This window comes from Streptomonospora salina (genome assembly GCF_014204715.1).
Taxonomy (GTDB): Bacteria; Actinomycetota; Actinomycetes; order Streptosporangiales; family Streptosporangiaceae; genus Streptomonospora; species Streptomonospora salina.
On the sequence record NZ_JACHLY010000001.1, the window covers coordinates 56,151 to 112,663 of the forward strand.

The window sequence follows — 56,513 nt, forward strand, 5'->3', positions numbered from 1 at the left end:
GGCCCGCTGCCGCAGGTGCGCTTCTGCCCCACCGGCGGGGTCACCGCGGCCTCGGCGCCGGACTACTTGGCGCTGCCCAACGTGGGCTGTGTCGGCGGCACGTGGCTGACTCCGGCCGAGGCGCTGGCCGGCGGCGACTGGGCGCGCGTGCAGGAGCTGGCGCGCGAGGCGGCGGCGCTGGGGGCGTGACCCGCTCCGCTCCCGCCGCGGCGGCGGTGGGCGGGACCGGTCGGCCCGGCCCGCACCCCGGTGCCCGGAGCGCGGCCGGCGCTCCGGGCACCGGGCCCCCTACCCGCCGCTGAGCGGGACGGCGGCCTTGAGCAGCATCTCGGCGTACTCCTCCTGCGGCACCGAGTCGAGCACGACGGCCCCGCCGGCGCCGACGTCCAGTCCCGCCCCCCGCCGCACGGCCGTGCGGATGACGATGCTCAGGTCGGCGGTGCCCTGGTGGGACAGGTAGCCCAGGGCTCCGGAGTACACGCCGCGCGCCGAGTTCTCCAGGCGGTCGATGATCTCCATCGTGCGCACCTTGGGCGCGCCGGTCATCGACCCGCCGGGAAAGCACGCCCGCACCGCGTCGACGGGGTGGGTGTCGGCGCGCAGCCGCCCGCGCACGGTCGAGACGAGCTGGTGCACGGTGCTGTAGGACTCGGTGTACATGAACCGCGGCACGTCGACGGTGCCGACCTCGCACACCCGGCCCAGGTCGTTGCGGAGCAGATCGACGATCATCAGGTTCTCGGCGCGGGTTTTGGCGCCGATGCGCAGCTCGCGGGCGCGGCGGGCGTCGGTTCCGGGGTCGGCGCTGCGCGGCGCGGTGCCCTTGATGGGCCGGCTCTCGGCGACCGCGTCGGCGCCGATGCGCAGGAACCGCTCGGGCGAGGCGCTGTGCACCGTCGTGTCCCCCAGCTGCAGCAGTGCTGCGTAGGGGGCGGGTGCGGCGCGGCGCAGGCGCCGGTAGAAGGCGAGGTCGTCGGCCGGCGCCGGGGCGCGCATCCGGTTGGTCAGGCAGATCTCGTAGCTCTCGCCTTCCTCCAGTCGGCGCAGGCACTCCTTGACGTCGGTGAGGTAGCCCTCGCGGCTGCGCTCCAGCAGCGGCTCCAGGTCCGCATCGCCGCCGGCGGGGGCCGTCCCGGGCGGCGGATCCGATGCCGGAGCGAGCGCGGCCAGAATCCGCCGCGTCTGTGCGGCCCATTCCGCGGCGCCGGGGCCGCGGGCCACGAGGTAGGTGCTGTCGCGTTCGTGGTCGACGGCGATCAGGCGGTCGCAGCGCAGCCAGACGGCGTCGGGCGCCGGAGAGCGGTGGGCGGCCGCTCCGCCGCAGTCGGCCTTGAGTTCGTAGCCGAAGTAGCCGACGTAGCCGCCGGTGAAGTCGAACGGCAGCCCGCCGGGCGGCGGCGCGGGCCGTGCCGGCAAGCGCCGCCGCAGCGCGTCGAAGATCGTGCCGGGCTCGCGGCGCGGGGGACCGTCCGCGGGCGTGACGGTGACGGCTCCCTCGCCGGTGCGGTAGGTCAGTACCTCGCCGCCGGGGCCCTGGGCGTCGCCCAGGAACGAGAACCGGGCGGGGCCGCCGGTGCGGCTGCTGTCCAGCCAGAAGGCGTGGGGGCTGCGGGCGTAGAGGCGGGCGAAGGCGGCTTCGGTGTCGACCGCGCGGTCCAGGACCCGCACGCGGGGCGGCTCGGGCGGCGCCGCGGGGGCGGCGTGCGCCGCGGGGGCGGCCGGTGCTGCCGCGCCGGTACCGGCCGCCGTCGCGGCGGCGGCCGGGGCCCCGGGGCGGGATTCGCGGGCCAGGCGCAGGAAGTTGGCGACCAGGTCGGCGCCGTGCTCGCCGGCGACCGACTCGGGGTGGAACTGCACACCCCACCGCGGCAGGGCGCGGTGTCGGGCGGCCATGACGACGCCGTCCTCGGCGAAGGCGGTCGCGGCCAGCTCCGGCGGCAGCGGGGTGCGCGCGGCCAGCGAGTGGTAGCGCACCGCCGTGAAGTCCTGTTCCAGCCCGGCGAAGAGGCCGGATCCGTCGTGGCGGATGCGGCTGAGATAGCCGTGGCGGGCGGCCGGGGCGAGGGCGACCGCACCCCCGGCGAGGTGGACCAGCGCCTGGTGGCCCAGGCACACGCCCAGCACGGGCACGGCCGGCGCGGAGCTCAGGGCTGCCCCGAGCAGCCCCAGGTCGCGGTTCCGGGCGGGATGGCCGGGTCCGGGCGAGACGACCACGGCGGCGTAGGCCTCCAGGGCCCCGTCCGCGCCCAGGCGGGGGTCGTCGTTGGCCCGCACGTCGGGTTCGGCTCCCGCCGCGCGCGCGATCAGCTGGAACAGGTTGTAGGTGTAGGAGTCGTGATTGTCCACGAGCAGTATCCGCATGCGGCTCCCGCGGGGTCGGCGGCGCATTCCAGGCTACGGTTCGCCGCTCGGCTCCCCCGCCGCCGGGGCGGCAGCACACGTGCTGCCGTTTACCGCATCCCCGCCCCGGAACCCGTTCTGACCTGCTGGTTCTTGTTCCGGACATCGGACAATGCGCCATCTGTCACCTCCAGTACCCGTTCCGATGCCCGGTCTCGGGCGGGGTGCTGCGACACTGGACGCCACGCGCCCCGCACACCCCGGAAGGACACATGCACGCGCCCTCCAGCCTCTTCGGCCACCTCGTGGCCCTGATGCACGCCACCGGCGACGCGGTCGTCGCCGTGTCCGCGGCGGGAACGGCACGCGTCTGCCCGCGTGCCGAGCTCGGCGCGACCGAGCGCGAGGCCTACTCCCGCGAGCTGCTGCTCGCCGAAGGCGTCGTCCCCACACCGGCCGCGCTGCACGACGTGATGGCCCGCATCGCCGCCGAACTCGGCGACGGCTGGGACCTGGTCGCCTGAACCGCCCGCGCTCCCGCGCCGCCGCGAGTTGGTTGTCGCCGCCGTCCGGCGGGTAGTGTCACGCACCGCCCATGTGCACAGCCCGAGGGGGAGCGAGCGACCGATGACCGATCTGCTGGAGTTGCACGGCCAGGCCATGGCGGAGTTCGACCGCCGGGTCCGCGCCATCCGGGTCACGCAGTGGGGATCGCCCACGCCGTGCTCGGAGTGGGACGTCCACGACCTGCTCAACCACCTCACCGGTGAGCAACTGTGGGTGCCTTTCCTGCTCGCCGGCGGCACCATCGAAGAGGCCGGCGACCGCTACGACGGCGATCTGCTCGGCGAGGAGCCCGTCGCCACCTGGGAGGTCGCCTCGCGCGAGTCCCGCTCGGCCTGGCTGCAGCCGGGCGCCCTGGAACGGACCGTGCACCTGTCCTTCGGCGACGCCCCGGGCGAGCTCTACCTCTGGCAGATGACCTTCGACCTGGCGGTACACGCCTGGGATCTGGCCCGCGCCGTCGGCGCCGACGAGAAGATCGACCCCGCCCTGGCCGAGGCCCTGGTGGACTGGCTGGGCGGGCAGAGCCCCGGCGCCGGAGCCCTGTTCGACCCGCCGGCGCCGGTGGAGGCCGACGCCGACGCCCAGACACGGCTGCTGGCGCTGACCGGGCGCCGCGTCTGACCGGCGCCGCCCGCGGGGCACGGCGCGCCTGCGGGCGGCGGTGCCCCGCCCCGGTGCCGGATGCGCGGTGTTCGCCGCAGGCGCGCCGGCGGCGGGCTACAAACCCCGGCGGTGCGACTTTGGCCGTTTCGGGCAGTGCCCTGCGCCGCGCGCCGGAGCAGGATCGTGGTCATGCGCCAATCCGACCACCGGCCCTCGGCGGCCGCACTCGCCCAGGCCGCCCTGCGCCGTGAACGCCCCTCCCGCACCGACCTGCTCAGCGTTCTGTCCTGGCCCGACGCGGAGCTGCTGGAGCTGGTCGCGGCCGTCGGCCGGGTCCGCCGCCGCTTCTTCGGCGACCGCGTCAAGCTCAACTACCTCGTCAACCTGAAAAGCGGGCTGTGCCCCGAGGACTGCACCTACTGCTCGCAGCGGCTGGGCTCCGACGCCGACATCGTCAGCTACAGCTGGCTCGGCACCGAGGAGACCCGCCGGGCCGCCGCCAGCGGCGTCGAGGGCGGCGCGTCGCGGGTCTGCCTGGTGGCCAGCGGCCGCGGCCCCACCGACCGCGACATCGACCGCCTGACCCCGGCCATCGCCCGGATCAAGGAGGAGCACCCGGGTGTGGACGTGTGCGCCTGCCTGGGACTGCTCTCGTCGGGCCAGCCCGAGCGGCTGCGCGACGCCGGCGTCGACGCCTACAACCACAACCTCAACACCTCCGGTGAGCGCTACGCCGACATCTGCTCCACCCACGGCTTCGCCGACCGCGTCGCGACGGTGCAGCGGGCCGCCCAGGCGGGCCTGTCGCCGTGCTCGGGACTGATCGCGGGCATGGGGGAAGGCGACGACGACCTCGTCGACGCGCTGGAGGAGCTGCGCGAGCTCGATCCCGACTCGGTCCCGGTCAACTTCCTCATCCCCTTCGACGGCACCCCGCTGGCCGGACACTGGGAACTGACGCCGCAGCGGTGCCTGCGCGTCCTCGCCGCCGCCCGGCTGGTCTTTCCCGACGTGGAGGTGCGCTTGGCCGGCGGCCGCGAGATCCACCTGCGCAGCCTGCAGCCGCTTGCGCTGCACCTGGCCAACTCGATCTTCCTGGGCGACTATCTGACCAGTGAGGGCGGCCCCGGCGCCGCCGACCTGGAGACGGTGCGCGACGCCGGATTCCGGGTGCAGGGCGCCGACGAGCCGAGCCTGCCCGCGCACCGGCTCGACCTGGTGCGTCCGCGCCGCCGCGGCGCCGGCACCGACCGACCGCCCAACGCCTGAGCGCCCACCGGCCTTCCCGGACCGCCCGGCCGGGCACGCGCCGTACGGCGCGTGCCCGACCGAACACGGCTTAGGATCGGCGCATGGACGACGACGTCTGGCTGCGGACTCCGCGGCTGGTGCTGCGCGGCTGGCGGGACGCCGACCGGGAGCCCTTCGCCCAGCTCAACGCCGACCCCGAGGTGATGGCGCACTTCCCGGCCGTGCTGACCCGCGCGGAGTCCGACACGCGCGCCGACCGCATCGAGGCCGACCTGGCCGAGCACGGATTCGGCCTGTGGGCGCTGGAGGTCGCTGCGACCGGCGCGTTCATCGGCTTCGCCGGGCTGAACCCGGCGCGCTTCCCCGCGCATTTCACCCCGGCCGTGGAGGTCGGCTGGCGGCTGGCCCGGCACGCGTGGGGCTACGGCTACGCCACCGAGGCCGCGCGCGCCGCCGTCGCGTTCGGGTTCGACCGCTGCGGAACGGAGGAGATCGTATCCTTCACCTCCCGCACCAACGTGCGCTCCCAAGCGGTGATGCGGCGGTTGGGCATGCGCTGCGACTCCGCCGACGACTTCGACCACCCGCAGCTTCCCGCAGGCCACCGGCTCACACCGCACGTGCTCTACCGCCTCTCGGCCGACGACGTGTAACCCGGTGGAAACAGCGGCGGACTATCCTCGCCGCCCGTGCACATCGAGATCACGGAAATGCCCTGGGACGATCCCGTCGGCGTCCGTCTGCGCAGCGACCAGGAACGCGAAACCGCCGCGCGCTACGGCGGCGATCTGGAGCAGGGCGCCAAGCCTTCGGCGGAGACCACCGCGGTGTTCCTGGCCGCGACCGAACCCGGCGGCGGGGTGGTGGGCTGCGGCGCGCTGCGCCGCCTGGACGAGCGCACCTTCGAGCTGAAGCGGATGTATGTGGTGCCGGCCCGGCGAGGCCGGCGAATCGGCGAAGCGCTGCTGCATGCGCTGGAGGACGCCGGCCGCGAGCGCGGCGCGACGCGGATGCGCTTGGAGACCGGCGTGGAGCAGCCCGAGGCGATGCGCCTCTACGAGCGCTGCGGTTACAGCCGGATTCCGCTGTACGGCCCGTATACGGGCTGTGCGGCGAGCGTCTGTTACGAACGGGACCTGCGGGCGGACCGCGAGCGGGCGCAGGTCTGATTCCGCCGGCGCCGGGGCGCCGCCTCCCCGGATTCCCGCCCCGGTGCCGCCGGGGCGGGCGGCGCCGCTGTAGGCGCCGGTCCGCTCCGCGGTCAGGAGGTTTCGGTCTTGAAGGGGTCGTGCTCGGCCAGCAGCTTGTCCAGGCGCGCCTGGTCCACCCGGCCGTGCACGGTCGACTCCTCCTGCCGGTCGCGCACGCACTTGGCCAGAGTGAACGCCGAAGTGATCACGTAGAGCAGGCCCAGTGCGAGGAACGCGCGCATCCACGGGTCGACGGGCAGGAAGGCCACGCCCGTCGCCACAGCGGCGGCCGAGACGCCGAACGACAGCGCGGCCTGGACGAAGAACGCCTGTGTGTTGGTGGGTCGTACCTGTGTGGTGCTCATGGGTCCATGCTGGCCGCCGTCCGGCCGCGCCGCCCGAGTACGCGTACTCAATTCGCGCCCGGCCCCCCCGGGGCCGCGGGGTCCGGGCGCTGTCACCCGCCGCGGAGGTAGGACGCGGCCGCCTCCTCCAGCTCCGGCGCCAGCAGACGGGCGTAGGTGGCGGTGAGGTGGTGGCTGTCGCGGTAGACGAGCACGTTGCCGATCACGGGCGGGCAGGTGCCTGCGGTGCAGATCCGATCGCTGAGGTCGACGAGGCCGGCGTCGCTCTCCCGGGCGGCGATGACCTGCGGGTCGTCGTCGGAGAACGCGTCCTCGGCCGGCTGCTCGCACTGGGCGAGGTCGTCCTTGTGCAGTGACACGCATTCGGGCAGGCGGGTGCGGGTCGTGGGGGTGTCGCGGATGGCGACGACGTCGGTGCCGGCGTCTTCGAGCGGCGACCACAGCCGGTTCATGCCGGCGGCGATGGCGGCGCGGCCGTCCTCCGGGGAGGCGGCCCCGTACCCGTCGGCCATCGAACTGGAGCTGGTGAAGACGAGCTCGGGGTGCAGGCCGCCGGTCAGTTCGTCGAGCACGGCGCGGTTGTAGCGCTTGCACGCGTCATAGGGACCGCCCGTGCCGGACTCCAGGTCGGCGACGGTGAACCCGCAGGCGGACTTGGTGAAGGTGTGCAGCCGCCAGCCGCGTTCCCGGGCGATCGTGCGCAGGGCGGGCGCCCATTGGGCGGCGTGGGAGTCGCCGACCAGGGCGACGGTGGTGTCGGCGTCGTCGGGACCGTAGACGCAGGGGTCGGGGCGGGTGTCGGCCTGGGACGCATGGCAGCCGGCGTCGTAGACGTCGGGAATGTCCTCGCCCGCGGCCACCGCCGAGGGATACAACGGCACCGCACCCGACCCCATCGGCTCCGACGTACCCAACGCCGCCGGCCCCACATGCTGCACCGGATCGAACTCCGCCCCCTTGAGCCACTCGTAGCGCCCCACCTGAACCGCACCGACCAGCACCACCACCAACGCCGCCACCACAGCGAACACCCCCGCCCGCCGGCCCGACCGCAACAGCCCCCACCGGCGCACCGGATCCTCCACCGCCACCTTGGTGCCCCACGCCAACACCACCGACACCACCACCGCCAGCCCCGCATACAACGGCTCCAGCCGCGCCGAACCGGTCAGCGCCGACGCGAACACGATCACCGGCCAATGCCACAGATACAGCGGATACGAGATATCGCCGCCGAAACGCGCGGGACCACTCGCCAGCAGCCCGTAGGAGGACCACCGCCCCCCGTTGCACCCCGCCGCGATCACCGCCGCCGCCCCCGCGACCGGCACCACCGCCGCCACCCCCGGAAACGGCGTCTGATCGTCATAGGCCAGCACCGACCAGCCGATCGCGGCCAGACCCGCCCAGCCCAGCACCCACCGCACCCGCACCGGCCACACGATCCGCACCGACGCCACCGCCAGCACACCCCCCGCCGCCAACTCCCACATCCGGGTCTGGGGCAGGAAATACGCCGGCTGGGGATCGGTGGCCGTCAGCACCGCCGAGAACCCCAGCGACACCGCCAGCACACCCCCCGCCGCCGCCAGCGCCACACGGCGGCGCCCCCACCGGGGCCCGCCCGCCGCCCACGCCGCGAACAGCAGCGGCCACAGCAGATAGAACTGCTCCTCCACCGCCAGCGACCAGAAATGCTGCACGGGACTGGCCGCCGACTCCGCGGCCAGATAGTCCACCGACTCCCCGGCCAGGAACAGGTTCTCCACATACACCGCACTGGCCACCAGCTCCCGCGCCGTCTCCGCCAACCGCGTCGCCGGCAGCAGCCACAGCGCCGCCAGCCCGGTCCCCACCAGCACCACGCTCGCCGCGGGCAGGATCCGCCGGATACGGCGGACGTAGAACGCCCCCAGCGACACCCGCCCCTCGGTGCGGGCCTCGCGCAGCAGCAGCGACGTGATCAGAAACCCCGAGATCACGAAGAAGACGTCCACACCCACATAGCCGCCGGGCAGCAGATCGTGATCGACGTGATAGACGAGCACGAGCGCCACCGCCACGGCGCGCAGGCCCTGCACCTCCGGCAGGAAACGCCGTTCAGAGCCGCCGGCAGGAGAAGCGGCACGCACGTCCTGGGACCTGCCGAATGCGGAAGGTGTCTGGGTGCCCACGGGATGCTCTCGTTACGGGAATCATCGGCGATCAGGGAGGGCGGGCGGGGCCCGGGTGCCGAACGCGCCCGGCCGCTCCTACGGGGTCGAGGTAGGACACCCCTCCGAAATGCCCCATACCCTCCGGTCTCCGACGAGAACACTAGTCCGGTCGGCACCCCTGCGGGACCGCCGTCCGGCGCGGCCCGATGCGGCCACGGCCCGGGCGGACCGGCCCCCTGCCGCCCGGGCGGCGCGCCGTGGCAAGCTGGCGGCCACCGCCCGCTACCCCCGCATTTGACCAAATTGTGGGATTTCGATTTCGCACAATGAGATCAGACGGTAGGTTGCCGCCATGGCAGTACAGCGATGGGACGCCCGGCTCTACGACGACCGCCATTCCTTTGTCGCCCGCCACGGGGACGACCTCCTCGGCGAACTCGCCCCCCGTCCCGGCGAGAGGATCCTCGACGCCGGATGCGGTACGGGCGAACTGACCGCCGCCCTGGCCGACGCCGGAGCCGACGTGGTGGGCGTCGACGCCAGCCCGGAGATGATCGACCGCGCCCGTGTGCGCTTCCCCCACCTCGACCTGCGCGTGGCCGACGTGCGCGAACTGGACGTCGAGCCCGGCTTCGACGCCGTACTCAGCAACGCCGTGCTGCACTGGATCCCCGAAGCCTCCGCCGCCGCCTCCTCCATGGCCGCCGCCCTGCGCCCCGGCGGCCGGCTGGTCGCCGAACTGGGCGGCGCCGGGAACATCGCCGCCGTCCGTGCCGCCGCCCACACCCTGCGCGCGGAGACGGGCCTGCCCGGCGCCGAGGAGGCCTGGTACTTCCCCGGCATCGACGAGTACTCCGGCGTGCTGGATGCGGCCGGACTGAAAGTCACCGGGGCCTGGCTGTTCGACCGGCCCACCCGCTTGGAGGGCGAGGACGGCCTGGCCGCCTGGCTGCGCATGTTCGGCGCCCCGCTGACCGCCGGCGCGGCCGACCCCGACGACTTCATCGGCCGCCTCACCCAGCGGCTCCGCCCGGTGCTGCACCATACCGGCGGCTGGTGGGCCGACTACGTGCGCCTGCGCGTCTCGGCCGCCAAACCCCTGGGATGATCCTGCGAGCGGCGGCCCGGTCACCGCTCCGGCGCCCCGGCCGGGTTTACCCGCGGACGTGGCCGCTATCGGTCGCCTCCCGTGCGCCGCCGCCCCCACGGGCCGACCCCGCGCGGACCTAGGGTGAACCCATGGTGTGGCAGCGCGGAATCGACCTGGTGGTCCCCCTGTGGCAGGGCGGCGACGACGTGCGTGTCGCCGCCGGCGCCGGCGCGCTGGCCCGGCTGGTGCCCGCACAGGCCGGACGGATGCACATCGCCGTCTCCGAAGGACCCCGCACCGCCCGCGACGGCGTGCGCAACCTCGACACCGTCGCCCAGACCACCCGCGGCATACGCGAGCGCCTGGCCCACCGCTCCCCCGACAGCGTCCTCACTCTCGGCGGCGACTGCACAAGCGACCTCGCCGCCGTCGACCACCTCGCCCGTCGCCACCCGGGCATGACCGTCTACTGGATCGACGCGCACGGCGACCTGAACACGCCCGGTACCTCCCCCAGCGGGCTCGCCCACGGCATGGTGCTGCGCACACTCCTGGGAGACGGCCACCCCGAGCTGACCGGCGCGGCCGGCCCCGCGCTGCGGCCCGACCAGGTGGTGCTCGCCGGTGTACGCGACCTGGACCCGCCCGAGCGGGCCTATATCGCCGCCAACCCCGTCACCGCGCTCGGTCCGGACGACGTCGGCGCCGATCCGGCGCGGCTCACCGCCGGGCGCCCCGCCGGCTCCCCCGCTTACGTGCACCTGGACACCGACGTGTGCGACCCCCGGGAGATGCCCGCCGTCTCCGTGCCCGCACCGGGCGGCCCGGGCACGGCCGCCGTCGCGAGCGCGCTGGCCGCGATCGCCGCCCACCACCGCGTGGTGGGGGTGGCCGCCGCCGAGTACACCCCGGTGGTCGAGCACGACGAGGACCGCCTCAGTCGGCTGCTGGGCGGTCTGGACCTGATCGGCGGCGTCTGAGGCGGCGGGGATCCGGCGGCACACACCACGGCGCGCCTCCCCTGCCTCCGGTGGGGGAGGCGGCACCCGGGGCCCGGCCCCCGGGTGCGTCCCGGCCCCATGGTTTTCGGAGGGGGCCTCCACCACCGCCGGTTCCGGCCCCCGGCAGGCGCGGCCGGACACCCGCGGGCCGTCGAGGCTGACCGCACGGTCCACGGCGACCTATGCTGCGGGGATGGACCTCTTGATCGTGTGCCAGGCCTGCCAGGGGAGCGGGATGCGCGTCGCCGTCGTCGGCTACTCCGGCAGCGACCTGACCGGGGAGATGGTGGTGCCCCGCCGCTGCAGCGAATGCACCGGCTCCGGGCGCATGCGCACCTCCGGCTGGACCGCCGCTTCCGACCCCGACGACGGCCCCGGGACACGGTGATCCCTCGCCGGGCACGGCGCCCGCGCGGCGAGGCCCGGTTCCCGGGTCCGGGAACCGCCCGGCCGCGGCGGCGCCGCGGCGTTGCGGGGGTTTCGGGCCGCACCCGGGCGCGCGGCGGTCCCGCGGCGGCAGGCCCTAGTCCAGCCGCAGCCACCCCGTGGGCGCCCGCCAGTGGCGGCCGTCGTCCAGATGCTGTACGACCGCCCGCTCCAGTCGGGTGCGCTGCGGCGCGCGGCCGGTGTCGACCTCGGCCATGCCGAAGACGAAGCGGAACACGTCGGCGTCGCCGGGCGCGTATGCGCCGCCGTCCACGGGGGTGAAGAGCCGCTGGAAGGCGAGGATGTTGGACGCGTCGGGCACGTACTGCGCCAACTGCGGGTCCAGCAGCCACGACGAGCACGCGGCGAGGGGGTAGTCGGCGCCGAAGTGGGTGCGGAAGAAGGTCCGGGCCCGCGCGAGCGACTCGGCCACGCCGGCGGCGTCCAGCGGGCCCTCCGCCGGAATGTGGATCCGCAGCAGCGGCGCGCCGTAGGCGAACTCCGGCCCCAGCGCCGCGGCCCGCTCCCGGGTGTACCAGCGCGCCGCTCCGTCGGCGTGCACGCGGCTCGGCTCGTACTGCAGGCGCCCCAGCTCGTAAAGGCCGCAGCGGAAGTGCAGCGCCGTCCACGTGGCGGTCTCCAGACCCGAGCGCCCGAACATGGCGCGGGTCTGGGCGACGTGCCGCCCGGTGTCGGCCAGGGTCGCGGCGGTCACCGGTGCGGGTACGCCGCTGCGGGCATGGGCGGCCTGCACCAGGGGCGCCGCGGCCGCCAGCGCCACGATCGGTGCGCACCGCAGCCGGGCGTCCTCGGCGTGCACCAGCACCGGCCATTCGGGCCGGTCGGTGCAGCCGCGGGTGAGGTCGCCGGCCAGGCGCGCGTACATGGCCCCGACGACCCACAGGAGCTCCTCGGGCCAGGAGGCGTCGGGCCACAGCGCCGCGAGCTCGTCCTCGTCGGCCGGCTGCAGCCCCAAGGGGGCCAGAGCCCGGCGGGCTCCGGAGGCGGGGGGAATGCCGGCTCCGGTCTCGGGCGGTCCCGCTTCGGCGGCGCGGGCCAGCCAGTCGCGGGTCTGATCGTCCAGCCCGAGGCGCCGGGCGGCCGCATCTGCGTCCATGCGCCCATCATGCGAGCGCCGCACCGCGGGCACAACGCGGTTTCGCCGAAAGCAGACCCTGGGACGCACGTCACAAGAGGCGACATAGTCTGATACACGGACAACCCGAACTCGACCGAACACCGGACAAGGGGACGACCACCGATGCCCGACCCGGCGCAGCAGGCACGCGACTGGCTCGCCACATACGACACCCCCGCCGCATCAGTGGCCGAACTCCTCTGCGACCGCCATCCCCGCGAGCGCGTCGCCCTCACGCAGATCGGGCCCGACCTCCGGGGCGAGGACCTGACCTACGGCGAGCTCGCCGACCGGTCCGCGGCGCTGGCCGCGGGCATGGCGGAGCTGGGGGTGGGCCGCGGCGACCATGTGGCCACCATGGTGGCACCGAGCACCGAACTGGCGGTGGCAGCGCTGGCGGTGTGGCGGTTGGGCGGTGTGCACCTGCCGCTGCTGACCGCCTTCGCCCCCTCGGCGATCGCGCACCGCCTCGCCCCCGGCACCGCGCTGATCGTCTGCGACGACGACCAGCGGGCCAAGCTCGACCCGGGCCCCGATCTGCCCGCCGACGCCGTGGGCCGGGTCGCCACCACCGGCGGCGCGCCGCTGCGCGCGGGTGACAGCACCCTTGCCGGGTTGGAGGCGGCGGGCGCGGGGGCACCGGTTCCGGCCGCGGCGGTGGGCGGCGACGCCCCCTTCGTGCTGATGCACACCGCGGGCAGCGCCGGTCCCGCCAAGGCGATCCCGGTTCCGGTGCGGGCCCTGGCGGCCTTCCACGCCTACCACCGTTTCGGCCTGGACGTCGTCGACGACGACGTCTACTGGAACACCGCCGACCCCAGCGGCGCCTACGGCCTCTACCACGGCCTGATCTCGCCGCTGCTGGCCGGACACCGCACGCTGCACCTGGACGCCGGGATCGACCCGGAGCTGGTGCTGGACGTGCTGGAGATCCACGAGGTGACCAACCTGGCCGCGGCCCCGACGATCTACCGCTCGCTGCGGGCGACGCTGAAGACCCTGCCGCCGGAGATCGCCCTGCGGCGGCTGTCCAGCGCGGGCGAGCCGCTGGGCGCCGACGTCTTGGAGTGGGCGCGCGACGTGTTCGGCGTTGCCGTGCGCGACCATTACGGCCAGGTCGAGTTGGGCATGTGCGTCGGCCACGCCAACCACCCGGACCTGGCCGCCGAACCCGCCGACGCGGACTCGCTGGGCGCCGCGCTTCCGGGGTGGCGCGCCAGTGTGCTGGAGCCGGCCTCCGACGAGGAGGCCCCGCCGGGCGCGTTCGGCCGGATCGCCGTCGACGTCGCGGAAAGCCCGCTGATGTGGTTCACCGGCTACCGGGATGCGCCCGCGGCCACCGCGGCGCGGTTCACCCCCGACGGCCGCTGGTACCTGACCGGAGACACCGGTACCCGCGACCGCGCGGGGAGTCTGTACTTCTCCTCCCGCGACGACGACGCCATCCTGACGTCGGGGTACCGCATCGGCCCCTACGACGTGGAGTCGGCGCTGCTGGAGCACCCGGCGGTGCAGGAGGCGGCCGTCTACGGGGTGCCCGACGAGGTGCACGGCCAGCTCGTGGCGGCGACCGTGGTGCTCACCGAGGGCGCCGCCGGCGGCGACGACCTGGCCGAGGACCTGCGCGAGGTGGTGCGCAGCCGGTTCGCCTCGCACGCCTACCCGCGGCGCATCACCTTCGCCGACGAGCTGCCGCGCAGCCCGTCGGGCAAGATCCGGCGGGCGCGCCTGGGCCGGCACGGGGCCTGACGCCGCGGCCCGCGCCGCCGCCAGGTCACTGCCGGGCGCCGGCGTCGCCGGCGAGATCGTCGATGCGCGCGGCCAGCGCCAGATCGGCCTCGGTCACCCCGCCGGCGGCGTGGGTGGTCTGGTGGAAGGTGATCCGGTTGTAGCGGATGTCGATGTCGGGATGGTGACCGGCTTCCTCGGCCGCGTGGGCGACCGAGGTGACCAGGCGGATCCCGCTCAGGAAGTCGGGCATGCGCACGGTGCGCCGGATCGCGTTGCTCTTGCTCTCCCGCTCCCAGCCGTCGAGCCGCTGCAGGCCGTCGGCGATCTGGTCTTCGGTGAGCAGGTCCATGGGTGTTCTCCCGGGTGTGGTCGGACGGTGCCTTGCGGTGGGGGTCCTACCGCAGCGGGATGGGCGGTAATCCCATCGGATGCCGCAGACCATTGCCTTTACGATGTAGATCTAAAATGTGGGGCGGGTCCGCCGGGTACGGATCACGCCTGGTCCTCGGGGCCCGCCGGGGCCTCGCCGGGCGGGTGGTCGTCTTCGTCGACCTCCACGCTGGGCACCCCGCCGGGCGACGGGGGCGCCGTCGGATCCTGCGTGGCGCCCGGCTCGGTGCCGGATCCGGTGTCCGGCGAGGACTCCGGTGCCGGCGTGGGCGGGGGCGGCGGGGTGGCCTGCGCCGTGACGTTGTACAACAGCAGGTATACGGCCGTCACCACCGCCGCCACCAGCAGCAGCACCACCAGCAGCGCCGCGGCGGTCGGCCATCCTCCCCACGCGCGCCGCCGGACCGCCGCCGGCGGCGGTCCGGCGGCCGGCGCCGGCACCGCCGCGGACGGGACGGGGCCGCGGCCGGCCCGGGCTCCGGCGCGGGCGGGCTCGGGCGGATAGGAGCCCGACAGCCGCCGCAAGCCCACCATGGCCCACGACCAGGCGGCCGCCGCCGGAGTGGCCCCGCTCTCGGCCCAGTACGGGGCGTAGGAGGGCGCGGCCGCGGCGGTACCGCGCTCCGCCTCGTCGCCGCCGGCGGCGACGGGCTCCAGGTAGGCCTCGGCGCCGCGCCCTCCGGCGTGGCGCACCGCCACCCACGACGCCGCCGGGCTGGACAGGCTGGAGGCCACCACCGCCGGCGGGCGGTCCAAACCCCGTCCCCGGCCCACGGCGGCGGCGAAGCGGTCGCGCGCGGCGGGGTCGGCCGCGGCCCCGGAACTGAGCATGGCGATGCTCACCCGGCGCCCGCGGGAATCGCGGGCGCCGTAGACGACGCCCTCGGGCGTCGCGGCCACCCGTTCGGTGAGCCGGAACGGCCCGAGCTGGCGCGGATCCGCCTCGTGCAGGGACACCGGGGCCTCCTTCGCCTGACCGCGGCCGCAGCGGCACCGGCGCGGCCGCCCGGAGACGACCGGTTCCGCACGGGGTCAGCGGGTAGCATCGCCGGTGTGTGACCATCAACGTACCCGGCGGCGCGCGGCCGCACCGCGCCGCACTGGAAAGGCTGGTGACATGGCCGAGGCCGAGGCCGACCCCGCGGGCGGCCGCGCGGGCGGGCAGCAGCCCAGCGGGCGCCCGGGCGTCCCCGCGGGCGAGCCCACACGCCTGCTGCGCGCCGCCCTGCACGAGGTCTCCACCGTCATCGTCGGCCAGGACCGGATGATCGAGCGCGGCATGGTGGCACTCATCGCCCGCGGCCACTGCCTGCTGGAGGGCGTGCCCGGCATCGCCAAGACCCTGGCGGTGTCCACTCTGGCCAAGGTCACCGGCGGCTCGTTCGCCCGCGTGCAGTTCACACCCGACCTGGTCCCCTCCGACATCGTGGGCACCCGCATCTACCACCCCTCCACCGAGCGGTTCGACGTGGAGTTGGGGCCCGTCTTCGCCAACTTCGTGCTCGCCGACGAGATCAACCGGGCCCCCGCCAAGGTCCAGTCCTCGCTGCTGGAGGTCATGGCCGAGAAGCAGGTGTCGCTGGGCGGCACGACCTATCCGCTGCCCGACCCCTTCATCGTCATCGCCACGCAGAACCCGGTGGAGTCCGAGGGGGTCTACCCGCTTCCCGAGGCCCAGCGCGACCGGTTCCTGATGAAAGTCACGGTGGACCATCCCCGCGCACACGAGGAGATGGAGATCCTGCGGCGGATGAGCGCCCGGCCGCCCGAACCCCACCAGGTGCTGGACCCGGTCACGCTCGGGGAGCTGCAGCACGACGCCGAGCGGGTGCACGTCCACCAGCTCGTCTCCGACTACGTGGTGCGCCTGGTGATGGCCACACGCGAGCCCGAGAACTACGGGGTGCCCGAGCTGAGCCGGGTCCTGGAGGTCGGCGCGAGTCCGCGCGCCAGCCTGGGGCTGGTCGCGGCGGCGCGGGCGCTGGCCCTGATCCGCGGCCGCGAATACGTGCTGCCCGAGGACGTGCGGGTGCTGGCGCGCGACGTCATGTCCCACCGGCTGGTGCTGACCTTCGACGCGCTGGCCGACGGGGTCACCACCGGCCAGATCGTCGACCGGGTACTGGCGGCCGTTCCGCCGCCCCGGGTCGTCTGGGACGACCCGCCCAGCGGCGAACAGGCCGCGGCGGCGACACGGTAGGAGGCGGACATGCCCGAGCGCCCCTCCCCCGGACTCGACCCGCGGATGCATACGGCACTGCACCGGCTGGACCTGCGCATCGTCCGCCGCCTGGAGGGCCTGCTGCACGGCGAGCACCTGGGACTGCGGGCCGGCCCCGGCAGCGAGTCCGCCGAGGCCCGGCCCTACCAGCCGGGCCAGGACGACGTACGTCTGATGGACTGGTCGGTGACCGCGCGCACCACCCAGCCCCACGTCCGCGATCTGGTCGCCGACCGCGAGCTGGAGGCTTGGACGCTGCTGGACCTGTCGGCCAGCATGGACTTCGGCACCGCCGAGGAGGGAAAGCGCGACGTCGCCATCGGCGCCATGGCCGCCGTCACGGTGCTCACCCAGCGGGTCGGCGACCGCTTCGGCGCCCACTTCCTGCACCGGGGGCGGATCCGCCGCTGGCCGGCGCGGTCGGGCAAGGCGGCTCTGATGTCGCTGCTGGCGACGGTTGCGGCCGCTCCCGCCGGCGGCGGCGACGCCGGCTCCGCGGGCGCGACACTGGCCGAGGCCCTGGAGGACCTGGCCCGCACCCGTTCCCGGCGCGGCCTGCGGGTGGTGGTCTCCGACTTCCTCGACACCCCGCCCGAGGCCGTCTCGGCCGCGTCGCCGGCGCCCTGGGAGCGGGCGCTGCGCAGCCTGGGCACCCGCCACCAGACGCTGGCGGTGGAGATCGTCGACCCCCGTGAACTCGACCTTCCCGACATAGGATTGGTCACGATGCAGGATCCGGAGTCCGGACGCACCCGCGACGTCCGCCTCACCCCGCAGCTGCGGGACGACTACCGCCAGGCCGCCCGGAACCAGCGCGCCGCCGTACGGGCGGCGCTGCGCCGGTGCGGGGTGCCCCACCTCCTGCTGCGCACCGACCGCGACTGGATCACGGACGTGGCGCGGTTCGTGGTGGAACAGCGCCGCACCGCCCACCGGCTGTCCCGGCACACGCCGGCCATCCCCCGCTGAGTCCCGCACCGGCCCGGGCGCCGGAGGAACGCAGAAAGGACGACCGGGTGACCTTCCTATCGCCAGGCTGGCTGTGGCTGCTGCTCGCCCTGGCCGCGCTCGTCGCCGCCTACGTCGTGCTGCAGTTCCGCCGCCGCGAGAACACGCTCAGGTTCACCAACCTCGCACTGCTGGACCGGGTGGCGCCCCTGCGTGCGAGCTGGCCGCGCCATATCGGCGCCGTCCTGTACTTCCTGGCCGTGGCGGCGCTGATCGGCGCGATGGCCCGGCCGGCGATGTCGGTGGAGGTGCCGCGGGAGCGCGCCACGATCATGGTCGCCATCGACGTCTCCCCTTCGATGGCCGCCAACGACGTCGACCCCGACCGGCTCAGCGCCGCCAAGGAGTCCGCGCGCGGGTTCGTCGACGCGCTGCCCGACCGGTTCAACGTGGGCTTGGTGGCGTTCTCCTCCACCGCCACCGTGGTCTCCACCCCCAACCAGGACCACCAGGCCGTGGCCGACTCCATCGAGTCCCTGCAGATGTCGCCGGGCACCGCCATCGGGGAGGGGGTGTTCACCTCCCTGGAGTCGATCCGCTCCTTCGACGAGGAGGCCGGGGACGATCCGCCGCCCTCGGCGATCGTGCTGCTGTCCGACGGCGAGAACACCAGCGGGCGCCCGATCACCTCGGCCGGGCGGACCTCGTCCGACATCGGAGTCCCGGTCTCCACGATCGCCTTCGGCACCGGGGCCGCCATCATCGAGATCAACGGGGAGCCGGTCGAGGCCGACATCGACAAGGGGGCGCTGGAGCGGCTGGCCGCCGACACCTCCGGCCACTTCTACGAGGCCGAGTCCGAAGCCGAGCTCAGCGACGTCTACGACGACATCGGGTCGTCGCTGGGAAGCGAGACCGTCGACCACGAGATCGTCACCCGGTTCGTGTTCGTCGGCCTGGTGCTGGCGGCCGCCGGTGCGGTCGCCTCGATGGTGTGGAACCAGCGGGTGCCCTGACAGGCCGGGCGTCCGGCCGCGCAGCGCCGGGACCGGGCCGGCCCCCGGGACACCCGCCGTGCGAGAACGGCCCGCCCGGCGCCGCGGCCCTGGCCGTTTCCGGCCAGCGCGGATCCGCCGCGCGGAACCACTGGTCCCATCGGCGCCGGTTGGAGCGGCGCTGCTGACCCGCGCCGGGGCCGCTACCGCGTTTGCCCAGTTCGCCCGGTACCGTGGCAGTGTTTGCGGTTGCCCTCATCCTTGGGACGACGGAAAAGGAACGATGCCCCCAACAGCCCCCGCACCCGAGGCGATCTTCTTCGACCTCGACGACACCCTGCTCGACGACCGCGCCGCCAGCTCGGCGGGCCTGCGGGCGATCATGGAGCGCCTCGGGCACCCGGAGTTCTCCGCCGCCCGCCGGTTGTGGGACGTCCAGACCGACATCTCCTTCGGCGCCTATATCGCCGGGCGCCTCACACTGGAGGAACAGCGCCGCGAGCGGGTGCGCGCCCTGGCCGTCCAGGCCGGGCACTCCCACATCTCCGACGAGCACTGCGACGAGCTGTACCAGCTCTACCTGTCGGCGCACCGCTCGGCGTGGGCCCCCTTCCGCGACGTGGCGCCCGTGCTCGGCGAACTGGCCCGCAGCGGGCTGCGGCTGGGCCTGGTGACCAACGGCATCGAGCAGCTTCAGCGCGACAAGCTGGCGGTGCTCGACATCGCCGCGTTCTTCCCCGCCGTGGTCTGCGCCGACACCGCCGGCGCGGGCAAGCCCGACCCCCGGATCTTCCTGACCGCCTGCCAGGCCGTCGGCGTTCCGCCCGAGCGCACCTGGCACGTGGGCGACCAGTTGCAGGCCGACGCCCTCGGCGCCATGGCCGCCGGCCTCTACCCGGTACTGGTGGACCGCCACGAGCGCGACGAGGAAGGCGGCGACGTGTGGACCGTGAACGGGCTGGAGGAGGTCCTGCGGGTGGTGCAGGCAGCACGGCCGCCGGCGCCCCAGGCCCCGGTCGGCCGCACCGCCGACGCCGGGCTGTGAGCGGTCAGGGCACCGCCGGAGCGCCGCGGCGGGCACGCCGGGTCACCGCCCACCTCGCCCTCGTCGGCGACGACGGCCGCGCGGTGCTGCCCGCAGACCGGCCGCCCGGCGAGGAGCGCCTGCCCGGAGCGCGGGTGGGTTTCGGCGACGACCCGGCCGAGACCGCCCGCGCCGCCGCCGGTCTGGCCCCCGGATCCCCGGTGGCGCCCTGCGAGGTGCGCACGGAGTTCGCCGAAACCCGGGCCGGCGACGGCACCGCGGTGGAGCTGCACATCGACCGGCTCTATTACACCGCCGACGCGGACCGGTCGGCGGCCGTGCCCTCCGGGCGCGGGCTTCCGGTGCGGGCGGCGGTCGCGCTGCCCGCCCAGCCCGGTCCCGAGGCCCTGGCCGAGGAGGAGGCCGCGCCCGCCGGCCCGGTGCTGCGGCGGTTCTCCTGTTACGGGGTGGTCACCGACGCGGCCGGGCGCATCCTGCTGTCGCGGATCGCGCCCGGGTTTCCGGGCGCGGGCACGTGGCACCTGCCCGGTGGCGGTGTCGACCACGGCGAGACGGCGCGGGCGGCGCTGCGGCGCGAGGTGGCCGAGGAGACCGACCAGGACTGCGGCGTGGGCGAGCTCATCGCGATCTCCCACCACCGCCGTATCCGCGATTCCGGGCCGGAGAGCGCCGAGAGCGACATCTACGCCGTGTGGGTGTTCTTCCACGCCCATGTGGAAGAGCCGCGTGCGCTGCGGGTGGCCGAGGTCGGCGGCTCCACCGACGACTGCGCGTGGTTCGCCGCCGCAGACCTCGCCCACATCCCGCTGTCGGCCACGGCCCGGCGGGCCTTCACCGAACTTTCGCGCGCGGACACGCCCGTGCGGTAGGGACACCGCCCGGCGGCGCGGTTCCACGGCGGCGGGCGCGGCGGCGTCAGCGGCGGTCCAGCACCGTGCGGCGCAGCGCCCATACCGCGGCCCCGGCCCCGACGACCGCGGCGCCGATCACCACCGATTGCAGCGGCAGGCTGAAAGCCAGCACGAGGCACCCGGCCAGGCCCACCACGGGCACCAGCAGCGGCGGGCGGTTCTCACTCGGGCCCAGCCGCAGCGCCGAGGCGTTGGTGACGGCGTAGTAGACCAGCACGCCGAAGGCGGAGAAGCCGATCGCGCCGCGCAGGTCGACCACGAGCACGATCACGCACACCACCGCGCCCACGGCGATCTCGGCGCGGTGGGGTCCGCCGAAGCGCGGGTGCACGGCCGCCAGTGCGCGCGGCAGGTGCCCGTCGTCGGCCATCGCCGCCACGGTGCGCGAAACGCCCAGGGTCAGCGCCAGCAGAGCGCCGAGGCTGGCGAGTGCCGCGCCCACCGCCACCAGGGGCGTCAGCCCGGGCCAGCCGGCGGCGGTGACGGTGTCGGCAAGAGGCGCCCGGCTGTCGGCGAGCCGGCCGTGGCCCAGGACGCTCAGCGCGGCGGTCCCCACCACCGCGTAGACGGCGAACACACCCAGCAGGGCGATGGCGATGGCGCGCGGGACGGTGGTGGCGGGCTCGCGGACCTCGCCGCCCAGTGTCGCGATGCGCGCGTAGCCGGCGAAAGCGAAGAACAGCATGCCCGCCGCACCCAGCAGCCCGAAGAAACCCGGCCAGTGGGTGTCGATCGCCAGGTGCGCGGCGTCGGCTTCACCGCCGCCCAGACCCACGGCGGCGACTGCGGCCAGCACCGCCAGCACGATCGCCAGCAGCACCCGCGCCAGGCCCGTCGACGTGCGCACCCCGACGTAGTTGACCGCGGTCAGCGCTACCACGGCGGCCACGGCGAGCGGGCGGCTCCATCCGGGGGCCGCGTAGGCGGCGAAGGTCAGCGCCATCGCGGCGCACGAGGCCGTCTTGCCCACGACGAACGCCCACCCCGCGAGGTAGCCCCACAGCTCGCTGAGGCGTTCGCGGCCGTAGACGTAGGTGCCGCCCGACTCCGGGTGGCGCGCGGCCAGCCGGGCCGAGGAGGTGGCGTTGCAGTAGGCGACCACGGCGGCGATCAGCAGCGCCACCCACATCCACGCACCGGCCTCGTCGGCGGCCGGCGCGAATACGGCGAACACCCCGGCGCCGATCATCGCCGCGGCGCCGACGGTCACCGCGTCGGCGGTGCCCAGCACCCGGGAGGATCCGGCCTGCGGTCCAGAAGAGGTGGTCATACCGGCCGAGTCTGCCCCACCGTGGTCACGTGTCAGTGAACTTCTCCCCTACCCGCGGCGACCACAACCGGCCGCACCCGGTGTCGGGGCGCGGACCCTGCGTCGACCGCACCCGCGGCCGGTTCCGGCCGTGCGGGCGTGTCGCACGACCCGGCGGCACCGGCCGCGGAGGCCGGACCGCCGAGCGAATATGAGACCTATATCACTCCGGCCGTGCCGTGGTCAGCGCGGCCACGGCGTTCCGGTGTGCTCGCTGATGTCCTCGGCGGCCACCTGCCGGAGCTGGCGGGAAAGGTCGGCCAGCGCTCGCGACACCGCGAGTTCGTCGCCGATCTCGGGAACGTCGTCGTCGGTGGGGTGCTTGCGCGCCATGCCGTGGCCGCGCAGGCCCGCCCCGTCCTGGGATTCGAGGCCGACTTCGGCCCATGTGCGGGCGGATTCGCCCTCGGCCTCCTCTGACAGCAGGATGTCGACGTTCCACCGCTTCATGGTGTGCATCGCCATCCACCTCCCGTCGCCGCCGGGCTCAGCGCCCGGCGGCCTTCTCTTCGATATGGGCGTCGGGTCCGGGATAGACCAACGACTCGGACTCGGTGTCGACGTCCTCGTCCAGCCACCGGACCTGGTAGGGCGGCGCGCCCTCGCGGCCGCGCACCCGGGTGACGACCCCGGTGCGGCGGTGCATGTCGTCGCGGGGTCCTTCGACGACGAGGTGGTCTCCGATCCGGGCTCTCATCGCTCCTCCCCTCGACACGTTCTGCATGTGTCCTCACCTGCGAAAGTACCCACTATCCTGCGCCTGCTCACCGCGGAATTCAATGCCGTGGACGCGACGGGTCCGCAGGTGGGACCGGGTGCCAGCGAGCGGGCGGGGCGCGGTCCCGCGAGCGAGTGCGCGGCCGCTGCGCCGGCGCCGGCTACTCGACGCCCGCGCCGAGGGTGCGCCCGCCGTCGAGGGTGTGGGTCTGGCCGGTGACCCAGGAGGCGTCGTCGGAGGCGAGGTAGGCGATAGCGGCGGCGATGTCGTCGGGCACGCCCAGCCGACCCAGCGGGTAGCTCTTGGCGGTGGCCTCCTCGTCCTCGAACAGGGCCTCGGCGAACTTGGTCTTGACCACGGCCGGGGCCACGGCGTTGACGCGCACACCCGCCGGCGCGAGCTCGTAGGCGAGCTGCTCGGTCAGGTTGATCAGTGCGGCCTTGCTGGCGCCGTAGATCCCGATGCCGGGCGACGGGTGCTGGCCGGCCAGCGAGGCGACGTTGACCACGGACCCGCCGTTCTCGGCCATCCAGGCGTGGTGGACGGCACTGACCCAGGAGGCGGCGGCGATGACGTTGATCTCGAAGATCTTGGCCATCGCGGACGGCTCCAGGTTGACGATGGCGTCGAAGACCGGGTTCGTGCCGGTGTTGTTGACCAGCACGTCGATGCGCCCGAACTCCGCGAGGGTGCGCCGGACGACCTCGGCGCGGTGGTCGGCGTCGTGGGCCTTGCCCGCCACACCTACGGCGGTGCCGGCACCGCCGAGCTGTGCCACCGCCTGCTCCAGCGGTTCGGGGCTGCGCCCGGTGATGACGACCTTGCCGCCCTCGTCCACGATGCGCTGGGCGGCGGCCAGCCCGATGCCGCGGCTGGCGCCGGTGATGATGGCGACCTTGCCGGAAAAACGTCCCACGAGGTTGTTTCCTTTCGTCCGTACGTCGACAGGACAACACTACCGACCGGTCGGATTGTGACGCAGTCCGCCGCCGCGCCCGTGCTCGCCCGCCCACCGGACGCACCGTCCGCGCAGCGCACCGGAGGTGCGGGCGCGGCTGGTAAGGTGCGCCGGTGGCGCCCGGACGGAGGATCTCCGGCGCGATCGGCGCCGGATTGCGGCGCGCCGGCGAGACGGGCCCCGACGGGGGCGCATGTGCGATGGGAGGCGCCGTGGAACGGCGCGGGCAGGACGGCGGCCCCGGCGGCGAGCACCGGGAGGGCCCCCGGCACTACTTCGACGCCGCCCCCGCCGCCGCCAGCCGCCCCGCTTCGGTCGACCTCGTGCTGCCCGATGTGCATCTGCGCCTGGGGACCGACCGCGGCGTATTCTCCGCCGACCGGGTCGACCTGGGCACCCGCGTGCTGCTGGAGTCGGTGCCGGCGCCGCCGGCCGGGGGCCGGCTCCTCGACCTCGGCTGCGGCTACGGCCCGGTGGCCTTGGCCATGGCCGCTCGCGCGCCCCGGGCGTCGGTGCTGGGGGTGGATGTCAATGCGCGGGCGGTGGATCTGGCACGGCGCAACGCCGCGGACAACCGCCTTTACAACGTAGATTTTCACATGGTCGACGCGAACGGCTCCCCTGCGGAGGACTCCGACCGGTCCCCCGACGCGCTCTCCCCGGAGGGCCCCTTCGACGCGGTCTGGTCCAACCCGCCCATCCGCATCGGCAAACCCGCACTGCACGCACTGCTGCGCACGTGGCTGGGCCGGCTCGCCCCCGGCGGCGCCGCCCACCTCGTCGTCCAGCGCAACCTGGGCGCCGACTCCCTGCACCGCTGGCTGGAGCAGGAGGCCGGCCTGGCCGCCGACCGCGCCGCCTCGCGGGCCGGCTACCGCGTCCTACGCGTCCAAGCCCCCTGACACGGCGCCGCGCGGACATCCGCAGGGCGCCCACCCCTGACCTTCGCGCGCCGATACCGCTATCGTGGATACGAAAGCCGCACGTCCAGGCCCCACCGACTCGCACACGAGGAACACACCGCAGGTGAGCACGCAGCTGCGCCCCACCGATGTCAAACGACTCAACCGCCACTGGCGCAGGCGCACCCAGGGCCGCATCGCCCTCATCGCAGAGTCCGTCACCCAGCCGTTCAACCTGGGATCCATCCTGCGCACCTGCGCGACCTTCGGGGTGGAGACCGTCTGGCTCGCCGGCAACTCCGCCGACCCCGACCATCCCCAGGTGGGCAAGACCGCGCTGGGCACCGAGCAGAAACTGCACCTGGAGAAGGCGGCCGACTCCGCACAGGCCGTCGCCGCCGCCCAGGCGGCCGGGTACCGCGTCACCGCCGTCGAACTCGCCCGCGACGCCGTTCCGCTGCACGAAGCACCGCTGGAAGGCGACGTGTGCCTGGCCGTAGGCGCGGAAGACCACGGCTGCACGCGCGCGCTGCTGTCGGCCGCCGACGCCGTGGCCTACATCCCCCAGATCGGCCGGGTCGGGTCGCTGAACGTGGCCGTGGCCGCCGCCGTCGCCGTCGCCGAGACCCGGCGCCGCGAATGGCAGGACCTGCCCGGATCCGCGGAAGACGCCGATCCCGCCGAGGCCGCCCGCGCGCACTAGCGCCGACGCCGCGGCGGCCTGATCACGAGCTGCATCGACGGCCCCGATCCGGGGTCGAGGCGGGGCATCGGGGGAATATTTCCCGCTCCGCATTCGTATCCACACACTGAAACCGACGCGAGAGAGGACACGTGGACCCGTCCCGAAGTACCGGCAGCGTCCCCGACGGACGCTGCTCCCCCGATTCCGGCGAGCCGCCTTCACCGGGTAGCGCCCGCACCGCAGACCGCTGCCGCGAGGCGGTGCGTGCGACGTGAGCGTGATCCTGAGCATCTGTGTCGGAATGCTGGTGATCCTGGTGCTGATCGCGGCGAACGGCTACTTCGTCGCCCAGGAGTTCGGCTTCATGGCGGTGGACCGCTCCCGCCTGAAATCCCGCGCCGGCCAGGGCGACGCCGGAGCGCGGCGCGCACTCGACGTCACCGGCCGTACCTCCTTCATGCTCTCCGGCGCCCAGCTGGGCATCACCGTCACCGGCCTGCTGGTGGGCTACGTCGCCGAACCGATGATGGGTCGTCAGGGCATCGGCGAACTGCTGGGATGGGCCGGTGTTCCCGACGGGACCGCCATCGCGATCGGAACGGTCTCCACCCTGCTGCTGTCCACCGTGGTGCAGATGGTCTTCGGAGAACTGTTCCCCAAGAACCTGGCCATCGCCCGCCCCGAGCCGGTGGCCCGGTGGCTGGCGCTGTCCACGACCGTCTATCTGCGCCTGTTCGGATGGCTGATCTGGCTGTTCGACCAGGCGGCCATCGTGCTGCTGCGCGCCGTGCGCATCCAGCCGGTCGAGGACGTGCAGCACGCCGCCACGCCCCGCGACCTGGAGTACATCGTCGAGGAGTCGCGCGAGAGCGGGGACCTGCCTGCCGAGCTGTCCACGCTGCTGGACCGCACGCTGGACTTCCACGACCGCACCGCGGAGCACGCCATGATCCCGCGTCCGCAGGTCTCCACCGTCGAGTCGGGTGATCCGGTCAGCCGGGTGGTCGACCTGATGGCGTCGGGCCACTCCCGGTTCCCGGTTCTGGGCGACGGCGTCGACGACATCGTCGGCGTGGTGTGCCTGCGCGACATACTGCACCTGGGCGACCGCGCGCTCGCCGAGGTGCGGGTCTGCGACGTCGCGCGCCTTCCGGTGCTGGTGCCCGGTTCGCTGCCGCTGCCGGCCGTGCTGGGCCGGTTGCGCGGCTCCGACGAGGAGTTCGCCTGCGTCGTCGACGAGTACGGCGGCCTGGCGGGCGTCATCACCACCGAGGACATCGCCGAGGAACTCGTGGGCGAGATCGCCGACGAGCACGACCCCGAGGACGCCGGCGAGGCGCGTGTGGGCGAGGACGGCAGCTGGCTGGTGCCGGGTGCGCTGCACGTGGACGAAGCCGAGCGGCTCATCGGCCACGACCTGCCCGAGGGCGACTTCGAGACCATCGGCGGGCTGGTGATCGCCGAGCTGCGGCGGCTGCCCGAGCCCGGCGACAGCGTCAGCGTCGACCTTCCCCGCCCGCCCGGTACCGCCGACGACGAGCCGCTGCGCACGGTGGATCTCGGCGTGCGCACCGTCGACCGGCACGTCCCCGAGACCGTGCGCCTGGAGCTGCGTGAGACACCGGTCGGCGAGCACAGCGAGGTGAGCGCATGAGCGAGATGAATCCGCTGCCGGCGATGGTGATCTCCGTGGGGATCATCGCACTGAGCGCGTTCTTCGTAGCGATCGAGTTCGCGCTGGTGGCCGCCCGCCGCTACCGCCTGGAGGAAGCGGCCGAGACCAGCGTGTCGGCCCGGGTGGCACTGAGGAGCGCGCGCGACCTCTCGCTTCTGCTGGCCGGGTCCCAACTGGGGATCACCCTGTGCACCCTGGCGCTGGGCGCCGTCACCAAGCCGGCCGTGGAGCACCTGCTGCACCCGCTGTTCAGCGGGTGGATGCCGACCGCCGCCTCCACAGCGGTGGCGTTCGTGCTGGCGCTGGTCGTGGTGACCTTCATCCACCTGGTCGTGGGCGAGATGGCGCCCAAGTCCTGGGCCATCTCCCACCCCGAGCGCTCGGCGACGCTGCTGGCGCTGCCGATGAGCGCGTTCATGTGGCTGACGCGGCCGGCCCTGCTGCTGCTCAACGGGCTGGCGAACTGGACGCTGCACCGGGTGGGCGTGCAGGCCGTCGACGAGGTCGCCTCCGGCCGCGGGCCCGAGGACCTGCGCGAACTCGTCGACCACTCGGCCAAGGCGGGTGCACTGGAGGAGGACCGCCGCGACCAGCTGGCCACCGCTCTGGAGATGAACTCGCGGCCGCTGCGCGAGATCACCACGCCCCGCCAGGAGCTGGCGGCCGTGGCGCCCGCGGCCGTGCTGGAGGACGTCAAGCGCGTCTCCCGGGAGTCGGGCCATCTTCGGCTGGTGGTGTGCGAGGGCGCCGAGCCGGTGGGGGTGCTGCACGTGCGCGACGCGCTGACCAGCCCGCCCCAGACCACCGCCGCCGACCTGATGCGGCCGGTGCTCACGTTGGAGGGCGACACGCCCATCTACGCGGCGCTGGGCGTCATGCGGGAGAGCCGCACGCACCTCGCGCTGGTGGAGGAGCAGGGCGACCTGGCCGGGCTGGTCACGCTGCAGGACATGCTGGACCGGCTGCTGCTCGACTCCGCGGCCTGAGCCCGCCGCGGACCCGACCGCCACGGCCGCCGCCCTCGGACGGGGCGGCGGCCGTGGTATGCGCACCCCGGCCCCCGGTATGCCGGTCCCGGGACCCGCCGGACGGGCCGCTACGGTGGATCCGGACGAATCGGGTGTCAACGGAAATGCGGGGATCACGGGGACATGGTGCAGGCTCGCGGAGCGGACCGGATGTGGGCGGTGGCCGTGGCCGCCGGGCTGTGGGGGACCTCGGCGCTGATGCGCGACCCGCTGGCGCAGGTGCTGCCGGCCTCGACCATCGTGTTCTACGAACACGCGGTCGTCGTGGTCCTGCTGCTTCCGTGGCTGCTTCCGGCGCTGCGCGCGCTGGCCGCCTCCGGGCCCGCGGTGATCGCGGCGGTCGCGGTGGTCGGCGGCGGGTCGTCGGCGCTGGCGACCACGCTGTTCACCCTGGCTTTCACCGTCGCCGACCCCATTACGCCCCAGGTGCTGCAGAAGCTGCAGCCGGTCTTCGCGATCGTGCTCGCGGTGGTGCTGCTGGGCGAACGGCTCGCGCCGCGCTTCGGGCTGTACGCCCTGCCGGCCCTGGCCGGAGCGTGGGTCCTGGCCTTCGCCGATCCGCTGAGCGTGAGCGTGAGCGACGCCCGCGGCGCGGCGCTGGCGGTGGGCGCGGCACTGCTGTGGGCCGCCGGTACCGTACTGGGCCGACTGGCGGGCGCGCGGTTGTCGTTCCTGCACGTCACGGTGCTGCGGTTCACGTTCGGTCTACCCGTCGCGCTGGCCATCACGCTGGTGTCGGGCGCCGGCCTGTCCGTGGGTGCCGCGCAGCTTCCCCGGCTGGTGCTGCTGGCGCTGATCCCGGGGCTGCTGGCGCTGACGCTGTACTACTGGGGGCTGCGCCGCACCGCGGCCAGCCGCGCCACGCTGGCCGAGCTGGCGTTCCCGCTGGTCTCGGCGGTCGTGGGCGCGGTGCTGCTCGGCGGGAGCCTGGAGTGGAGCCAGTGGGCGGGCGGCGCCGTGGTCCTGACCGCCGTCACCCTGATGGCGCTGAGCCGGACGGGGCCGCGGCCTTCGGGAGTGCGCGTTCCCGAGGACACTCCGGCCGCCCGCCCGCCGGTGCACTGACCCGCGGCGCGCAGGAGCGGGGGCCGCGGCGTCCTGCGGCCGCGTGCACGGGGGTTTTCGGGCACGCCGCGCCTCCGGCGCGGCGGCCGGGGCCGGGCGTGCGCGGCGCGGGAGCGGTCGTAGCGCGTCGGTGGGGCGGGCCGGGTCCGGGGCCGTGCGGCGCGCGCGCACGTCGTCCGGGCGGAGCCCGTCCGGGCCGTTCCGGGTGGGCGGAGTGGGCGGGCGGGTGCGCGGTGGGGGCGCCTCCTCAGGCCGAAGCCGGCGACGCCGACAGGGCGGCGGCGAAGCGGTCGCGCACGCGCGGGTCGCAGTGGGCGGCTTCGAGGACGCGCAGCTCGCGGTCGGGATCGGGGCCGGCCTCGTGGTCGGTTCCCTCGCCGGCCGCTACCGGCATCGACGAGGAGCCGTCCCACCCCGGCATCGAGGGGAAGGTGACGTCGAGCACGATGCGTTCACCGCCGGACTCCACGAGCAGGTAGCGGTGCACGTCCCACATCCCGTCCTCGGGCAGGGCGGCGGCGGCCTCGTCGCCGAAGCGCTCGCCCGCGTCCTCGGGGGTGCACCGGTGGACCCGGTGGACCGGGCGGGGCCGTGTCTGGGGCCAGCCGTGCTCCAGGGCCGCGGCGAGCAGCTCGTGCTTGGTGGCGCTGGTGCCCTGCCATTCGTCCAGAGTGGCCTGGGCGGTGCGGGAGGCGGGGACTCCGAAGGGGATGCGGTGGACGGCGGCGACCACCTGGACGAGGGACGCGTCGGCGGGCAGGCCGGCCCGCGTGATGAGTGGATCCAACATGACGGCCAGCGTAACGAAGGGCGGGCGGTGCCCGGGCGGACGCCGACCGGGCCGGCCCGCGCCCGCCCGGGATGCGGGCGGGCGCGGGCCGGAGCGGACTCGGCGCCCTCAGCCGTTCTTGGTGGTGAGGGTGACCTCGATGTTGCCGCGGGTGGCACGCGAGTAGGGGCACACCTGGTGGGCGGCCTCGACCAGCTTCTGCGCCTCCTCCTGGGTCTTGCCGGGGACGGTGACCTCCAGCGCGACCTCCAGGGTCATGCCGTCGTCGGCGCTGCCCAGGCTCACCTCGGACTCGATCGTGGAACCCTCGACGGAGTCGCCGGACTCGCGGGCGACCTTCTTCAGAGCACCGTGGAAGCAGGCCGCATAGCCGACTGCGAACAGCTGCTCGGGATTGGTGCCGGGGCCGTCGTCGCCGCCCAGGCCCTTGGGCACGGACAGGTCGACGTTCAGGCGGTCGTCGGGGGTGCGGCCGTAGCCCTTGCGGCCTTCGCCCGTGACCTCGGCTTCGGCGGTGTACATGACCTTCATCGCACGTTCTCCTTCTCGGATGGGCTCGGGCCCGCGACCCGGTGGCCGCGGGCCGCTGTCCCCGCCGCGCGCCGCCGCACCGTCACCGCCGGCGGCGGAGATCGTCGGCGGCGGCGGTGGCGGAGTCGGTGATCCGCTCCAGCTCCTGGCGCAGCTCCGCGGCACGGGCCGCGGAGACGCCGGTGGCGTCCAGCAGCGAAGCGGGGATGCCGGCGGCGTCCGCACGCAGTCGCGCGCCCGCGCTCGTGAGGGTGACGCGCACGACGCGCTCGTCGCCGCCCGTGCGGCTGCGCCGCAGGAGGCCGCCCGCTTCCAGGCGGCGCAGCAGGGGCGACAGGGTGCCCGAGTCGAGCCGCAGCCTGCTGCCCAGCTCCGTGACGGTGAGGTCGCCGTGCTCCCACAGCACCAGCATGACCAGGTACTGCGGGTAGGTCAGGCCGATCTCGCCGAGCAGTTCCCGGTAGAGGCCGGTCAGCGCGCGCGAGGCGGCGTAGACCGCGAAGCACAGCTGGCTCTGCAGCGCCTGCGGGTCGGACTCCGACGTGTCGCTCATGGTGCGGGCGGCCCCCTCTCCTCCGACACTCAATTTAGCACAATCGAATTGTGTGCAACCGGATAGGCGCCCGCCACGTCACCCGGGGTCCTGCGCGTCGCGCAGCTTGCGGGCGATGTCGCGCAGGCTGCGCAGTTCGTCGCGGCTGAGCACCGCGCCCACGCAGTCCTCGATGGCCGCCGCGTGGGAGCGTCCGGCCCGCCGCAGCACTCCGCGGCCGCGCTCGGTCAGCCCGACGACCGTGCCGCGCCGGTCGCCGGAGTCGCAGTCGCGGCTGACCAGGCCCTCGGCGGCCATGCGTGTGACCAGGCGGCTGATTCCGGGCTGGGTGAGCAGCAGGTGCCCGCCCAAATCGCGCATGCGCAGGCCCTCCGGACTGCGCGCGAGAGTGAACAGCACGTCGTACTCGCGCATGGAGACCTCGCTGCGGCGGAAGTCGTCCTGGAACCGGCGCATCAGTGCGATCTGAGCGCGGGCGAGCTCCTCCCACGCCTGCTCGGCGAGCTTGTCCCCGGCCATTCATCCGCCTTTCCGCACCGGCGCCCCTGCCCGCCCCGGGTCCCCGGCCGCGGGCGCCGCCCGCGGCCGGATCCGGGCCGACGGTGCCGCCGACCGCCCGCCGCGGGCCCGTCACCGCCCCATGATTCCATCGCCGGACGGCGCCGCGCGGCGCCGCAGCGCCCGCAGCACGCGGCGGATGCGGCGGCGCGCGCCGCCCGCGGCCGGTTCAGATGGCGTTCCAGCGCTGCAGCAGGTGGAAGGCGCCCCACCCCGGCAGCACCGGGAACCAGAACGTCAGCAGCCGGTACAGCAGCACCGCCGGGATCCCGACCGCCGCCGGCACCCCGGCCACGGTGGTCAGTCCGCCCAGCAGCGCGGCCTCGACCGCCCCCAGCCCGCCGGGGGTGGGTGCGGCCGAGCCGATGGCGTTGCCGGCCAGAAACACCACGGCCAGCGCGGCGATGTCGGCACTACCGCCGAACGCGGCCACGGAAAAGCCCAGGCACATCACGAACGCGGCGCTCAGCAGCAGGGTCCCGCCCACGCCCAGCAGCAGCCGGCGCGGGTGCTGCAGCAGGTCCAGCAACCGGGGCAGCGTGTTGTGGAAGTAGGGGCGCGCCCGCTCCAGCACCGCGCGGCGCAGGGCGGGCACCAGCAGCACCAGCGCTACCGCGACCGCCAGCCCGGCGGTGACCGCCAGGGCCGTCACCGAGGGCGAGAAGTCGGCGAGGTAGGCGGTGCCGGTCAGATAGGCGCAGATCAGCAGCAGGGGCACGTGCAGGATGAGCCCCACCGCCTGGGACAGCCCCACCGCCGAGATCGCCAGCCCGGCAGAGGCCCCCATACGGGAGACGTAGCGGGTGTTGATCGCCAGCGATCCCAGGCCCGCCGGGGCGGCGATACGCACGAACGAGCCGGCGTACTGGACGAGGACCGTCGTCCACAGGTTCAGCGGAATCGGCACGAACCCCATCAGCGCCATGGCCGCGGCGACCATGCACAGCGTCGAGGCGCCGAATGCGGCCGCCGCCCAGCCGAGGTCCGCCCCGGAGACGGTGGTCAGGTCGACGCCGGCGAGCTGGTAGGCCAGGATCAGCCCCACGGCGGTGGCGACCGCGACGCTGACGACGGTGCGCGGGCGCATCCGCTCCAGCCGGGCCGGGCGGGCCGGCGCCTCGGGCACCGCGCCGGTGATCCGGGCGCGGACGGCGCTCAGCGTCTCGCGGTCGGCGCGCAGCCGGGCGCGTACCGCGAACGGCATCCCGGCGGACTGCAGGAACGGCAGGGCGCCCGCGGCGGTTTCGCGGCCCAGTACGCGGAAGGCCGACTCCACCGCGCGCCCCTCCCCCACACGCAGCGCCAGCACGGTCATCAGCGCCGCCACGTCCAGCGACGCCTTGATCGGGGAGGCGGCCACGGTGCCGTTGGCCAGGCCGGCGAAGACGACCCGCCCGTTGAGGCGCCGACCGACGGTGGCGCCGTTGAGGTTGCCGTGGGCGATGCGGTTGCGGTGCAGCAGTGCCAGTTCGGCGAAGATCTCGTCGAGCGCCTCGTCGGTGAGCTCGTCGGTCGGCATCGCGTCGAGCGGCCGCAGCGGCAGGTGCTCGGTCACCAGCGCCACGGTGCCCAGCCCCAGCTCGCCGATACCCAGCACCCGCGGGCCGGCGGCGCCCGCTGCCCGGGCGGCGAAGTCCATCAGGGCGGCGTGCTCGACTCGGCGCTGGACGCCCAGCAGCACCGACGGCGCCGCCGGCCCGCGCAGCATCGCCGCCCCCAGCAGCCGCTTCCACACGCCGTTGGTGTCCTCGCTGCGGAACAGCACCACGTCCAGGCTCCGGCCGACGGTGTCGACGGCGTAGCGCTGGTTGCCTTCGGTGTCGCCGCCCAGCGGGGTCAGGCCCAGCGGCTCCCAGCCGAGGCGGCGCAACTCGCGTATCAGGCGGCCGGTGGCCGGAACCGGACGCGACAGGCCCACGGCATAGGCGGCCACCGACGCGCAGGTCCAGGCGGCCACCACCGTCAGCAGCAGCGACAGCGGGGTGGTGACCCCCGCCAGCAGCACCGAGCCCGCGGTCAGCGCGATCCCGCCCCACATGGCGGCCCGCACCCGGGGCATGCGGCCCAGCGGCAGTGCCCGCACGTAGGCCACGGCCGCGGCGATGTAGGCGTGCAGCGGGGACGTGAGCAGGCTCTGGGCCTGCGGCCCCAGGAGTTCCTCCGGCAGCTGGCCGGCGGCGGCGAGCGCGTGCGCGGCGGCGTTGACCGCACCGGCCAGGCCGTAGCCGAGGGCGGCCGCCGCCAGAGCGCGCACGATCTGGCGGAACTCCCGGCGCAGCAGCCGTTCCACGGCGGTGACCGCGATCAGCACGGTGACGGCCAGGTTGGCCACACCGGCGGCGAGGGCGAGCACCGACGGCGGCAGCAGCGTGCGCAGTTCGGCCGGGTAGGCGGGTTCCTGGCCGTCGGCGGTGAAACGCACGGCGATCAGCACGGCGGCGATGACCAGCCCCCCGGCCGAGGCCACGAGCAGATCCACGGGCCTGCGCACGGTGGGGCCCAGTGCCGGGAGGCGCTCGTCGGACCCCTGGTTCGGCCCGGATCCCGCCGACGTCACCTGATCGCCCGGAGGATGCCCCGGCCTTCAGGCCGGGGAGGGGTCCGGGACGGTTGCCCGCGCTTGTCCCGGTTCGACGTACACATGTCTCTCCTCTGCGTCATCTTCGTGGTGTGCGGACGGCGTACCGGTGCCGGGCCTACCGGGCCCCGCACGCGGCCCGGGCAGGGGCCGGTCCCCCGCTGTGCGCATGCGCGGAGCTCGCACAATAGGGGAGGGCGCTGATGTGCGACGGCACGGGTTCTCCCTTCCGCGCTCGGCGACGAAGCAGGAAACCGCTGCTGCAAAGCGATCCGTGCAAGCGGAACCGTCCCGGACGGGACGGTCGGCTCCCCTTCCTTCAGGAGGGGGAGGAAGCCGGGATTCCAGACTGCCCGAATCCGGGCGGTGCCTGCGCCAGCTCCGGTACGGCGGCGTGTCCGCCGAGCGCACGTCCGCGGAGGCGGCATCCCCGAGACCACCCTGCGTGACCGGAGTCACGCCGAGACGTAACCGCACCGGCACCGCCGGTCGACGGTGTGAAACATGCGGCGGGCACCCTCGCAGGCATGGGTGACGACATGCGGACCGACCCGAACACGAGACCGAAGGCGCGCCGCCTGCCCGCCCCCCGGGGATTCTTCGGCCAGGAACTGGTGGATGTGGGCGGGCTGCTGCTGGCGGCGGGGGCAGCGCACCTGCTGGTGCTGTCGCTGGGCCACAGCGACCTGGGCGGCCGGTTGCTGGCCGCGGCCGGAGCGGTGCTGCTGGCGGCCTCGACCCTGCACCGTTGGCGAGCGCACCGCACCGGAGCCCGCACGTACGGCCGCGGCCCGGCGGCGCCGCACGGACGCGCGTCCCCGGCGCCGGAGCCGGCCGCCGGGGGCCGGGAGCGGCTGTGGCGAGTGCGCGTGGCCGTCGACGACGTACCCGGCGGGCTCGCCGCGCTCACCGCGCAGATGGCGCGCCACGGCGTGGACATCCGGCTGCTGCAGGTCCACCCCGCGGGCGAGGAGGCCGTCGACGAACTGTACGTGAGCGCGCCGGCCGGGATCGGCGCCGACGCGCTCGGCGAGGCCGCGGCCCGCGCCGGCGGGCGCCGCCCGGCCGTCGAGCCCGCCGACGTCCACGACCTGACCGATACCGCTACGCGCGCCCTGTCGCTGCTGGCCGGTCTGGCCGCGGGGCGGACGCGTCTGGAGGAGGCGCTGGGGGCGGTGTCGGGGGCCGGGACCGTCGAGCACCGCCCCGCTCCCCCGCCGGGGCTGGAAGCCGAGGACGTCCGGGGCACGCGGATATCGCTGCCCGATCCCGGGGGCGGCGTGCTGGTACTGAACCGCGCGGTCGCGTTCACCCCCGTGGAGTTCGCCCGGTGCCGGGCGCTGGTCCAGGCCGCCGGCTGCCTGCGGGAACGCCTGCACCTGCCCGCCGACGCCGCCCGCGCCGGTGAGGCCGGACCCGAGGACTGACCTGCGCCCGGATCGCCGGCGCGCGGCCTGGGCCACCCGGAGACCCGGCCGGCGCGGCACCCGGACCTCCTGCCGCGTCGGCCGCCGGATCCGATCAGCCGGTGGGCCCGCTCAGAGGAAACTCACGCCTTGGGCCAGCGGCAGCTCGGTGGAGTAGTTGACGGTGTTGGTGGCGCGGCGCATGTAGGCGCGCCAGGAGTCGGAACCGGATTCGCGCCCCGCGCCGGTGGCCTTCTCGCCGCCGAAGGCGCCCCCGATCTCGGCTCCGGAGGTGCCGATGTTGACGTTGGCGATGCCGCAGTCGCACCCGGCCGCCGACAGGAACCGCTCGGCTTCGCGCTGGTCGCGGGTGAACACCGACCCCGACAGGCCCTGCGGTACCCCGTTGTGCAGTTCCAGCGCCTCGTCGAAGGTGCTGTAGGTGAGCACGTACAGCACCGGGGCGAAGGTCTCCTCGCGCACGATGGCGGTCTGGCCGGGCATGCGCACCACCGCCGGGTCGGCGTAGTAGGCCTCGGGCGCCTGGTCCTCCAGCCGGCGTGCACCGCCGGTGAGCACGCTTCCCCCGTCCGCGCGGGCCGCCTGCAGGGCGCGGTCCATCGCGCTGTGGGCGCCCGCGCCGATCAGCGGCCCCACGAGGGTGTCCTCGGCGAAGGGGTCGCCGACGCGGCCGCGCAGTTCGGTGTAGGCGTCGGCGACGCGCGCCGTGAACTCCTCGGCGATGTCCTCGTGCACGATGAGGCGCCGCTGGGTGGTGCAGCGCTGGCCCGCCGTTCCGGCGGCGCCGAAGACCACCCCCTGCAAAGCGAGGTCCGCATCGGCCGAGGGCGCGACGATCGCTGCGTTGTTGCCGCCCAGTTCCAGCAGGTAGCGGCCCAGCCGGGAGGCCACCCGGGGGGCGACCTCGCGGCCCATGCGCACCGATCCGGTGGCGCTCAGCAGCGCCACCCGCGGATCGTCGACGAGCCGTTCGCCGACCTCGCGCCCGCCCACCAGGACCTGGTGCACCCCTTCGGGGGCGCCCACGTCGGCGGCGGCGCGCATCAGCAGCCCGTGGCAGGCCAACGCGGTCAGCGGGGTCGCCTCGGAGGGCTTCCACACGACGGTGTCGCCGCACACCAGCGCCACGGCGGTGTTCCACGACCACACGGCCACGGGGAAGTTGAAGGCGGTGACGACGCCGACCACACCCAGGGGGTGCCAGGTCTCCATCAGGCGGTGGCCGGGCCGTTCGGAGGCCATCGTGCGGCCGTAGAGCTGGCGCGACAGGCCCACCGCGAAGTCGCAGATGTCGATCATCTCCTGGACTTCGCCGGCGGCCTCGGAGCCGATCTTGCCGGCCTCGATCGTGACGAGGTCGGCCACGTCGCGCTTGTGCTCGCGCAGGAGCTCGCCCAGCCGCCGCACGAGGCGGCCGCGCTCGGGAGCCGGAGTGTCGCGCCAGGTTCCGGCGAAGACCGACTCGGCCGTGGCGACGGCCCGGTCGGCCTCGGCCGGGCCGTCGGGCGCCAGTTCGAACAGCGTCCGGCCGGTGACGGGGGTGCGGGCGCGGTGCCCGGAACCCTCGGCCAGGGCGTCGGCGCCGCAGCGCCGCAGCGCGGTGCGGGCGCGTTCGCGCAGCTGCTCGGTTTCGGGTAGGGCGGCCATATCCTTCTCTCCCCGTTGAGAGGCGGGTTCGGGCACCGGGGGTTTTCCCCGCGCCGTCGCGGACTAACCGCGTGTCGGCGGCACGGCGCGGGGGGCGGTCGGACGGCGCGGCGCCTGTGGGAGGCTGTGCGCCGGACGCCGCGCCCGGCACCGGCTTCGGGCCGCCCGGAAGCGCCCGGGTGCCCGGGTGCCCGCTCGGCTGCGGCACCGGCGACCGCGCTCTACCTGGAAGGAGGCGCGGCGTGTCCCCGCACGGCCGGGGCGGCACGCCGCAACGCAGATGATGAGGGGCACCGCTGTACCGGGTCCCCCCGCCGGAACACGGGGGCTCGCGGCCAGGGGGGCGAACGCCCTCCGCCGCCCGGCGCCACGCTCCCGCGGCGGCACCGACCGACACGTCCGCCCGCTCCAGCGGACGGACGGCTACGCCTACTCCACCCGAAAGGAGAAGGGCGTCCGCTCCCCGGCCCGCTGGGCGGGGAGTGCGCGCCCGACGCTCAGATGACCGTCGAGGAGTCCCGCACAGCCTTCGCCGCGCCGCAGGCGATACTGCGCCACTCGGGGTTCGCCGCCGCGGCTCCGCTGTTCGCAGCCGACCTGGCCGCGGCCGCCGACGCCGACGAGGCCGAGGGGGTCGTCGCCGCACACGGGCGGCGGCTGTGGACCGAGGCGGTGCGCCAGAGCGACGGCGTCGCCGACGACCGCTTCCTGTACTGGGCGCGGTTGACGCTCAGCGGCCGGCTGCACGAGTGGCGCCCCTCCTTCCCCGTGGACGAGCAGCGCCGCGCAGCGCTGGCCGACCGGCTGGAGCGGGCTTCGCGCGGCCACGACGACCTGGTGTTCCCGCCCGACGACAAGCTGCTGCGGGTGGTCGTCGCCGGGTTCGACCCCTTCGGACTGGACGAGGACGTCCGGCGCTCCGACCCGTCCGGGGCGGCCGCACTCAGCCTGCACGGGTCGCGCCTGGAGGTGGACGGCCGCTCGGCGGTACTGCGTACCGCGGTCTTCCCCGCCCGCTGGCGGGATCTGACCGCGGGCATGGTCGAGCGGGCGCTGGGGCCGCACTACTCCCCCGGGCCGGGTGCGGTGGCCGCCGACGCGGTGATCACGGTCAGCCAGGGCCGACCGGGCCGCTTCGACCTGCCGGTCTACACCGCCGGGATGCGGGGCGCGGCGCCGGACAACGAGGGGGTGAGCGCGCCGGGACCCGTGCCGCCGCCGCGTGCGGCGCCCACCCTCGATCCGCTACCGGAGTGGACGTCTTCCTCGCTGCCGCGCGAGGCCGTGGTGCGGCGCGCGGACGGGCGCTTTCCGGTGCACGACAACACCGAGGTCACCGAGGTGCCGGCGGCCGGAGGCGACCCAGTGACGCATCCGGGCGGTCCCACTCCCGGCGCGCGCCTGCGCGCGGGAGGTGCGGGCGACTACGTGTCCAACGAGGTCGCCTACCGCAATACGGTGCTGCGCGAGGCGACCGGGCGCGGTATCCGGTCCGGCCACGTCCGCACCCCGGTGCTGGAGCTCGACGCGTCCGACCCCGATGCGCTGACCTCGCCGGGCTTCGAACGCGACCGCGCCGACATCGTCGCGCAGCTGCGCGCGATCGTACAGGCGGCGCTGGAAGGCTAGCTGCGCCGTCCCGGCGCGCCGACGCACAGGAGCGCCCCGGTCCGGGCGGTACCGGACCGGGGCGCTGATCCGCGGCTGCCGACGGGGCGCGGTCCTAGTAGGACGGTTCCGACGACATTTCCGCGAAGATCGCGGCGCCGTACAGGATCCACACGATGAGCCCGATGATCAGCACCAGGGCGAAGAGGATCCAGGAGATCAGCGTGCAGATGCGCGCGGCCTTGGGGTTGCTTTCGACCATGACCACGCCGATGATCGCCAGGACCAGACCGATCGTGGTTCCGCCGCAGGTCAGGCACATACCGATGACGTTGGCGACAAGCGCACCGATGGCCGCGCCCTTGTTGGCGGGCGGCTCGGTTCCGGGACCGCCTCCCGGACCCCCGGGCGGGGGCGGCGGAGGGCCGTAGGCGCCACCGCCGCCGGGCGGGCCGGAAGGGGGCGGCGGGGGCGGCGGTCCGTAGCCTCCGCTGTTGCCGTAGGGCGGCTGACCCCCTGACGGTCCGTAACTCATGTGTTTCCTCCCCGGAATGCCCGGGCGGCGCGCTGGCCGGCGCCGCTGGGAATGTCTCGATGATGTGGGTACTGACGTGCACGGTTCGATGCGCACACGACCGCCGCGGTTCCGTCGGTTCGCTGGTCCTGCCCGATGCGGGCACGGAGGCGGCCGTCGTCGAAGACGCGCCGAATGCGGGATCAGGGCGTTCGAGTCCGCGGGGTCCGCCAGGGCAGCATACGGTGTTCCGCCCCCGGCCCAGTCGGGCAGGTCCCTGCGTACAGCGGGGTCGCCGCCGCACCCGGTGGTGCGCGTGGTGCCGGGACCGCCGCTGCGGAGCGCAGACGCCGGCGGCACCGCCCCTGCGCGGCATCCCCCCGGCGAGACCGATCGTGATGAAACCGAAACCGCACTGCCGTCCGCGGCGGCGCTGCTCAGCCCTCGTCCTCCAGGATCCCGTCGACGATGTCGCCCAGCACCCGCTCCCGGTCGTCGCCGGTGAGGTTGCCCAGTTCGGCCAGCGCGCCGGCGGTACCCACCCGGTCGCCGGCGCGCCCCTCGACCACGCACAGCCGCACCACCTCGCGGGTGGGGATGTGCAGGAACCGCAGCTCGTCGGGCGGGGCGAGGTCGTAGAGGTTGATCGGGTAGCGGGAGTGGCGGTTGCGCCACTGCTCGGCACGCTTGAGAACGAAGCCGTGCAGCAGCGACTCCAGGATCTCGGGTGCGGACAGGGCGTCGGCGTCGCCCTGGGCCCGGCACTCGGCGCAGTTGGCCAGCTCGGCCTTGAGCAGGCGGCGGGCACCGGGGTGGACGACGTGCTCGGCGTTGAGCTTGCTGGGGTGTCGGTGCGCCATTGGTATTCAGGGGTGCGGTACCCGCATGGGCCCGTTTCCCCGTCCCCCTTTCACTCCGTGCGTGCGGTTCACCCGCATACGGCTTGCCGATGATCTTCTTCGATCTTCTCGACCGGGGTACGCAGCGCCCGGACGACGGACGGTGCCGCCGAGCCTGAACAGTCCATGCCGGTCGAACCGCTCCTGGGCCCGGCGCGGGCCCGACCGGCCCGGAGATTGCGGCCGCGGTCGCTGCGCATGAGCCGCTGGAGCCTGCAGAACCCGTCAGCGGCGGGACGGGACGTCCCCCGCAGGCCCGGCACAGCTTCCAGGACACGGCACGGGCCCAGCTTAGGGCGTGTTTCCCGACGGGGGCGGTGTACTGGAAGGCAGCCCCGGCGAGGCGCCCTCCGGGACGCGGGCGGGCGACGCTCGGCGACAGGCGGCGTAGGCGGGCCGGGTCCTGTGCGCGTCGTGGGGGAGCTGCTCGCCCGTGAACCCCGGTAGTACGTGTGTTCGCATGCAGCTCCGGTACTCCTTCCGCCTGCACCCCAACGGCCCCCAGCGCCAAGCGCTGGCGCGAGCGTTCGGGTGCGCCCGCGTGGTCGACAACGACGCGCTGCGCGCACGGGAGACCGCCCGCACCGACGGCGGAGCGCTCCCCACGACGGGAGAACTGTCCCGGACAGCTGATCACCGAACCGGAGAAGACCGACGAGCGCGCGTGGTCGGGCGAGGTGTCGGCCGTGGTCCTGCAACAGGCGCTGCGGGACCTGGACACCGCCTACCGGAACTTTTTCGACGCGCTGAAGGGAAAACGGCCGCGCACGGGCGCACCCCGGTTCGAATCCAAAAGGGACACCCGTCAGGCCGTGCGGTTCACCGCCAACGCCCGCCGGAGGATCACGACCGGCGGCGACCTGTCGCTACCCAAGATCGGGAACGTGCGCGTGACGTGGTCCCGCGCGCTACCGTCGGTGCCGTCGTCGGTGACCGTGGCCAAAGACAGCGCGGAACGGTACTTCGCGTCTTTCGTCGTCGAGACCGGCCGGGACGAGACGCTGCCCGAGACCACCGGCGAGGTCGGCGTCGACCTCGGGTTTGTGTTCAGGCTGATGGAGGGGGTGAGCGTGCCGCGGCCGGGACTGGTCGGACCGTGGTCGCACAAGTACCCGCACCTGGGTGTGCCCGGACCCGCCATCGGGTTCCTGCAGCAGTGCGTGCGCTGGTGGGACCGCCGGCTCAAGGGCGTGGACAACGACATCATGAGCGAGTCGACGGTGCGGACCTGGATGCGGGCGAGCATGCCGCCCCCACCGCCTACGAGGAGCGGCCCGGCCGCTGGGTGGGCGAGCCCCGCTGGTCCTCCCCGCGCGTCGGCCGCCGTACCCACCCGCTGGCCAAGGACCGCATCGCCGAGCCCGGCGAGGCGGTCGGCTCCGGGAGCGCATCGGTGGAGTCGCCGCTGACCGTGGGGCAGTACGCGGGCAAGCGGTGCTGCCCCGGCGGGAACGCCTGAGCCGAGGGCACGCCCCCGCTGGAGACGACCCGCCTGGCTCCGGGCGGTCGGCAGTGGAAGGTCGAGCGCGACCTGGTCGACTACGAGCCGTCGCTGCGGGTGGCCGCGCGCACCTGGAACACGGTCGTCCCGCGCGACCACGTCTGAGGGCGCCGCAGTGTGGGCCGCGCCCGCTCGGTCGCCGGGGCCCGTGCGCCGCCCGCGGCGCGGGTTCACTCCGCCCCGGAGGACGGGGAACTCGCGCAGGAGCCCAGGTAGGTGACCCGGGTGCGTTCGGTGTGGTCGCTCATCAACCGGGCGGCCTCCTCTGGGCTGCCCGCCTGGACGGCGTCGATGATCCCGGCGTGCTCGTCCCAGGAGGCCATGCCGCGCGAGCGCGCGATGGGAGCGTAGTACCAGCGCACCCGCCGGTCGACCTGTGCGGCCAGCTCGGCCAGGACGCGGTTTCCCGAGGCTTCGATGACGCCGCGGTGGAAGTCGGCGTTGGCGGTGACCACCGAGTCGACGTCGGCGTCGGCGACCGCGTCGACGCCGGCGCGCCACAGGTCGCGCAGGTGCTCGACCCGGTCGGGTCCGGCGGACCGGGCCGCCAGGCGCGCGGCCTCGGTTTCGAGGACGGCGCGCACCGCCAGCAGCTGGTCGGCCTCGCTCTCGGTGGGGGTATGCACGAAGGCGCCGTAGCCGGGACGCAAGTCCACCCAGGCTTCGTTGCTCAGCCGCTGGAGGGCTTCGCGCACCGGCTGGCGCGAGACTCCGAGCTGCTCGGCGAGCTCGCTCTCGACCAGGTGCCGGCCGGGCGGGAGCTCCCGGGTGATGATGAGGTTGAGGAGGGTCTCGTAGACCGACTCGCGGAGCGGGACGGGACGCTGCACCCGCCCGCCCAGCGCGGCCTTCAACGGCTGTGTGGTCATGCCGCTCCTGCCCGTCGCACGGTGCTCGATCGAATGATGTAGACAGTCTACGAAATCCCGGCCGTGCCCGCAGTCCGAGCGGCGATCGCGGACCCGCGGGCGTCCCGCCGGCCCGCGATCGCACGGGGCGCTCCCGGCGGCGCGCCGACCGCCGCAGCCGCGCCCGCCCCCTGCGAACGAGGGTTCGGCGACGGAGAAGAACCGATGAAGTTACTTCTCGCCTGCATTCACCCGTTCCTTTTCCGCTGCCGACCCCTCGCCCGTGCACCATCGTCAGCATACTGTATACAGAATCGTTCGGGCGAGAGAACGGAGCACAGTATGAGAATCGCCATCCTCGGCGCCGGCGCGATCGGCGCCTACGCGGGCGCCGCCCTGCACCGCGGCGGTGCCGACGTCCACCTGATCGCCCGGGGGCCCCACCTTGAGGCGCTGCGGGCCGAGGGCGTCCGCGTCCTCAGCGACCGGGGCGACTTCACCGCCCGGCCCGACGCCACCGACGACCCCCGCGAGATCGGGCCGGTCGACGTCGTCTTCCTCGGGCTCAAAGCCCAGCACTACGCGGCCTGCGGGCCGATGCTGCGCCCGCTCATGGGCCCGGGCACCGCCGTGGTCGCCGCGCAGAACGGCATCCCCTGGTGGTATTTCCACGGCACCTCGGGGCCCCTGGCCGAGCACCGGGTGCACACCGTCGACCCGGGCGGCTCGGTGAGCCGGGCGATCCCCGTCGAGCGCGCCGTCGGCTGCGTCGTCTACGCCGCGACCGAGATCGAGGCGCCCGGCGTGGTGCGCCACCTGGAGGGCACCCGCTTCTCCATCGGCGAGCCCGACGGCAGCGCCTCCCGGCGCTGCACCGGCTTCAGCGAGGCGATGAAGGCCGGGGGCCTGAAGTGCCCGGTCGAACCGGAACTGCGCGAGGACATCTGGGTCAAGCTGATGGGCAACATCACCTTCAACCCCCTCAGTGCGCTGACCCGCTCCACCATGGCCCAGATCTGCGGCGGGCGCTCCACCCGCGAGCTGGCGCGGGCGATGATGAACGAGACGCTCGGGGTGGCCTCGCGCCTGGGCATCGATCCCGCGATCTCCGTCGAGCGCCGCCTGGCCGGCGCCGAGCGCGCCGGCGACCACCGCACCTCCACCCTGCACGACGTCGAGCGCGGCCGGCCCATGGAACTCGACGTCATCCTCACCGCCGTCGTCGAACTCGCCGACCTGGTCGGCGCCGAGGTTCCCGCCCTGCGCACCGTCGACGCGGTGTCCCGACTGCTCAACGACCGGCTGGTCGACGGAAGCGTGGCCGACCGCATGGCCGCCGCCTGAGGCCCTGCCCTGCCCCGTGTCCGGCGAGGGGACGCCCCCTGCCGCCGCCCCCTCGCCTGCGATCCCTTGCCCGCCCTCGGAGTGCCGCATACTGTAGACAATATTGCTGTGATGTAATTGACACACCGCAGCGGCGACGAGATCCAAGCGAGGCCTTGAAGATGCGATCGGACGACCACCAGCCCAGCAGCTACGAACGCCTCACCCGCCCGCTCGTCCGTGAGGACGGCCGGCTGCGTCCCGCCTCGTGGGACGAGGCGCTGGACCGCGCGGCCGAGGGCTTCCGCGCCGGCGTCCAGCGCCACGGCCCCGACACGTTCGGCATGCTCTCCTGCGCACGCGCCACCAACGAGATGAACTTCGTGGCCCAGAAGTTCAGCCGCGTCGTCATGGGCACCAACAACGTCGACTCCTGCAACCGCACGTGCCACGCACCGAGCGTGGCCGGACTGGCCGCAGCCTTCGGTTCCGGAGGGGGCACCTCCTCCTACGCCGACGTCGAGGACACCGACCTGATCATCGTGTGGGGCGGCAATCCGCGCTTCGCGCACCCGATCTTCTTCCAGCACGTCCTCAAGGGCGTGCACAAGGGCGCCCGACTGGTCGTGGTCGACCCCCGCCGGACCTCCTCGGCCCAGTGGGCCGACCGCTGGCTGGGCCTCAACGTCGGCACCGACATCCCGCTGGCCCACGCGATCGGACGCGAGATCATCCACGCCGGGCTGACCAACGACGCCTTCATCCAGCGCGCCACCACCGGCTTCGAGGAGTACCGCGAGCTGGTCGAGCCCTGGACCCCGGCTGCGGCCGAGGCCGAGACGGGCGTGCCGGCCGAGGCCGTGCGCGAACTGGCCCACGCCTACGCCACCGCCGAGCGGGCGCAGCTGTCGTGGACGCTGGGCATCACCGAGCACCACAACGCCACCGACAACGTCAAGGCGCTGATCAACCTCGCCTTGCTGACCGGGCACGTGGGCCGCCACGGATCCGGTCTGCAGCCGCTGCGCGGGCAGAACAACGTGCAGGGCGGCGGCGACATGGGCGCCATCCCCGACCGGCTGGCCGGCTTCCAGGACATCCTCGATCCCGAGGTCCGCTCGCGCTTCGAGTCGGTCTGGAACACCACCATCCAGCCGCACAAGGGCAAGACGCTGACCCAGATGTTCGAGGCGATGGACGAGGACGAGCTCAAGACGCTCTACGTCATCGGCGAGAACCCGGTGCAGTCTGAGCCCGAGACCTTCACCACCACCCGCCGGCTGCAGCGGCTGGACCACCTGGTGGTGCAGGACATCTTCCTGACCAGAACCGCCGAACTGGCCGACGTGGTGCTGCCGGCCAGCGCCTCCTGGTGCGAATCCGACGGCACCTTCACCAACAGCGAGCGCCGCGTGCAGCTGGTGCGCAAGGCGCTGGACCCGCCGCCGGGGGCGCGCGACGACATCGAGATCATGTGCGACCTGGCCCAGCGCCTGGGCCACGCCTGGCAGCGCCCTGAAGCCGAGGAGATCTGGGACGAGCTGCGCAGCCTCTCCCCGATCCACCGCGGCATGAGCTACCGGCGGCTGGAAGAGTTGCAGGGCATCCAGTGGCCCTGCTTCTCCGAGGACAGTCTGGAACCCGGCTACCTGCACCACCGGCTGTGGTCGACCGATCCCCGGCAGCGCGGCGCGCCCGCGCCCTTCGGCATCGTGGGCCACTCCCCGCCGGTCGACCTGCTCGACGAGGACTATCCCTTCCGCCTGACCACGGGCCGCCGGCTGGACGACTACAACACCGGCGTGCAGACCAGCGGCTTCTCCTCGCCCATGCGGCGCGGGGAGGCGCTGGACCTCTCGCCCGAGGACGCCCGGCGGCTGGACATCGCCGACGGCGAGACCGTACGGGTCGCCTCGCGCCGCGGATCGGTGCTGGTTCCCGCCGCGGTCTCCGCGCAGATGCGCGCGGGGCTGGTCTTCATGACCTTCCACTTCCCCGATCAGGTCGACACCCAGCTGCTGACCATCGACGCCACCGACCCCGACGCCGGCACCGCCGAGTACAAGGCGGCGGCCGTGCGCATCGAGAAGACCGCCGAGGACACCGCACCCGCAGGGGCGGCCGGCCATGCGCCGGTTCCGGCATCGCCCTAGCGGCGGCGACCGCCGCGGCCCGCCGGCCCGGACCGCGGGGTCCGGGCCGCGGCCCCGGGTGCGCTGTTCGCCACCACGCACCCGGGGCGCGGGCCGCGGCTACGCGTCGGGGGCCGCACCGGCCGAGCGGATCCGGTGCGGCCCCGAAGTGCGGTACGGACGCGGCGTCTGCGGATGCGCCTCCCGGGTGCCTGCCCCGCGCGGCGCAGGCGCTGCCACCTGCAGCACAGCACGCCGACACGGACGCGGACAGGGGGTTGCCCACGGGAGGAATGAAGCATACTGTAGCCCGTATACAAAGTCTGTGACCTGGCTTACATGATTCGAGGTGACCGGGGACGTGGACCTGCACTTCCTGGACGCAGTGCCCGAGGACGCCGAACGCGAGGCCGTGGACGCCGTCCTGGGTCCGCCGGATTCGGGATGGGACGGCGGCACCCGCCACGCGTCCGATCTGCGCTTCGCCGAGGGCGGCCACGTCGCCCGCGGCAGGCGCGACCTGCTGCTTCCGGCCCTGCACGCCGTCAACGACCGCGTGGGCTGGATCAGCCGGGCCGCGCTCGACTACATCTGCCGCCGACTGACGATCCCGCCGGCCGAGGCCTACGGCGTGGCGACCTTCTACGCCATGTTCGCACTCGAACGGCGCCCCCGCCGGGTGGTGCACGTATGCACCGACATCGCCTGCGCGGCAAAGGACTCCGCGAGCCTGTGCGCGCAGATGCGCGAGCGCGCCGGGGGGCCGGGCGGCGACGACGGGGAGTTCACCTGGCACGAGAGCCCGTGCCTGGGCCTGTGCGAACGCGCGCCCGCCGCGGTGTCACTGCAGGCCGGCGACCCGCCCCGCTACAGCGTCGCCGCCCCGGCACGCGCCGGCGAGATCATCCCCGAGCCGGGCGAGGTACCCGCCGGCGACACGCCCGCGGCCCCCGCGGCCGACGGACACGGCGCACCGGGCGACAGCCACGGGCCCCCGCTCGGCGGGGGCCGCCCGCAGCGCCGCACCACGTTCTCCCCCGACACGCTTCCCGGTCCCGCGCCCGAACCGCCGCCCCACGCCGCGGTCCCCCAAGCCGGCGACCCCGACCTCGTCCTGCTGCGCCGCATCGGCGTGGTCGACCCCACCAGCCTGGACGACTACCGCGCCAACGGCGGCTACGCGGCGCTCCGCGAAGCGATGCGCCTGGGGCCCAGCGGCGTCATCCGGGAGGTCGCCGACTCGGGGCTGGTCGGGCGCGGCGGCGCCGCCTTCCCGACCGGCCGCAAATGGGACGCAACCGCCAAACGACCCGAAACCCCGCGCTACGTCATCTGCAACGCCGACGAAAGCGAGCCGGGAACCTTCAAGGACCGGGTCCTCATGGAGGGCGACCCGTTCGCGGTCGTCGAGGCGCTGACCATCGCCGGCTACGCCAACAACGCCGCCGTCGGCTACATCTACATCCGCGGCGAGTACCCGCGGGCGCTGTGGCTGCTGGAGAACGCCGTCGAGCTGGCCCGGGAGCGCAACCTGCTGGGTACCGACATCCTCGGGTCCGGGTTCGACTTCGACATCGAGATCCGCCGCGGCGCCGGCGCCTACATCTGCGGTGAGGAGACCGCGATCTTCAACTCGATCGAAGGGCTGCGCGGCGAGCCCCGCAGCAAACCGCCCTTCCCCGTCGAGCGCGGCGTCTTCGGCAAACCGACGGCCATCAACAACGTCGAAACCCTGGTCAACGTACTGCCGATCGTGCTGCACGGCGGCCCCGCCTACGCCTCCGTCGGCACCGGCCGATCCACGGGCCCCAAGCTCTTCTGCGTCTCCGGCGCCGTCGAGCGCCCCGGCGTCTACGAGGTGCCCTTCGGCGCCGACCTGCGCGCGCTCATGGAGATGTGCGGCGGCGCGGGCACCGGCCCCGACGGAGCGCAGCGCCTACCGCGGGCGGTGCTGCTCGGCGGGGCCGCCGGCGGGTTCGTCCGCGGCGACGAGCTCGACATCCCCCTGACTCTGGAAGGCGCACGCGACGCCGGGGCCACCCTGGGCTCGGGCGTCATCCTCGTACTCGACGACGACGTCGACCTCACCGCGATCCTCGTGCGCATCGCGGCGTTCTTCCGCGACGAGTCCTGCGGCCAGTGCGTGCCCTGCCGGGTGGGCACCGTCCGGCAGGAGGAGGCGCTGGTGCGGCTCTCCCGGGAAACGGGGGCACGCGACACCGACCTGGCGCTGCTGCGCGAGGTCGGCGACGCGATGCGCGACGCCTCGATCTGCGGGCTGGGCCAGACCGCCTGGAACGCGGTCGAGTCGGCGATCGACCGGCTGGGCGCGTTCGGCCCGCAGGAGGAATCAACCCGTTAAGGAGGTCCGGTGAGCACACCGGTTGCTATTGGGACGCCTCGCCGCCTGGTCGAGGCCACCGTCGACGGGCGGCAGGTGCGCGTGCCCGAGGGGTCGACCATCCTGGACGCCTGCGAATCCGTCGGCACCGACGTACCGACCCTGTGCTACGGCGACACCCTCACGCCGCGCAACGCCTGCCGGGTGTGCGTGGTGGAGGTCGAGGGGGCGCGCACGCTCGTTCCCGCCTGCTCGCGCAGAATCGAAGACTCGATGTCGGTGGCCACCGACTCCGAGCGGGTCCGCCACAGCCGCAAGATGGTGCTGGAGCTGCTGGGCTCCTCCGTGGACCTGTCCACCACACCCGGCATCGCCGAATGGAACGAGCGCTACGACGCCCGGCCCGAGCGCTTCGGCCCGCGAGCCGAACCCGCCACCATGGGCGAGCGCGACGCCCGCCGCGCCGGGGAGCACACGGTCGGCGACGGCACGACCGCCGAGACCGTCGAGCAGCCCGTCAAGGACGACAACGATCTCTACGTGCGCGACTACGGCAAATGCATCATGTGCTACAAGTGCGTCGACGCCTGCGGCGAGCAGTGGCAGAACACCTTCGCCATCGGCATCGCCGGCCGCGGGTTCGACGCCGGGGTCTCCACCGAGCACGACCTGGCGCTGCCCGACTCCGCCTGCGTCTACTGCGGCAACTGCATCGAAGTCTGCCCCACCGGGGCGCTGATGTTCCGCTCGGAGTACGAGATGCGCCAGGAGGGTACCTGGGACGAGGAGAAGCAGTCCCAGACCACCACCGTGTGCACCTACTGCGGAGTCGGGTGCAACGTCACCCTCCACGTGCAGGAGAACGAGATCGTCAAGGTCACCTCGCCGCACGACAACCCCGTCACGCACGGGAACCTGTGCATCAAGGGCCGGTTCGGCTACCAGCACGTACAGCAGCGACGCCGCGACTGACACCGCGGCGGCCCATGCGGGGCCGCCGCAGCCGGGGCGGGTGCGATCGGACCGCGGTGCGGCGGCACGACTGAAACCCGGCCGGAGCGGGAACACCCCCCGCGTCCGGCCGCACCGACAGCACGCCGGGCGCGGGAAGCCCGGGCGCTTCCGGAAAGGGGCGGGTCCATGGGACGGGTCACGGTCCGCGAGCGGATCCTGCGCATCCGCGACGGCGCGGCGCAGGAGCGCGCCGACACCCTGGTGGCCGAGGAGCCGCTGGAGATCCGGATGAACGGCCGGGCGCTGACCGTCACGATGCGCACGCCCGGACACGATTTCGACCTGGCGGCGGGGTTCCTGGTCAGCGAGGGCGTCATCACCGGCGCCGACCAGATCTCGACCATCCGCTACTGCGCCGGCGCCACCGACGACGGCTCCAACACCTACAACGTCCTCGACGTCGCACTGGCTCCCGGGGTCGCGGTGCCCGAGGCGTCGCTGGAACGCAACTTCTACACCACCTCCTCCTGCGGCGTGTGCGGCAAGGCCAGCCTGGAGGCGGTCTCCACCGTGGCCCACTGGTCGGTCGCCGGCGACGAGGCGAACTTCGCGGTGCCGGTCCTGTCGCAGCTGCCCGACCGGCTGCGCGAGGCCCAGCGGGTCTTCGACCGCACCGGTGGACTGCACGCCGCCGGGCTGTTCACGCCCGAGGGGGAACTGCTCGCCGTGCGCGAGGACGTCGGCCGGCACAACGCCGTCGACAAGCTCGTGGGCTGGGCCCTGCGCGAGCACCGGCTGCCGCTGCGCGGCAGCGCGCTGATGGTCTCGGGGCGGGCTTCGTTCGAACTCGCGCAGAAGGCGCTGATGGCGGGAATCCCGATGCTGGCCGCGGTCTCCGCGCCCTCGTCGCTGGCCGTGGAGCTGGCCGCCGACTCGGGGCTGAGCCTGGTCGGATTCCTGCGCGGCGCCTCCATGAACGTCTACGCCGGCCGGCAACGGGTCACCCTGGAGACGGCGTCCGCGACGCCGATGGCGGCCCCGGGGTGACCCGCCGACCGGGCCGGTAGGCGCGAGACCGGCCGGCGTGCACCAGCCCCCTGCGCCGGCCGGTCCCGACATTCCCCGCGCCGGACACGGCGGCCCCGGTCCGGGAGACGACCGCCGAGTCGGGGCCGGCGAACAACGAGCCCGGGGTTTCACCGGTGTCCAAGCACTGCGCCGGCAAAAGCCGCGCGCTGGACGTGCCGGTTCCACGTGCGTCCGGCGCACCGCTATTGCGGTTTCGCCGCCTTCTTCGCCGCCTTCTCGCTCTTTTTGAAAGCGCGGACCTCGGCGAGGGTCTGCTCGTCGACCACGTCGGCGATGGAGCGGCGCGCGCCCTGTTCGCCGTAGGCGCCGGCCGCCTCGCGCCAGCCCGGCGCCTGCAGCCCGAACTGCTTGCCCAGCAGCGCCAGGAAGATCCGCGCCTTCTGGTCCCCGTAGCCCGGCAGCGCCTTGAGCCGCTTGAGCACCTCGCGGCCCTCGGGTTCGCCCGAGGTCCACAGCGCGGCGGCGTCGCCGCCGTAGTGCTCGACGAGGTAGCCGCACAGCGTCTGGATGCGGCCCGCCATCGAGCCGGGGAAGCGGTGGACGGCGGGCTGCCGGGAGCAGACCTCGGCGAACTCTTCCGGGGCGGTGGCGGCGATGGTCCCGGCGTCCAGGCCGCCCACCCGGTCGGCGATCTTCTTCGGACCGGCGAAGGCCACCTCCATCGCCACCTGCTGGTCCAGCAGCATCCCGATCAGCAGCGCCAGCGGATCCGACGCCAGCAGTGCGTCGGCTTCGGGTTCTTGGACGAGGTGCAACGACGTCATAGCCCCATGGTCCCAGCCGAGAGCCCTGACGGCACGCTCCGCGCCAGTGCGGTGGGGAAAAGCGGCGGAGGTCCGAGCGCTGGGAGCGGATCCGGCGGCGCGCCGCGGCGCGATCAGGCCGGCGGAGCCCGGTCGCTGTCGGCTGCGCCCGCGGGTCGCGGCGGTGGCCGCGCTGCGCGGAACCGGCCCGGCCGACGGCCCCGATGTCCCCGCCGGCCCGCACTGAGCGAGCCGGCGGGGCGGATCACCTCAGCCGCGGTCCGCGGGGACGTAGGTGTAGTCGGGGAAGTTGCCGGGCAGGCGCTCGCCGACCGGGCCGCGGGTGACGGCGTGGACCAGGAGCTTGCCACCCACGAAGGCGCCGCGCCAGGACGCGCCCCAGCCGCCGAACATCTCGTCGCGGTCGCCGCGCGAGCGCGGCCGGTTGATGCCGACCTTGAAGGCGCGGACCTCGTCGGCCAGCCGCGCTCCCAGGTCGGGGTCGTCGGTGGAGATGTTCGACACCAGGGCTCCGTTGCTGGCGTTCATGGCCGCCAGCAGCTCGGCTTCGGTGTCGACGAGCACGATGGAGTCGGCCGGGCCGAAGGGCTCGGCGTGGAACAGCGGGGAGGAGCGCGGCGGCTCCAGCAGGGACACCGGAGCGACGTAGGCGTCGGTGTTCTGGCCGGGCAGCAGGTGGGCGTCGTCGACCGACCCGCGGTACAGCGGCACCGCTCCGCCGGCGACGGCGTCGCCCACCTGGGCGGTGAGGTCCTTGGCTTTGGCGGCGTTGATGAGCGGGCCGAAGTCGAGCTCGGGCAGGTCGTCCCCGGGCGCGGAGACGGCCAGCGGGTGGCCGAAGCGCACCGAGTCCACCGCCGGCAGGTAGGCGCCGAGGAACCGGTCGAACAGGGAGCGCTGCACGACGAAGCGAGGATAGGCGGTGCAGCGCTGTTTCGCGTAGTCGAAGGTCGTGCGGACCTGTCCGGCGAAGGTCTCCCAGTCGCTGTATTCCCACACGCCCCAGCAGTTGAGCCCTTCCTGCTCCAGGATGTGGGGCTTGCCGAGGTCGGCGAGGTCGGCGGCGACCCGGCCGCCGGTGTCGCGGCCGCCGACGAAGGACACGCAGCCGATCTCGGGCGAGCGCACCAGCACCGGCGACAGGTTCCGTCCGCCGCCGCTGACCAGCGTGAAGGGCAGGCCTTCGCGCGCGGCCAGGGCCACGGCCAGGGTCAAGCACACCAGGCCGCCGTCGGTGGGGGTCTTGGCGACGGCGGCGTTGCCGGCCAGGGCCTGCACGCACATGGCGTGGGCCAGCACGCTCATCGGGTAGTTCCAGCTGGCGATGTTGCTGACCGGCCCCTCCAGCGGAGCGCGGCCCTGCATCATCTCCTCGATCTGCTCCAGGTACCACTCGGAGCCCGAGATCGCGCGGTCGACGTCCTGGCGGGCCAGCTTCCAGGACTTGCCGATCTCCCAGACCAGGGCGAGCGCGAGCGTGTCGCGGTGCTCGCTCCAGGCGTCGACGGCGGCGCGCACCCGCGCGCGGCGCTCCTGAAGCGGGACGACCCGCCAAGCGCGGTGCCGGTCGGCCGCCGCGCGCACCGCCGCCTCGGCGGTGTCGGGGTCGACCATGGGCGGGCCGGCGATCTCGGTGCCGTCGACGGGCGAGACGGCCAGGCGCGGTTCGCCGTCGGCGCGCCAGCGCCCGCCCCAGTGGTTGTGCACCCGGTCGGCGGCGAAGGCCTCGGGGGCGATCTCGCGGCAGCGCCGGTAGAGGGCGGTCCATTCGGTTCCGGGCTTGAGCATGAGCGTCATGGGATTCCCCTGGTGGTTGCGGTGCTGGGCGGATGCGGACCGCCGGCGGACCGCATCCGCCGGCTCGTGCGAGCCTGCCCCGGTTCCGGGTCCGCGGCTACGGCCGCGGCGGGTGTACTTCGGCGACTCTTCACGGTCTGTCGCGAGCGGCGATAATCACCACAGCGCCCGGGCGATCCCGGCCGCCTCGGTCGGGGTCGTGCCGACCTTGACGCCCGACGCCTCCAACGCCTCCTTCTTCGCCTGAGCCGTACCCGCCGACCCCGACACGATCGCCCCCGCATGACCCATCGTCTTACCCTCGGGCGCGGTGAACCCGGCCACATACCCCACCACGGGCGTGGACACGTGCTCACGCACATACTCCGCCGCCCGCTCCTCGGCATCCCCGCCGATCTCACCGATCATCACGATCGCATCGGTCTCCGGATCCGCCTCGAACGCCGCCAGCGCATCGATATGCGTCGTCCCGATCACCGGATCCCCACCGATCCCCACCGCCGTGGAGAACCCGATATCCCGCAGCTCATACATCATCTGATACGTCAGCGTGCCCGACTTCGACACCAGACCGATCCGCCCCGGCCGCGTGATATCGGCCGGAATGATCCCCGCATTGGACGCCCCCGGCGAAATCAACCCCGGGCAGTTCGGCCCCACGATCCGCGTCCGGTTCCCCGCCGACCGCGCATGCGACCAGAACGCCGCCGTATCGTGCACCGGAATCCCCTCGGTGATCACCACCGCCAGACCGATCCCCGCATCGACCGCCTCGACCACCGCCGCCCGAGCGAACTTCGGCGGCACGAACACCACCGTCACATCCGCCCCGGTCGCCGCCATCCCCTCGGCCACCGACGCGAACACCGGCACCGCACTGCCGTCGATATCCACCGCCGAACCGGCCTTGCGCGGATTCACCCCGCCCACGACACGCGTACCCGACGCCAGCATCCGCCGCGTGTGCTTGGTGCCCTCCGAGCCCGTCATGCCCTGGACCAGCACCTTGCTGTCCTTGGTCAGGAAAACAGCCATCGTCCTTCTTCCCCGCCTCTACTTCGCGGCCAGCTCCGCGGCCTGGGCCGCAGCGCCGTCCATGGTCGGGGCCTGCACCACCGCGGGGTGCCCGGCCCGGGTCAGGATCTCGCGGCCCAGCTCGGCGTTGTTGCCGTCCAGGCGCACCACCAGCGGCTTGGACACGTCGTCGCCGCGCGCCGCCAGCATCTCCAGCGCCTGCACGATGCCGTTGGCCACCGCGTCACAGGCCGTGATCCCGCCGAAGACGTTGACGAACACGCTCCGCACGTCCGCATCGCCCAGGATGATCTCCAGCCCGTCGGCCATCACCTCGGCCGACGCGCCGCCGCCGATGTCCAGGAAATTCGCCGGCTGCACCCCGCCGTGGGCCTCCCCGGCATAGGACACGACGTCCAGCGTGGACATGACCAGCCCGGCACCGTTGCCGATGATGCCGACCCGACCGTCCAGCTTGACGTAATTCAACCCCTTCTGTTCGGCACGGGCCTCCAGCGATCCGGATGCGCCGTCGTCGTGGAATGCGACGCGCTCGGGGTGGCGATCCAGGGCGTTGTCGTCGAGCGTGACCTTGCCGTCGAGGGCGAGGACGCGGCCGTCGGCGGTGCGGACCAGGGGGTTGACTTCGACCAGAGTGGCGTCCTCCTCCCGGGCCACCTCCCACAGCCGCTGCAGCACGGCCGCGGCGGGCGGGTGGACTTGCGGGGGCAGGCCCGCCTCGGCGCAGATCGCCAGGGCCGTGTCGCGGTCCAGTCCGCTCTGCGCGTCGACGGGGGTGCGTACCACGGCCTCGGGACGCCTCTCGGCGACCTCCTCGATCTCGACGCCGCCTTCGGCGGAGCAGATCGACAGGAAGCTCCGGTTGGCGCGGTCCAGCAGGAAGGAGGCGTAGTACTCCTCCGCGATGTCGCTCGCTTCCTCGATCAGGACGCGGTGCACGGTGTGCCCCTTGATGTCCATCCCGAGGATCCGCTCGGCCTTGGCGCGGGCGTCGGCGGCGTCGTCGGCGACCTGCACGCCGCCGGCCTTGCCGCGACCGCCGGCCTTCACCTGCGCCTTGACGACGACTTTGCCGCCCAGGCGGGCCGCACTGAGCTCGGCCTGCTCGGGCGAGGCGGCCAGCTGGCGCTCGGCCAGCGGGACCCCGCGGTCTCCGAACAGTTGCTTGGCTTCGTACTCGTAGAGGTCCACCGAGCCTCCTCGGCATCGCTGTGTGTTCCGGGACCCTCCCTCTACCGTGATACGCGAGATCGTATGCAGTATGCAATACCACGATGCGCGAGTCTCTGCCGCGGAAGACCGATCGCGCACCGCCGGCCGGCGTGAATCCACGAAAGAGATTCCCCGGCCTCTTCTCAACTTCGGTTCATCGACGCATACTGTATACGGTCCACTGACACTGTGAGGTGCGCCATATGAACCACCCGCCCGCCGCCACCGCACCGGCCGACCACCTGGCCTCGCCCTACGCGCCCCAGCGGCGCACCGGCGAACTGCACGACTGGAGCGGGCGCCGCTATGCGGTCGGGCGCCCGGCCCGCGAGCTGGCCGGATCCGCCCGCGCCGTCCCGGCGGCCCGGGCGGTCGCCGCGGTGTCGGCGATCGGCGTCCTGCAGTTCGGCTACGGCGCCACCGTTCCGCTGCTGACGGCCGCCCACGGTTGGAGCCCGGCGGCCGCACTGCTGCCCTTCGCGCTGTGGACGCTGATCCAGGGCGGCAGCGCCCGACCGATCGCGCGGCTGCGGGAACGCGGCCTGCTGTCCCCGGCGCGGGCGATCACGGTCGGCGCCCCGCTGTGCGCCGCCGCGCTCGCGGCCGTCGGCCTCGGCAGCGGACTCGTCGGGATGCTCCTCGCCTACGGCCTGGTCGGCGGGCTGGGCGCCGGACTCGTCTACCACTCCGGCGTGCACGTGGTCGCCGCCTGGTACCCCGAGCGCCCGACCGCCCCCGCGGTGTGGGCGGGGGCCGGTTTCGCGCTGGGCGCGGCCCCCCTGGTCGCCGGCCTGGCCCTGGCCCAGACCGCCCACCTCGCCGCCGCGCCGTGGCTGGGCGCCGTGCTGGCGTGCGCGGTGGGTGCCGCCGGGGCGGGGATCCGCACGCCGCCGCCGGGCTGGTGGCCGCCCGAGACCGATCCGCGCGACTGGGCACTGCGCCGGCGCGAGCCCGTGGCCTGCTACGACCACTCGGCCTCCCAGGCCTGGCGCAGCGGCGCCCTGCCCGGACTGCACGCGGTGGTGGCGCTGGCCGGCGCCGCCGCCCTGGTGGACCTGGCGGTACTACCGGTCCTACTGGCCCAGCACGGGATCCCTCCCGGCTCCACCGCCGCGGCACTGGCGGTGCTGGTGGCCTCCAGCGGCCTGGGCCGCGCCGCCGCCGGGCGCTGGGGCGAGCGCGTGGGCCGGCGGCGCTTCCTCGTCGCCGCGCTGGCCGCCGGCGCGGCCGCGCGGTTCGGCCTGGTCTGCGCCGCACTGACGGGATCGGGCGGCGCCCTGGTGCTGATGGCCGTGCCCGCGGGCGTCGGCGGGGGCTGCTGCTATCCGCTGACGCGGACTCTGGCCCAGGACTTCTTCGGCCACCGCGCCGACGCCGACATCCCCGGACTCGTCTACAGCGCCAAGGCGGTGGGCGGGATCGCGGGTGTGGGCGGCGCGGCGGCCCTGATCGCCCTGGCGCCGCACGCCGGGCCCGCGTTGTGCCTGGCCGGTGCGGGTGCGGCCGGTGCGGGCGCGGCCGCGGTCGCGGCCCGACTGCGGCGCCCGGTGCCCATTCGCACCCTTCCGCTCTAGACACCGGACGGGGGCTCGTTTGACGTCTTCTCGACCGTTGAAGGCCAAGATTCCAGCCTGCCGCTCGCACGGCTTCTGGCGAGTTCCCGCTTCAACGACCTGCGCCGGCACGGATGCGGGTCTTATCCGG

The 56,513-nt window shown here is 74.1% G+C and carries 52 protein-coding genes and 1 pseudogene (1 of these 53 only partly in view); 30 read left to right on the forward strand and 23 right to left on the reverse strand.

Annotation, left to right across the window (positions count from 1 at the left end):
* Positions 1–189, forward strand: the 3' portion of a protein-coding gene (gene eda / locus HNR25_RS00265; RefSeq protein ID WP_184632350.1) for a bifunctional 4-hydroxy-2-oxoglutarate aldolase/2-dehydro-3-deoxy-phosphogluconate aldolase. 444 nt of this gene lie to the left of the window's left edge; 189 of the gene's 633 nt are visible here — the last part of the coding sequence; the start codon falls outside the window, past its left edge; its stop codon occupies positions 187–189.
* A gap of 99 nt (positions 190–288) precedes the next feature.
* On the opposite strand, the gene pabB is transcribed toward eda, so the two are convergent.
* Entirely contained in the window at positions 289–2,361 is a 2,073-nt protein-coding gene (gene pabB / locus HNR25_RS00270) for an aminodeoxychorismate synthase component I (RefSeq protein ID WP_184632352.1), read from the reverse strand.
* A 251-nt stretch (positions 2,362–2,612) separates the two neighbouring features.
* Between pabB and HNR25_RS00275 the strand changes: the two genes are divergently transcribed.
* The 5 genes from HNR25_RS00275 to HNR25_RS00295 all read left to right on the forward strand — a co-directional run bounded on the left by HNR25_RS00275 (position 2,613) and on the right by HNR25_RS00295 (position 5,930).
* Complete coding sequence (locus HNR25_RS00275) at positions 2,613–2,864, forward strand: hypothetical protein (protein WP_184632354.1); 252 nt, start codon at positions 2,613–2,615, stop codon at positions 2,862–2,864.
* Positions 2,865–2,967: 103 nt separating this feature from the next.
* Positions 2,968–3,528, forward strand: a complete 561-nt coding sequence (locus HNR25_RS00280; protein ID WP_184632356.1) for a TIGR03086 family metal-binding protein — start codon at positions 2,968–2,970, stop codon at positions 3,526–3,528.
* A gap of 171 nt (positions 3,529–3,699) precedes the next feature.
* Positions 3,700–4,779, forward strand: a complete 1,080-nt coding sequence (gene bioB, locus HNR25_RS00285) for a biotin synthase BioB (RefSeq protein ID WP_184632358.1) — start codon at positions 3,700–3,702, stop codon at positions 4,777–4,779.
* A gap of 83 nt (positions 4,780–4,862) precedes the next feature.
* Positions 4,863–5,414 (forward strand): GNAT family N-acetyltransferase, encoded by a 552-nt coding sequence (locus HNR25_RS00290; RefSeq protein ID WP_184632360.1) that lies wholly within the window; start codon positions 4,863–4,865, stop codon positions 5,412–5,414.
* Between the two features lie 36 nt (positions 5,415–5,450).
* Positions 5,451–5,930: a GNAT family N-acetyltransferase gene (locus HNR25_RS00295; protein ID WP_312862273.1), complete on the forward strand. Its 480-nt coding sequence runs from the start codon at positions 5,451–5,453 to the stop codon at positions 5,928–5,930.
* A gap of 92 nt (positions 5,931–6,022) precedes the next feature.
* Here HNR25_RS00295 and HNR25_RS00300 read toward each other — a convergent pair whose 3' ends face one another.
* Both HNR25_RS00300 and HNR25_RS00305 read right to left on the reverse strand, forming a co-directional pair.
* Positions 6,023–6,316 carry a YiaA/YiaB family inner membrane protein gene (locus tag HNR25_RS00300; protein ID WP_184632362.1) on the reverse strand — a complete coding sequence of 98 codons (294 nt, stop codon included), beginning with the start codon at positions 6,314–6,316 and terminating at the stop codon, positions 6,023–6,025.
* Between the two features lie 92 nt (positions 6,317–6,408).
* Positions 6,409–8,490, reverse strand: coding sequence for an acyltransferase family protein (locus tag HNR25_RS00305; RefSeq protein ID WP_312862274.1), 2,082 nt, complete (start codon positions 8,488–8,490; stop codon positions 6,409–6,411).
* A 334-nt stretch (positions 8,491–8,824) separates the two neighbouring features.
* Between HNR25_RS00305 and HNR25_RS00310 the strand changes: the two genes are divergently transcribed.
* The 3 genes from HNR25_RS00310 (at position 8,825) to HNR25_RS00320 (ending at position 10,951) form a co-directional block, all read left to right on the forward strand.
* Positions 8,825–9,580, forward strand: coding sequence for a class I SAM-dependent methyltransferase (locus HNR25_RS00310; RefSeq protein ID WP_184632364.1), 756 nt, complete (start codon positions 8,825–8,827; stop codon positions 9,578–9,580).
* Between the two features lie 131 nt (positions 9,581–9,711).
* Complete coding sequence (locus HNR25_RS00315) at positions 9,712–10,542, forward strand: arginase family protein (protein ID WP_184632366.1); 831 nt, start codon at positions 9,712–9,714, stop codon at positions 10,540–10,542.
* Positions 10,543–10,756: 214 nt separating this feature from the next.
* Complete coding sequence (locus tag HNR25_RS00320) at positions 10,757–10,951, forward strand: hypothetical protein (protein ID WP_184632367.1); 195 nt, start codon at positions 10,757–10,759, stop codon at positions 10,949–10,951.
* A 135-nt stretch (positions 10,952–11,086) separates the two neighbouring features.
* On the opposite strand, the gene HNR25_RS00325 is transcribed toward HNR25_RS00320, so the two are convergent.
* Positions 11,087–12,106 (reverse strand): acyltransferase domain-containing protein, encoded by a 1,020-nt coding sequence (locus tag HNR25_RS00325; RefSeq protein WP_184632369.1) that lies wholly within the window; start codon positions 12,104–12,106, stop codon positions 11,087–11,089.
* Between the two features lie 144 nt (positions 12,107–12,250).
* Between HNR25_RS00325 and HNR25_RS00330 the strand changes: the two genes are divergently transcribed.
* Positions 12,251–13,876: an AMP-binding protein gene (locus tag HNR25_RS00330; RefSeq protein WP_184632371.1), complete on the forward strand. Its 1,626-nt coding sequence runs from the start codon at positions 12,251–12,253 to the stop codon at positions 13,874–13,876.
* Between the two features lie 25 nt (positions 13,877–13,901).
* Here the strand turns inward: HNR25_RS00330 and HNR25_RS00335 are convergent, their stop codons facing one another.
* Together HNR25_RS00335 and HNR25_RS00340 are read right to left on the reverse strand one after the other, a co-directional pair.
* Positions 13,902–14,207, reverse strand: coding sequence for a 4a-hydroxytetrahydrobiopterin dehydratase (locus HNR25_RS00335; RefSeq protein WP_184632373.1), 306 nt, complete (start codon positions 14,205–14,207; stop codon positions 13,902–13,904).
* Positions 14,208–14,350: 143 nt separating this feature from the next.
* Positions 14,351–15,205, reverse strand: a complete 855-nt coding sequence (locus HNR25_RS00340) for a hypothetical protein (RefSeq protein WP_184632375.1) — start codon at positions 15,203–15,205, stop codon at positions 14,351–14,353.
* A gap of 160 nt (positions 15,206–15,365) precedes the next feature.
* On the opposite strand from HNR25_RS00340, the gene HNR25_RS00345 reads away from it, so the two are divergent.
* The 5 genes from HNR25_RS00345 (at position 15,366) to HNR25_RS26345 (ending at position 20,326) form a co-directional block, all read left to right on the forward strand.
* Positions 15,366–16,448 carry an AAA family ATPase gene (locus tag HNR25_RS00345; protein ID WP_184632377.1) on the forward strand — a complete coding sequence of 361 codons (1,083 nt, stop codon included), beginning with the start codon at positions 15,366–15,368 and terminating at the stop codon, positions 16,446–16,448.
* Positions 16,449–16,457: 9 nt separating this feature from the next.
* On the forward strand, positions 16,458–17,438 hold the full coding sequence (locus HNR25_RS00350) for a DUF58 domain-containing protein (RefSeq protein WP_184632379.1): 981 nt from the start codon (positions 16,458–16,460) through the stop codon (positions 17,436–17,438).
* A 47-nt stretch (positions 17,439–17,485) separates the two neighbouring features.
* Entirely contained in the window at positions 17,486–18,433 is a 948-nt protein-coding gene (locus tag HNR25_RS00355) for a VWA domain-containing protein (protein ID WP_184632381.1), read from the forward strand.
* A gap of 262 nt (positions 18,434–18,695) precedes the next feature.
* Positions 18,696–19,457: an HAD family hydrolase gene (locus tag HNR25_RS00360; protein ID WP_184632383.1), complete on the forward strand. Its 762-nt coding sequence runs from the start codon at positions 18,696–18,698 to the stop codon at positions 19,455–19,457.
* Positions 19,454–20,326 (forward strand): NUDIX hydrolase, encoded by an 873-nt coding sequence (locus HNR25_RS26345; protein WP_312862275.1) that lies wholly within the window; start codon positions 19,454–19,456, stop codon positions 20,324–20,326. The genes HNR25_RS00360 and HNR25_RS26345 overlap by 4 nt, the downstream gene beginning before the upstream one ends.
* A gap of 46 nt (positions 20,327–20,372) precedes the next feature.
* Here HNR25_RS26345 and HNR25_RS00370 read toward each other — a convergent pair whose 3' ends face one another.
* The 4 genes from HNR25_RS00370 to HNR25_RS00385 all read right to left on the reverse strand — a co-directional run bounded on the left by HNR25_RS00370 (position 20,373) and on the right by HNR25_RS00385 (position 23,311).
* Positions 20,373–21,638, reverse strand: coding sequence for an APC family permease (locus HNR25_RS00370; protein ID WP_184632385.1), 1,266 nt, complete (start codon positions 21,636–21,638; stop codon positions 20,373–20,375).
* A gap of 222 nt (positions 21,639–21,860) precedes the next feature.
* Positions 21,861–22,136 (reverse strand): DUF1876 domain-containing protein, encoded by a 276-nt coding sequence (locus HNR25_RS00375; RefSeq protein ID WP_184632387.1) that lies wholly within the window; start codon positions 22,134–22,136, stop codon positions 21,861–21,863.
* A 28-nt stretch (positions 22,137–22,164) separates the two neighbouring features.
* Positions 22,165–22,374: a DUF1918 domain-containing protein gene (locus HNR25_RS00380; RefSeq protein ID WP_184632389.1), complete on the reverse strand. Its 210-nt coding sequence runs from the start codon at positions 22,372–22,374 to the stop codon at positions 22,165–22,167.
* Positions 22,375–22,555: 181 nt separating this feature from the next.
* The gene (locus HNR25_RS00385) at positions 22,556–23,311 is read right to left on the reverse strand and encodes an SDR family oxidoreductase (protein WP_184632392.1); all 756 of its coding nucleotides are present in this window, start codon (positions 23,309–23,311) and stop codon (positions 22,556–22,558) included.
* 254 nt (positions 23,312–23,565) lie between these two features.
* On the opposite strand from HNR25_RS00385, the gene HNR25_RS00390 reads away from it, so the two are divergent.
* The 5 genes from HNR25_RS00390 to HNR25_RS00410 all read left to right on the forward strand — a co-directional run bounded on the left by HNR25_RS00390 (position 23,566) and on the right by HNR25_RS00410 (position 28,708).
* Positions 23,566–24,255: a class I SAM-dependent methyltransferase gene (locus HNR25_RS00390; RefSeq protein ID WP_312862276.1), complete on the forward strand. Its 690-nt coding sequence runs from the start codon at positions 23,566–23,568 to the stop codon at positions 24,253–24,255.
* Positions 24,256–24,379: 124 nt separating this feature from the next.
* Positions 24,380–24,958: a TrmH family RNA methyltransferase gene (locus HNR25_RS00395; protein WP_184632393.1), complete on the forward strand. Its 579-nt coding sequence runs from the start codon at positions 24,380–24,382 to the stop codon at positions 24,956–24,958.
* 283 nt (positions 24,959–25,241) lie between these two features.
* The gene (locus HNR25_RS00400; RefSeq protein ID WP_221457813.1) at positions 25,242–26,594 is read left to right on the forward strand and encodes a hemolysin family protein; all 1,353 of its coding nucleotides are present in this window, start codon (positions 25,242–25,244) and stop codon (positions 26,592–26,594) included.
* Positions 26,591–27,601: a hemolysin family protein gene (locus HNR25_RS00405; RefSeq protein ID WP_184632397.1), complete on the forward strand. Its 1,011-nt coding sequence runs from the start codon at positions 26,591–26,593 to the stop codon at positions 27,599–27,601. Before HNR25_RS00400 ends, HNR25_RS00405 begins: the two co-directional genes overlap by 4 nt.
* A gap of 165 nt (positions 27,602–27,766) precedes the next feature.
* Entirely contained in the window at positions 27,767–28,708 is a 942-nt protein-coding gene (locus tag HNR25_RS00410) for a DMT family transporter (protein ID WP_246463489.1), read from the forward strand.
* 247 nt (positions 28,709–28,955) lie between these two features.
* On the opposite strand, the gene HNR25_RS00415 is transcribed toward HNR25_RS00410, so the two are convergent.
* The 5 genes from HNR25_RS00415 to HNR25_RS00435 form a co-directional block, all read right to left on the reverse strand.
* Positions 28,956–29,498 (reverse strand): hypothetical protein, encoded by a 543-nt coding sequence (locus HNR25_RS00415; RefSeq protein ID WP_184632399.1) that lies wholly within the window; start codon positions 29,496–29,498, stop codon positions 28,956–28,958.
* A 108-nt stretch (positions 29,499–29,606) separates the two neighbouring features.
* Positions 29,607–30,029: an organic hydroperoxide resistance protein gene (locus HNR25_RS00420; RefSeq protein WP_184632401.1), complete on the reverse strand. Its 423-nt coding sequence runs from the start codon at positions 30,027–30,029 to the stop codon at positions 29,607–29,609.
* Positions 30,030–30,111: 82 nt separating this feature from the next.
* Positions 30,112–30,582, reverse strand: a complete 471-nt coding sequence (locus HNR25_RS00425; RefSeq protein ID WP_184632403.1) for a MarR family winged helix-turn-helix transcriptional regulator — start codon at positions 30,580–30,582, stop codon at positions 30,112–30,114.
* 78 nt (positions 30,583–30,660) lie between these two features.
* The gene (locus tag HNR25_RS00430) at positions 30,661–31,101 is read right to left on the reverse strand and encodes a MarR family winged helix-turn-helix transcriptional regulator (RefSeq protein WP_184632405.1); all 441 of its coding nucleotides are present in this window, start codon (positions 31,099–31,101) and stop codon (positions 30,661–30,663) included.
* 208 nt (positions 31,102–31,309) lie between these two features.
* Positions 31,310–33,619, reverse strand: coding sequence for a lysylphosphatidylglycerol synthase domain-containing protein (locus HNR25_RS00435; RefSeq protein WP_312862277.1), 2,310 nt, complete (start codon positions 33,617–33,619; stop codon positions 31,310–31,312).
* Positions 33,620–34,245: 626 nt separating this feature from the next.
* Here HNR25_RS00435 and HNR25_RS00440 point away from each other — a divergent pair.
* Positions 34,246–35,145, forward strand: a complete 900-nt coding sequence (locus HNR25_RS00440) for a hypothetical protein (protein WP_246463490.1) — start codon at positions 34,246–34,248, stop codon at positions 35,143–35,145.
* Positions 35,146–35,256: 111 nt separating this feature from the next.
* On the opposite strand, the gene amaB is transcribed toward HNR25_RS00440, so the two are convergent.
* On the reverse strand, positions 35,257–36,792 hold the full coding sequence (amaB, locus tag HNR25_RS00445; protein WP_184632407.1) for an L-piperidine-6-carboxylate dehydrogenase: 1,536 nt from the start codon (positions 36,790–36,792) through the stop codon (positions 35,257–35,259).
* Between the two features lie 126 nt (positions 36,793–36,918).
* Here amaB and HNR25_RS00450 point away from each other — a divergent pair, with 126 nt between their 5' ends.
* Positions 36,919–38,421: a PA0049 C-terminal domain-containing protein gene (locus HNR25_RS00450; RefSeq protein ID WP_512700815.1), complete on the forward strand. Its 1,503-nt coding sequence runs from the start codon at positions 36,919–36,921 to the stop codon at positions 38,419–38,421.
* 94 nt (positions 38,422–38,515) lie between these two features.
* On the opposite strand, the gene HNR25_RS00455 is transcribed toward HNR25_RS00450, so the two are convergent.
* Positions 38,516–38,935 (reverse strand): hypothetical protein, encoded by a 420-nt coding sequence (locus HNR25_RS00455; protein WP_184632411.1) that lies wholly within the window; start codon positions 38,933–38,935, stop codon positions 38,516–38,518.
* 416 nt (positions 38,936–39,351) lie between these two features.
* Positions 39,352–39,774 (reverse strand): hypothetical protein, encoded by a 423-nt coding sequence (locus HNR25_RS00460; RefSeq protein ID WP_184632413.1) that lies wholly within the window; start codon positions 39,772–39,774, stop codon positions 39,352–39,354.
* A 499-nt stretch (positions 39,775–40,273) separates the two neighbouring features.
* On the opposite strand from HNR25_RS00460, the pseudogene HNR25_RS26695 reads away from it, so the two are divergent.
* Positions 40,274–40,339, forward strand: a pseudogene (locus tag HNR25_RS26695) (helix-turn-helix domain-containing protein); the annotation flags it as partial.
* Positions 40,340–40,499: 160 nt separating this feature from the next.
* Complete coding sequence (locus HNR25_RS26700; protein WP_312862744.1) at positions 40,500–41,222, forward strand: RNA-guided endonuclease InsQ/TnpB family protein; 723 nt, start codon at positions 40,500–40,502, stop codon at positions 41,220–41,222.
* A 262-nt stretch (positions 41,223–41,484) separates the two neighbouring features.
* Here the strand turns inward: HNR25_RS26700 and HNR25_RS00470 are convergent, their stop codons facing one another.
* Complete coding sequence (locus HNR25_RS00470) at positions 41,485–42,183, reverse strand: GntR family transcriptional regulator (RefSeq protein WP_184632415.1); 699 nt, start codon at positions 42,181–42,183, stop codon at positions 41,485–41,487.
* Positions 42,184–42,504: 321 nt separating this feature from the next.
* Here HNR25_RS00470 and HNR25_RS00475 point away from each other — a divergent pair, with 321 nt between their 5' ends.
* From HNR25_RS00475 to fdhD, 5 genes are all read left to right on the forward strand, one after another.
* Positions 42,505–43,506, forward strand: a complete 1,002-nt coding sequence (locus HNR25_RS00475; RefSeq protein WP_184632417.1) for a 2-dehydropantoate 2-reductase — start codon at positions 42,505–42,507, stop codon at positions 43,504–43,506.
* A 161-nt stretch (positions 43,507–43,667) separates the two neighbouring features.
* Positions 43,668–45,638 carry a molybdopterin oxidoreductase family protein gene (locus HNR25_RS00480; RefSeq protein ID WP_184632419.1) on the forward strand — a complete coding sequence of 657 codons (1,971 nt, stop codon included), beginning with the start codon at positions 43,668–43,670 and terminating at the stop codon, positions 45,636–45,638.
* A gap of 340 nt (positions 45,639–45,978) precedes the next feature.
* The gene (locus HNR25_RS00485) at positions 45,979–47,979 is read left to right on the forward strand and encodes an NAD(P)H-dependent oxidoreductase subunit E (protein ID WP_184638628.1); all 2,001 of its coding nucleotides are present in this window, start codon (positions 45,979–45,981) and stop codon (positions 47,977–47,979) included.
* Between the two features lie 9 nt (positions 47,980–47,988).
* Positions 47,989–48,930, forward strand: coding sequence for a 2Fe-2S iron-sulfur cluster-binding protein (locus HNR25_RS00490; RefSeq protein ID WP_184632421.1), 942 nt, complete (start codon positions 47,989–47,991; stop codon positions 48,928–48,930).
* A 168-nt stretch (positions 48,931–49,098) separates the two neighbouring features.
* Complete coding sequence (gene fdhD, locus HNR25_RS00495) at positions 49,099–49,959, forward strand: formate dehydrogenase accessory sulfurtransferase FdhD (protein ID WP_184632423.1); 861 nt, start codon at positions 49,099–49,101, stop codon at positions 49,957–49,959.
* Positions 49,960–50,183: 224 nt separating this feature from the next.
* Here the strand turns inward: fdhD and HNR25_RS00500 are convergent, their stop codons facing one another.
* The 4 genes from HNR25_RS00500 to sucC form a co-directional block, all read right to left on the reverse strand.
* Positions 50,184–50,765, reverse strand: coding sequence for an HhH-GPD-type base excision DNA repair protein (locus tag HNR25_RS00500; protein ID WP_184632425.1), 582 nt, complete (start codon positions 50,763–50,765; stop codon positions 50,184–50,186).
* A gap of 249 nt (positions 50,766–51,014) precedes the next feature.
* Positions 51,015–52,562 carry an aldehyde dehydrogenase family protein gene (locus HNR25_RS00505; protein WP_184632427.1) on the reverse strand — a complete coding sequence of 516 codons (1,548 nt, stop codon included), beginning with the start codon at positions 52,560–52,562 and terminating at the stop codon, positions 51,015–51,017.
* A 156-nt stretch (positions 52,563–52,718) separates the two neighbouring features.
* Positions 52,719–53,597 carry a succinate--CoA ligase subunit alpha gene (gene sucD, locus HNR25_RS00510; protein ID WP_184632429.1) on the reverse strand — a complete coding sequence of 293 codons (879 nt, stop codon included), beginning with the start codon at positions 53,595–53,597 and terminating at the stop codon, positions 52,719–52,721.
* An 18-nt stretch (positions 53,598–53,615) separates the two neighbouring features.
* Positions 53,616–54,788, reverse strand: a complete 1,173-nt coding sequence (gene sucC / locus HNR25_RS00515) for an ADP-forming succinate--CoA ligase subunit beta (RefSeq protein WP_184632431.1) — start codon at positions 54,786–54,788, stop codon at positions 53,616–53,618.
* A 224-nt stretch (positions 54,789–55,012) separates the two neighbouring features.
* Here sucC and HNR25_RS00520 point away from each other — a divergent pair, with 224 nt between their 5' ends.
* Complete coding sequence (locus tag HNR25_RS00520; RefSeq protein ID WP_184632433.1) at positions 55,013–56,383, forward strand: MFS transporter; 1,371 nt, start codon at positions 55,013–55,015, stop codon at positions 56,381–56,383.
* Positions 56,384–56,513: the final 130 nt, after the last annotated feature.

Coding starts and splice junctions, on each gene's coding strand:
- pabB (WP_184632352.1), bottom strand. CDS start 2,361: ATGCGGATACTGCTCGTGGACAATCACGACTCCTACACCTACAACCTG.
- HNR25_RS00275 (WP_184632354.1), top strand. CDS start 2,613: ATGCACGCGCCCTCCAGCCTCTTCGGCCACCTCGTGGCCCTGATGCAC.
- HNR25_RS00280 (WP_184632356.1), top strand. CDS start 2,968: ATGACCGATCTGCTGGAGTTGCACGGCCAGGCCATGGCGGAGTTCGAC.
- bioB (WP_184632358.1), top strand. CDS start 3,700: ATGCGCCAATCCGACCACCGGCCCTCGGCGGCCGCACTCGCCCAGGCC.
- HNR25_RS00290 (WP_184632360.1), top strand. CDS start 4,863: ATGGACGACGACGTCTGGCTGCGGACTCCGCGGCTGGTGCTGCGCGGC.
- HNR25_RS00300 (WP_184632362.1), bottom strand. CDS start 6,316: ATGAGCACCACACAGGTACGACCCACCAACACACAGGCGTTCTTCGTC.
- HNR25_RS00310 (WP_184632364.1), top strand. CDS start 8,825: ATGGCAGTACAGCGATGGGACGCCCGGCTCTACGACGACCGCCATTCC.
- HNR25_RS00315 (WP_184632366.1), top strand. CDS start 9,712: ATGGTGTGGCAGCGCGGAATCGACCTGGTGGTCCCCCTGTGGCAGGGC.
- HNR25_RS00320 (WP_184632367.1), top strand. CDS start 10,757: ATGGACCTCTTGATCGTGTGCCAGGCCTGCCAGGGGAGCGGGATGCGC.
- HNR25_RS00325 (WP_184632369.1), bottom strand. CDS start 12,106: ATGGACGCAGATGCGGCCGCCCGGCGCCTCGGGCTGGACGATCAGACC.
- HNR25_RS00330 (WP_184632371.1), top strand. CDS start 12,251: ATGCCCGACCCGGCGCAGCAGGCACGCGACTGGCTCGCCACATACGAC.
- HNR25_RS00335 (WP_184632373.1), bottom strand. CDS start 14,207: ATGGACCTGCTCACCGAAGACCAGATCGCCGACGGCCTGCAGCGGCTC.
- HNR25_RS00345 (WP_184632377.1), top strand. CDS start 15,366: ATGGCCGAGGCCGAGGCCGACCCCGCGGGCGGCCGCGCGGGCGGGCAG.
- HNR25_RS00350 (WP_184632379.1), top strand. CDS start 16,458: ATGCCCGAGCGCCCCTCCCCCGGACTCGACCCGCGGATGCATACGGCA.
- HNR25_RS00360 (WP_184632383.1), top strand. CDS start 18,696: ATGCCCCCAACAGCCCCCGCACCCGAGGCGATCTTCTTCGACCTCGAC.
- HNR25_RS00370 (WP_184632385.1), bottom strand. CDS start 21,638: ATGACCACCTCTTCTGGACCGCAGGCCGGATCCTCCCGGGTGCTGGGC.
- HNR25_RS00375 (WP_184632387.1), bottom strand. CDS start 22,136: ATGCACACCATGAAGCGGTGGAACGTCGACATCCTGCTGTCAGAGGAG.
- HNR25_RS00380 (WP_184632389.1), bottom strand. CDS start 22,374: ATGAGAGCCCGGATCGGAGACCACCTCGTCGTCGAAGGACCCCGCGAC.
- HNR25_RS00400 (WP_221457813.1), top strand. CDS start 25,242: ATGCTGGTGATCCTGGTGCTGATCGCGGCGAACGGCTACTTCGTCGCC.
- HNR25_RS00405 (WP_184632397.1), top strand. CDS start 26,591: ATGAGCGAGATGAATCCGCTGCCGGCGATGGTGATCTCCGTGGGGATC.
- HNR25_RS00410 (WP_246463489.1), top strand. CDS start 27,767: ATGGTGCAGGCTCGCGGAGCGGACCGGATGTGGGCGGTGGCCGTGGCC.
- HNR25_RS00415 (WP_184632399.1), bottom strand. CDS start 29,498: ATGTTGGATCCACTCATCACGCGGGCCGGCCTGCCCGCCGACGCGTCC.
- HNR25_RS00420 (WP_184632401.1), bottom strand. CDS start 30,029: ATGAAGGTCATGTACACCGCCGAAGCCGAGGTCACGGGCGAAGGCCGC.
- HNR25_RS00425 (WP_184632403.1), bottom strand. CDS start 30,582: ATGAGCGACACGTCGGAGTCCGACCCGCAGGCGCTGCAGAGCCAGCTG.
- HNR25_RS00430 (WP_184632405.1), bottom strand. CDS start 31,101: ATGGCCGGGGACAAGCTCGCCGAGCAGGCGTGGGAGGAGCTCGCCCGC.
- HNR25_RS00440 (WP_246463490.1), top strand. CDS start 34,246: ATGGGTGACGACATGCGGACCGACCCGAACACGAGACCGAAGGCGCGC.
- amaB (WP_184632407.1), bottom strand. CDS start 36,792: ATGGCCGCCCTACCCGAAACCGAGCAGCTGCGCGAACGCGCCCGCACC.
- HNR25_RS00455 (WP_184632411.1), bottom strand. CDS start 38,935: ATGAGTTACGGACCGTCAGGGGGTCAGCCGCCCTACGGCAACAGCGGA.
- HNR25_RS00460 (WP_184632413.1), bottom strand. CDS start 39,774: ATGGCGCACCGACACCCCAGCAAGCTCAACGCCGAGCACGTCGTCCAC.
- HNR25_RS00470 (WP_184632415.1), bottom strand. CDS start 42,183: ATGACCACACAGCCGTTGAAGGCCGCGCTGGGCGGGCGGGTGCAGCGT.
- HNR25_RS00475 (WP_184632417.1), top strand. CDS start 42,505: ATGAGAATCGCCATCCTCGGCGCCGGCGCGATCGGCGCCTACGCGGGC.
- HNR25_RS00480 (WP_184632419.1), top strand. CDS start 43,668: ATGCGATCGGACGACCACCAGCCCAGCAGCTACGAACGCCTCACCCGC.
- fdhD (WP_184632423.1), top strand. CDS start 49,099: ATGGGACGGGTCACGGTCCGCGAGCGGATCCTGCGCATCCGCGACGGC.
- HNR25_RS00500 (WP_184632425.1), bottom strand. CDS start 50,765: ATGACGTCGTTGCACCTCGTCCAAGAACCCGAAGCCGACGCACTGCTG.
- HNR25_RS00505 (WP_184632427.1), bottom strand. CDS start 52,562: ATGACGCTCATGCTCAAGCCCGGAACCGAATGGACCGCCCTCTACCGG.
- sucD (WP_184632429.1), bottom strand. CDS start 53,597: ATGGCTGTTTTCCTGACCAAGGACAGCAAGGTGCTGGTCCAGGGCATG.
- HNR25_RS00520 (WP_184632433.1), top strand. CDS start 55,013: ATGAACCACCCGCCCGCCGCCACCGCACCGGCCGACCACCTGGCCTCG.